This is a genomic window from Marinomonas lutimaris (genome assembly GCF_019426345.1).
Taxonomy (GTDB): domain Bacteria; phylum Pseudomonadota; class Gammaproteobacteria; order Pseudomonadales; family Marinomonadaceae; genus Marinomonas; species Marinomonas lutimaris.
On the sequence record NZ_JAHLLW010000012.1, the window covers coordinates 57672 to 115342 of the forward strand.

Annotated in this window: 49 protein-coding genes (2 of these 49 cut by a window edge); 18 read left to right on the forward strand and 31 right to left on the reverse strand. The window is 41.8% G+C overall.

From position 1 onward, the window contains the following. Window positions 1-1752, reverse strand: partial view of a DNA topoisomerase IV subunit A gene (gene parC, locus KPL72_RS14115; RefSeq protein WP_219703344.1) — the 5' portion only. 546 nt of this gene lie to the left of the window's left edge; only the first 1752 of its 2298 coding nucleotides appear in the window; its start codon is at window positions 1750-1752; the stop codon falls past the left edge of the window. A gap of 181 nt (window positions 1753-1933) precedes the next feature. Here parC and KPL72_RS14120 point away from each other — a divergent pair, with 181 nt between their 5' ends. Next, window positions 1934-2674: a hypothetical protein gene (locus tag KPL72_RS14120; RefSeq protein ID WP_219703345.1), complete on the forward strand. Its 741-nt coding sequence runs from the start codon at window positions 1934-1936 to the stop codon at window positions 2672-2674. Between the two features lie 7 nt (window positions 2675-2681). Here the strand turns inward: KPL72_RS14120 and KPL72_RS14125 are convergent, their stop codons facing one another. From KPL72_RS14125 to KPL72_RS14195, 15 genes are all read right to left on the reverse strand, one after another. Beyond that, window positions 2682-3569, reverse strand: coding sequence for a GNAT family N-acetyltransferase (locus KPL72_RS14125; protein ID WP_212915766.1), 888 nt, complete (start codon window positions 3567-3569; stop codon window positions 2682-2684). 355 nt (window positions 3570-3924) lie between these two features. Continuing rightward, window positions 3925-4803, reverse strand: coding sequence for an N-carbamoylputrescine amidase (gene aguB / locus KPL72_RS14130; RefSeq protein WP_212915767.1), 879 nt, complete (start codon window positions 4801-4803; stop codon window positions 3925-3927). A gap of 47 nt (window positions 4804-4850) precedes the next feature. After that, complete coding sequence (speA, locus tag KPL72_RS14135) at window positions 4851-6755, reverse strand: biosynthetic arginine decarboxylase (RefSeq protein WP_219703346.1); 1905 nt, start codon at window positions 6753-6755, stop codon at window positions 4851-4853. 145 nt (window positions 6756-6900) lie between these two features. Further along, window positions 6901-7860 (reverse strand): lipoyl synthase, encoded by a 960-nt coding sequence (gene lipA, locus KPL72_RS14140; protein WP_212915769.1) that lies wholly within the window; start codon window positions 7858-7860, stop codon window positions 6901-6903. Between the two features lies 1 nt (window position 7861). After that, window positions 7862-8506: a lipoyl(octanoyl) transferase LipB gene (gene lipB, locus KPL72_RS14145; RefSeq protein WP_219703347.1), complete on the reverse strand. Its 645-nt coding sequence runs from the start codon at window positions 8504-8506 to the stop codon at window positions 7862-7864. After that, window positions 8507-8812: a YbeD family protein gene (locus KPL72_RS14150; protein WP_219703348.1), complete on the reverse strand. Its 306-nt coding sequence runs from the start codon at window positions 8810-8812 to the stop codon at window positions 8507-8509. Window positions 8813-8843: 31 nt separating this feature from the next. Beyond that, on the reverse strand, window positions 8844-9992 hold the full coding sequence (locus tag KPL72_RS14155; protein ID WP_212915772.1) for a D-alanyl-D-alanine carboxypeptidase family protein: 1149 nt from the start codon (window positions 9990-9992) through the stop codon (window positions 8844-8846). An 83-nt stretch (window positions 9993-10075) separates the two neighbouring features. Continuing rightward, entirely contained in the window at window positions 10076-11011 is a 936-nt protein-coding gene (locus KPL72_RS14160) for a septal ring lytic transglycosylase RlpA family protein (protein ID WP_219703349.1), read from the reverse strand. Beyond that, window positions 10998-12053 carry a lytic murein transglycosylase B gene (gene mltB / locus KPL72_RS14165; RefSeq protein WP_219703350.1) on the reverse strand — a complete coding sequence of 352 codons (1056 nt, stop codon included), beginning with the start codon at window positions 12051-12053 and terminating at the stop codon, window positions 10998-11000. The genes KPL72_RS14160 and mltB overlap by 14 nt, the downstream gene beginning before the upstream one ends. After that, entirely contained in the window at window positions 12053-13174 is a 1122-nt protein-coding gene (gene rodA, locus KPL72_RS14170; RefSeq protein ID WP_212915774.1) for a rod shape-determining protein RodA, read from the reverse strand. Before rodA ends, mltB begins: the two co-directional genes overlap by 1 nt. Continuing rightward, the gene (mrdA, locus tag KPL72_RS14175) at window positions 13167-15047 is read right to left on the reverse strand and encodes a penicillin-binding protein 2 (RefSeq protein ID WP_212915775.1); all 1881 of its coding nucleotides are present in this window, start codon (window positions 15045-15047) and stop codon (window positions 13167-13169) included. Before mrdA ends, rodA begins: the two co-directional genes overlap by 8 nt. 9 nt (window positions 15048-15056) lie before the next feature. Beyond that, window positions 15057-15524: a 23S rRNA (pseudouridine(1915)-N(3))-methyltransferase RlmH gene (rlmH, locus tag KPL72_RS14180; protein WP_012070537.1), complete on the reverse strand. Its 468-nt coding sequence runs from the start codon at window positions 15522-15524 to the stop codon at window positions 15057-15059. An 11-nt stretch (window positions 15525-15535) separates the two neighbouring features. Beyond that, on the reverse strand, window positions 15536-15889 hold the full coding sequence (gene rsfS, locus KPL72_RS14185) for a ribosome silencing factor (protein ID WP_110571725.1): 354 nt from the start codon (window positions 15887-15889) through the stop codon (window positions 15536-15538). 14 nt (window positions 15890-15903) lie between these two features. Beyond that, window positions 15904-16569: a nicotinate-nucleotide adenylyltransferase gene (gene nadD, locus KPL72_RS14190; RefSeq protein WP_219703351.1), complete on the reverse strand. Its 666-nt coding sequence runs from the start codon at window positions 16567-16569 to the stop codon at window positions 15904-15906. Further along, window positions 16559-17818, reverse strand: a complete 1260-nt coding sequence (locus KPL72_RS14195) for a glutamate-5-semialdehyde dehydrogenase (protein WP_219703352.1) — start codon at window positions 17816-17818, stop codon at window positions 16559-16561. Before KPL72_RS14195 ends, nadD begins: the two co-directional genes overlap by 11 nt. A gap of 132 nt (window positions 17819-17950) precedes the next feature. Here KPL72_RS14195 and tsaA point away from each other — a divergent pair, with 132 nt between their 5' ends. Both tsaA and KPL72_RS14205 read left to right on the forward strand, forming a co-directional pair. Next, on the forward strand, window positions 17951-18685 hold the full coding sequence (gene tsaA / locus KPL72_RS14200; RefSeq protein WP_219703353.1) for a tRNA (N6-threonylcarbamoyladenosine(37)-N6)-methyltransferase TrmO: 735 nt from the start codon (window positions 17951-17953) through the stop codon (window positions 18683-18685). Further along, entirely contained in the window at window positions 18682-18930 is a 249-nt protein-coding gene (locus KPL72_RS14205) for a hypothetical protein (RefSeq protein WP_212915779.1), read from the forward strand. The genes tsaA and KPL72_RS14205 overlap by 4 nt, the downstream gene beginning before the upstream one ends. Window positions 18931-19062: 132 nt before the next feature. Here KPL72_RS14205 and rpsA read toward each other — a convergent pair whose 3' ends face one another. From rpsA to gyrA, 6 genes are all read right to left on the reverse strand, one after another. Further along, complete coding sequence (gene rpsA / locus KPL72_RS14210; RefSeq protein ID WP_113915815.1) at window positions 19063-20745, reverse strand: 30S ribosomal protein S1; 1683 nt, start codon at window positions 20743-20745, stop codon at window positions 19063-19065. 180 nt (window positions 20746-20925) lie between these two features. Continuing rightward, window positions 20926-21609, reverse strand: coding sequence for a (d)CMP kinase (gene cmk / locus KPL72_RS14215; RefSeq protein ID WP_212915780.1), 684 nt, complete (start codon window positions 21607-21609; stop codon window positions 20926-20928). 19 nt (window positions 21610-21628) lie between these two features. Next, a complete protein-coding gene (locus KPL72_RS14220) occupies window positions 21629-23875 on the reverse strand; it encodes a bifunctional prephenate dehydrogenase/3-phosphoshikimate 1-carboxyvinyltransferase (protein WP_212915781.1) in 2247 nt (748 codons plus the stop codon). A gap of 22 nt (window positions 23876-23897) precedes the next feature. Next, window positions 23898-25019 (reverse strand): prephenate dehydratase, encoded by a 1122-nt coding sequence (pheA, locus tag KPL72_RS14225; protein ID WP_212915782.1) that lies wholly within the window; start codon window positions 25017-25019, stop codon window positions 23898-23900. 40 nt (window positions 25020-25059) lie between these two features. Beyond that, complete coding sequence (gene serC / locus KPL72_RS14230) at window positions 25060-26139, reverse strand: 3-phosphoserine/phosphohydroxythreonine transaminase (protein WP_212915783.1); 1080 nt, start codon at window positions 26137-26139, stop codon at window positions 25060-25062. A gap of 90 nt (window positions 26140-26229) precedes the next feature. After that, the gene (gene gyrA, locus KPL72_RS14235) at window positions 26230-28917 is read right to left on the reverse strand and encodes a DNA gyrase subunit A (protein ID WP_212915784.1); all 2688 of its coding nucleotides are present in this window, start codon (window positions 28915-28917) and stop codon (window positions 26230-26232) included. Between the two features lie 347 nt (window positions 28918-29264). Here gyrA and ubiG point away from each other — a divergent pair, with 347 nt between their 5' ends. The 3 genes from ubiG (at window position 29265) to KPL72_RS14250 (ending at window position 33856) form a co-directional block, all read left to right on the forward strand. Then, window positions 29265-29987 (forward strand): bifunctional 2-polyprenyl-6-hydroxyphenol methylase/3-demethylubiquinol 3-O-methyltransferase UbiG, encoded by a 723-nt coding sequence (gene ubiG, locus KPL72_RS14240; protein WP_212915785.1) that lies wholly within the window; start codon window positions 29265-29267, stop codon window positions 29985-29987. 20 nt (window positions 29988-30007) lie between these two features. Beyond that, a complete protein-coding gene (locus KPL72_RS14245; protein WP_219703354.1) occupies window positions 30008-30751 on the forward strand; it encodes a YciK family oxidoreductase in 744 nt (247 codons plus the stop codon). Window positions 30752-30952: 201 nt separating this feature from the next. Continuing rightward, the gene (locus tag KPL72_RS14250; RefSeq protein WP_219703355.1) at window positions 30953-33856 is read left to right on the forward strand and encodes an insulinase family protein; all 2904 of its coding nucleotides are present in this window, start codon (window positions 30953-30955) and stop codon (window positions 33854-33856) included. Between the two features lie 24 nt (window positions 33857-33880). Here the strand turns inward: KPL72_RS14250 and KPL72_RS14255 are convergent, their stop codons facing one another. Together KPL72_RS14255 and fabV are read right to left on the reverse strand one after the other, a co-directional pair. Then, window positions 33881-34420 (reverse strand): hypothetical protein, encoded by a 540-nt coding sequence (locus KPL72_RS14255; RefSeq protein ID WP_212915788.1) that lies wholly within the window; start codon window positions 34418-34420, stop codon window positions 33881-33883. Between the two features lie 103 nt (window positions 34421-34523). Further along, window positions 34524-35726, reverse strand: a complete 1203-nt coding sequence (gene fabV / locus KPL72_RS14260) for an enoyl-ACP reductase FabV (protein WP_219703356.1) — start codon at window positions 35724-35726, stop codon at window positions 34524-34526. Between the two features lie 163 nt (window positions 35727-35889). On the opposite strand from fabV, the gene KPL72_RS14265 reads away from it, so the two are divergent. Next, entirely contained in the window at window positions 35890-37122 is a 1233-nt protein-coding gene (locus KPL72_RS14265; protein ID WP_219703357.1) for a glycosyltransferase, read from the forward strand. 15 nt (window positions 37123-37137) lie between these two features. Here the strand turns inward: KPL72_RS14265 and KPL72_RS14270 are convergent, their stop codons facing one another. The 4 genes from KPL72_RS14270 to yihG all read right to left on the reverse strand — a co-directional run bounded on the left by KPL72_RS14270 (window position 37138) and on the right by yihG (window position 40468). Further along, the gene (locus tag KPL72_RS14270; RefSeq protein ID WP_219703358.1) at window positions 37138-37332 is read right to left on the reverse strand and encodes a DUF1289 domain-containing protein; all 195 of its coding nucleotides are present in this window, start codon (window positions 37330-37332) and stop codon (window positions 37138-37140) included. 57 nt (window positions 37333-37389) lie between these two features. After that, window positions 37390-38106: a YebC/PmpR family DNA-binding transcriptional regulator gene (locus tag KPL72_RS14275; protein ID WP_212915792.1), complete on the reverse strand. Its 717-nt coding sequence runs from the start codon at window positions 38104-38106 to the stop codon at window positions 37390-37392. A 179-nt stretch (window positions 38107-38285) separates the two neighbouring features. Beyond that, a complete protein-coding gene (locus KPL72_RS14280) occupies window positions 38286-39452 on the reverse strand; it encodes an aminotransferase-like domain-containing protein (RefSeq protein ID WP_219703359.1) in 1167 nt (388 codons plus the stop codon). Window positions 39453-39562: 110 nt separating this feature from the next. Continuing rightward, window positions 39563-40468: a 1-acylglycerol-3-phosphate O-acyltransferase, YihG family gene (gene yihG / locus KPL72_RS14285; protein WP_219703360.1), complete on the reverse strand. Its 906-nt coding sequence runs from the start codon at window positions 40466-40468 to the stop codon at window positions 39563-39565. 242 nt (window positions 40469-40710) lie between these two features. Here yihG and KPL72_RS14290 point away from each other — a divergent pair, with 242 nt between their 5' ends. From KPL72_RS14290 to KPL72_RS14330, 9 genes are all read left to right on the forward strand, one after another. Then, the gene (locus KPL72_RS14290; RefSeq protein WP_219703361.1) at window positions 40711-42117 is read left to right on the forward strand and encodes an ATP-binding protein; all 1407 of its coding nucleotides are present in this window, start codon (window positions 40711-40713) and stop codon (window positions 42115-42117) included. Between the two features lie 30 nt (window positions 42118-42147). Next, window positions 42148-42828: a response regulator gene (locus tag KPL72_RS14295; RefSeq protein ID WP_212915796.1), complete on the forward strand. Its 681-nt coding sequence runs from the start codon at window positions 42148-42150 to the stop codon at window positions 42826-42828. A 16-nt stretch (window positions 42829-42844) separates the two neighbouring features. Then, window positions 42845-43801 carry an AEC family transporter gene (locus tag KPL72_RS14300; protein ID WP_219703362.1) on the forward strand — a complete coding sequence of 319 codons (957 nt, stop codon included), beginning with the start codon at window positions 42845-42847 and terminating at the stop codon, window positions 43799-43801. A gap of 49 nt (window positions 43802-43850) precedes the next feature. Further along, on the forward strand, window positions 43851-45932 hold the full coding sequence (locus KPL72_RS14305; RefSeq protein ID WP_219703363.1) for a PAS domain-containing sensor histidine kinase: 2082 nt from the start codon (window positions 43851-43853) through the stop codon (window positions 45930-45932). Between the two features lies 1 nt (window position 45933). Next, window positions 45934-47307: a sigma-54-dependent transcriptional regulator gene (locus KPL72_RS14310; protein ID WP_219703364.1), complete on the forward strand. Its 1374-nt coding sequence runs from the start codon at window positions 45934-45936 to the stop codon at window positions 47305-47307. A 138-nt stretch (window positions 47308-47445) separates the two neighbouring features. Continuing rightward, window positions 47446-48333 (forward strand): helix-turn-helix transcriptional regulator, encoded by an 888-nt coding sequence (locus tag KPL72_RS14315; RefSeq protein WP_212915800.1) that lies wholly within the window; start codon window positions 47446-47448, stop codon window positions 48331-48333. Between the two features lie 23 nt (window positions 48334-48356). Next, window positions 48357-48893 carry a flavodoxin gene (locus KPL72_RS14320; RefSeq protein WP_212915801.1) on the forward strand — a complete coding sequence of 179 codons (537 nt, stop codon included), beginning with the start codon at window positions 48357-48359 and terminating at the stop codon, window positions 48891-48893. A gap of 260 nt (window positions 48894-49153) precedes the next feature. Further along, window positions 49154-49468 carry a DUF3301 domain-containing protein gene (locus KPL72_RS14325; protein ID WP_219703365.1) on the forward strand — a complete coding sequence of 105 codons (315 nt, stop codon included), beginning with the start codon at window positions 49154-49156 and terminating at the stop codon, window positions 49466-49468. 230 nt (window positions 49469-49698) lie between these two features. Next, on the forward strand, window positions 49699-51585 hold the full coding sequence (locus KPL72_RS14330) for a methyl-accepting chemotaxis protein (RefSeq protein WP_219703366.1): 1887 nt from the start codon (window positions 49699-49701) through the stop codon (window positions 51583-51585). A gap of 102 nt (window positions 51586-51687) precedes the next feature. Here KPL72_RS14330 and gltX read toward each other — a convergent pair whose 3' ends face one another. Beyond that, window positions 51688-53169, reverse strand: coding sequence for a glutamate--tRNA ligase (gltX, locus tag KPL72_RS14335; RefSeq protein ID WP_219703367.1), 1482 nt, complete (start codon window positions 53167-53169; stop codon window positions 51688-51690). Window positions 53170-53256: 87 nt separating this feature from the next. Continuing rightward, window positions 53257-54063, reverse strand: a complete 807-nt coding sequence (gene xni, locus KPL72_RS14340; protein WP_219703368.1) for a flap endonuclease Xni — start codon at window positions 54061-54063, stop codon at window positions 53257-53259. 121 nt (window positions 54064-54184) lie between these two features. Between xni and KPL72_RS14345 the strand changes: the two genes are divergently transcribed. Next, the gene (locus tag KPL72_RS14345; RefSeq protein WP_212915806.1) at window positions 54185-55444 is read left to right on the forward strand and encodes a hypothetical protein; all 1260 of its coding nucleotides are present in this window, start codon (window positions 54185-54187) and stop codon (window positions 55442-55444) included. A 196-nt stretch (window positions 55445-55640) separates the two neighbouring features. Next, window positions 55641-56969 (forward strand): TolC family outer membrane protein, encoded by a 1329-nt coding sequence (locus KPL72_RS14350; protein WP_219703369.1) that lies wholly within the window; start codon window positions 55641-55643, stop codon window positions 56967-56969. A gap of 86 nt (window positions 56970-57055) precedes the next feature. Here KPL72_RS14350 and KPL72_RS14355 read toward each other — a convergent pair whose 3' ends face one another. Beyond that, window positions 57056-57671 carry the 3' portion of a M18 family aminopeptidase gene (locus tag KPL72_RS14355; protein ID WP_212915808.1) on the reverse strand. Its footprint extends 683 nt past the window's final position, so only the last 616 of its 1299 coding nucleotides appear in the window; its start codon lies beyond the right edge, outside the window; its stop codon occupies window positions 57056-57058.

Here is a 57671-nt window from a genome sequence, read left to right on the forward strand (position 1 = left end):
GTCTTTTTCTAGCGAAATACGCCCTGTAATTGGCTCACCTTGACCACGAGCGGAAGGCAATGTATGCGCTTTAATGGAATAGGTGCGCCCATTAGAAGCAAGCAAAACGAGCGTTTGGTTCGAGCGACCTTTGGTACTAACTAAGAATTCATCGCCAGATTTATAACTCAAGCCATTTACATCAATGTCATGGCCTTTTGCGGCACGAATCCAACCTTGCTTAGAGATCACCACAGTAATTGGGTCATTCGACAAAAGGTCTTCTTCGCTGAAAGCTTGCGCCTCTTTACGAGCAACAATCGGAGTACGACGATCATCACCAAAATCATCAATCGCTTCTTGAATCTCCTCGGTGATTAATTTCTTCAACTTACGATCAGAAGACAGCAAGCCTTCTAATTGCTTACGCTCTTTTTCTAGCTCGTCTTGCTCACCCTTGATACGCATCTCTTCAAGTTTAGCAAGGTGACGCAACTTCAATTCTAGAATAGATTCAGCTTGCATATCACTCAAACCAAAACGCGCCATCAACTCTACTTTTGGTTTTTCTTCTGTACGTATAATCTCGATAACTTCATCGATATTTAAGTAGGCGATCAACAAACCTTCTAAAATATGTAAACGGTTATTCACTTTATCAAGACGGAATTGCAAACGACGACGTACCACATCAATACGGAAACGCAACCACTCAGATAAGAAGTTCTTTAGTGGTTTCACTTGAGGCAGGCCATCTAGACCAATCACGTTCATATTAACGCGATAGGATTTTTCTAGATCAGTAGTCGCAAAAAGATGTGTCATGACAGAATCTATATCGACACGATTTGATTTAGGTACGATTACCAGTCGCGTCGGATTTTCATGATCTGATTCATCCCGTAAATCCACCACCATTGGCAGTTTTTTCGCCTGCATTTGCGCGGCAATTTGCTCTAATACTTTACTACCAGACACCTGATGAGGTAGCTCATTAACTACTATTTCACCATCCTCAACAGTAAAACGAGCTCGCGCTTTAATCTGCCCTTTACCTGTTTCGTAAAGTCTAACAATGTCACTTCTTGGCGTAATGATTTCACCACCCGTTGGAAAGTCTGGGCCTTGGACAAAATTAAGCAAATCATCTAATTCAGCATTGGGATTATTAAGCAGATGAATACAAGCGCCACCAATTTCACGTAAGTTATGGGGCGGGATATCCGTTGCCATACCAACCGCAATACCAGTCGTACCATTAAGCAATAAATTAGGCAGACGGGACGGTAATACCGATGGCTCTTGTAAGGTACCATCAAAGTTAGGCGTCCAATCAACCGTGCCTTGACTGACTTCTCTTAGCAATACATCAGCGTATTTTGATAAACGAGACTCAGTGTAACGCATGGCAGCAAAAGATTTTGGATCATCTGGCGCGCCCCAGTTACCCTGTCCATCGACAAGCGGATAACGGTATGAGAAAGGCTGAGCCATCAATACCATGGCTTCATAACAAGCACTGTCACCATGTGGGTGAAACTTACCCAACACATCACCCACAGTACGAGCGGATTTTTTATATTTTGCGCTGGCTTTCAAGCCTAATTCGCTCATTGCATAGATGATACGACGCTGAACTGGTTTTAAACCGTCACCAATATGTGGCAAAGCTCGATCTAAAATAACGTACATGGAGTAATTCAAGTACGCTTTTTCTGTGTAGTCTTTTAATGAAAGGGTTTCATTCGACTCGAAATTTGACAACTCACTCAAGGAAACTTTCCTTCTATAATCGTTTGCATGGGCAAATTATCGGCACATGCGGATTTCATAAACTAATATGGGCTCAACTATAAAGAAACATCCCAACTCACTGCAACACTCATCGTAAGATTATCATGGAAAGGTCGTTATTCTCGTGTTTCAATACATTCGATAATTAAAAAGGTACTTGATGGTGAACTTAACTGATCAAAATACACTCGACCCAATGAACTATAACCTTGGAGAGTCAAGTAAACACTTTATCATCCACCAACAAGATGACCTTTTCATTGCACATGAACATCTGTTTCAAACAGATATTCCTACCCGCTTCTATCACCATCAGGCCGATACGTTTCTTTTTCTCATCAAGGGAGAATTATACTTACAGCAAGGTGCACAACAAAACCTGCAAAGCAATGAACAAGAAACAGCACTAAAACAACACCAAGGAATATGGCTAGAAGCTCACACAATCAATAGCATTACTTTATTAACGCCCACAGTAGAACTTTGTTTAATACGGCTAAAAAACACAGAACAAACAGAGCTAAGAGGTTCGTTTAAAAAAATCTCTTCTGGAACAGTGGAATCAATCTTAGGAAGAAGCCATATTAAGACATGGCCTCTCTGGCACGGAAAAGCAGGCCAAATTACAATAGAGCTGTACCCTCCTCAATTTAAAGAAACCCTTTACTATCAAAAGTCGGCTACTCAATACCTTCTTCCATTGAGCGGCATCACGTTTATTTCAAATGAGAATAAAATATCTAAACCCTGCCCAAGTTTTGGTAAAGTCCTCGCAAGAAGGGAGCCAAGAGCCATATCAAACCCGAACAGCGAAAGTATTACTGTACTGTCCGTTATGACAACGCAAAAAAACATAGGGCGAGTACTAATACTCACCAAGCCGGAGACAAAAATACGTTAAGCAATTTTTATCGCAGAACTAATGCGGTAAGAATATGATCCTCCCACTGACCGTTGATTTTCAAGTAATCCCTAGCTATACCTTCTTTATCAAAACCTAACTTCTTTAACACGGCTGCACTGCGAGTATTTCTTGGCATATGACTCGCTTGAATTCGATCAATATGTTGCTCTTTATGGATGTACTCTATTCCTGCGCTTAAGGCTTCTTGCATGATACCTTTACCCTGTTCACTTTCTCGTAAACTGTAGCCAAGATTGCAAGCCTGAAAGACACCACGAATAATATTTGAGTAATTGGTATAAGCGAGCATTCTGTCTTCATTAGGCGTTAGAAAGCACAATACAACCCCTTTATCTTCTAAAAAATCACGCCGCATTTCTCGGACTCGTAGCTGGCAGGTTTCGAGTGAATAATAGCCATCCGTTCTAAACGGCTCCCATGGGGCAAGAAACGCCTTTTCTTGATTAATATAATCATGCAAGAGCGGAGCTTGAGCTTCGTCTAATATTTTCAATACACCTCTCTCGGTAACAATCCGAGGAAAACGTGAAGCATGTAAACCTTGGTTAGAGTACTTAAATGACATGTCCTTCATCACTTCAAACAATTTTAACGAATATTCTTCATACCAAAAACTTTCACCAATGGATAAGGTTTTACGCTGCATGTCATGGTTTAACCAAGCTTCTGCAGCCTCTTTAGTTTGCCAGTAGGTCATTAGTAAATCCATTTCTCCCGAACCATACTCAGCACCAAGATACCCCGGCTGACCTTGTGCGAGTTCGAGCATTTTTTCTGCCATGATGCGATAAGTTAAATCATTCAACATCAGCTTGCTGGACAACATGACTGCAAAATAAGGCAATTTACTTGGGGAACTAAATACGTTCATCGGTTCTCTAAAATAAAAGGATGGATCTTTTAGCTAAGTGCAGAAGCAGAATTATATTCGCACCTATTTAAAATCTCAGGCCATAGTTGGGATCTAGGACTATAGTTAATATCTAGGTTTTGGACAGATCTATGCTGACTTCTTACAAAACCTTGTAATAAAAAGCACTTTATTCGCTTTACATTACCGTCAGGGTATTTCGAAAGGCACCAGCCTTGCACTATGTTCTACACCAATTTTAGGCTTCGAAAAGCCAAGTGCAAATAGATCTACCTTATTGATATTCCCCCTTTTTACCAATAAGGATAAGGAAAGCTTTGTGCCCGCATCATGCGGGCACTTTTTTGCTTTCTATCTATTTATCCCAAGTAATACCTGCACCAGAAGTAATAGCTTGATATTGATCTGGTCGACGATCACGGAACAAACCAAAAGAGCGACGAGCTTTGCGAATAGCGTCTAAATCATACTCAGAGTACAAAATAGTGCTTTCGTCACGGCTCGCGACACACTTCATTGCCCCCATTTCATCTGTCATGAATGAAGAACCGTAAAACTGGATAAAACTATTTTCACCTTCTTCACGACCGACACGGTTTGCAGCAATGACTGGCACCATATTCGCGGCAGAATGTCCTTGCATGGTTCTCTGCCAATGATCTTTCGAATCCCACTCAGGGTAAGGAGGCTCAGAACCAATTGCGGTAGGGTAAAAAATCAATTCTGCACCTTTCAGCGCCAATTCACGCGCCAACTCTGGAAACCATTGATCCCAACAAATACCACAACCAATTCGACCAAACTTCGTATCCCAAACTTTCACGCCAGTATTACCCGGTGTGAAATAGTATTTTTCTTGGTAACCAGGACCATCTGGAATATGCGTCTTGCGATACAAGTCCATCACATCACCATTGGCATCAATCATCACCAAGGAGTTGTAAAAGACATTGCCATCACGCTCAAAAAAGCTAATAGGTAAAACCACCCCTAACTCTTTTGCAAGCTTACTCATTGTCTGAATAGCCAAGCAATCATTTACCGGTTGCGCCCAATCAAAATACGCTGGCTTTTGATCAATGCAAAAATATGGCCCCATAAACAATTCTTGTAAAAGAATAATATTAGCCTGATTTGCAGCCGCTTCTCTTACTTGCACCACCGCATTATCTAAATTCGCCTGAAAGTCTGTACTGACCGCCATTTGGACACAGGCCACTTTTACATTACTCATACTTACTACCTCCAAAATATGTTGCGCCACAAGCACAGAGGCTCAACCTATACTTGAGTCAAATAGGTCGTACCTTCCAGCACTTTTTTATAGGTCGCCATTAGTGATACTTGCTCTTCTTGGCTAAGTGGGCTCGCTGACACTTTATCCTGATAACTCTTCATCAGCTCTTGCTCATTATAACTAACAGACTTAAGTACATCCTGAACGCTATCACCTTTCAATACGTGATCAATTCTGAAACCGTCGTCTGTTAAATAAACGTCAACAGAACAAGTATCGCCGAATAAATTATGTAAATCCCCTAAGGTTTCTTGATAAGCCCCGACTAAGAAAAAGCCCATTAAATAGTCTTCACCTTTTGGTGGCGCTGGTGGCAATGGCAAAGAAGACTCAATACCTTGGCCATCTACATAGCTGTACAAGCAACCGTCCGAATCACAAGTAACATCTTGGATTTTACCTCTAAAAGAAGGCGCCTGATCCAGCCCCTGTAAAGGCAATACTGGGAACAGTTGATCAATCCCCCATGCATCAGGCATAGACTGAAACACAGATAAATTAACAAACAACTTCTCAGCCAAACGTTCGTTTAGTTCATCAATTACAGCACGATGCCCTCTGTTTCGGTTATCTAAACGAGGCAACAAGTTGCGACACGCAGAAAGAAAAAGGTTTTCTGCTTGTGCTCTTTGCGACAGGTTAAGCTGGCCATGGTTATATAAGGTCAAACTATCGTTAAAGTCATCTAACAAGTCATGATAAATCTCGACCAAGGATCGACTTTCCTCTTCGTTTTCACCTTTCAAACTTTGATAAGACGCCCAAAGTCGTTGCAGCTCTAGCTCACTGCCTTCCGCTGGTTCTTCAATCGGCAAAAGCTCAGCACCATGAGAGAAAACATCTGCAATCATCATGGCATGATGAGCTGTGACAGCTCGGCCAGACTCGGAAATCAAATGAGGATGAGGAAGTTCATATTGCTCACACACATTATGGAAAGCAAATACCACATTGTTAGCATATTCGCCAATACTGTAGTTCGCAGAAAAATCATTTTGACAACGAGTACCTTCGTAATCGACACCTAAACCACCACCAACATCGACCCACTTCACTTTGACACCCATCTGGTGAAGTTCAGCGTAATAACGAGCACACTCTTTTAGACTATTTTGAATATCTCGAATACGCGTAATTTGTGAACCTAAATGGAAGTGAATCAACTCAAGGCAATGTAACAAGTCCAATTCGCGTAAACGATCAATAGCTCGTAGCAATTGTGATGTAGTCAAACCAAATTTAGATTTTTCGCCGCCACTATTGCCCCAATGCGTCGTACAAGTAGACGCCAATCGGATACGAATACCAATACGCGGCTGAACCCCAATTTTGTCTGCTTCTTCTAGAATCCAATCAAGCTCATGCATCTTCTCAACAACAATAAAAACTTGATGCCCCATTTTTTCAGCCATCAAAGCAAGATGAATAAACTCGCGGTCTTTATAGCCATTGCAAACTATGATGCCATCAGCGTTTTTATGCATGGCCAAAACTGCCATAAGCTCCGGTTTACTACCTGCTTCCAAGCCAACAGTAGCTGAGTTATCTGGTTGACATGCCGCAATTTCTTCTACAACACGACGCTGCTGATTTACCTTGATAGGATAAACAATGGCGTAGTTTGCCTTATAATCATAATAATCTATTGCTTGTTGAAACGAATTGGTAATTTTCTCAATTCGCGAATGCAAAATATTAGGAAAACGCACAAGACATGGATAAGGGATGCCTTGCTGCTTAAGCGCCACAGAAAGCTCTGTCAAATCAATGCTATTTTCCCTATCAGGTAACGCAATAACGCGACCTTTATCATTGATTGAAAAAAAACCACTGCTCCAATGACTTACATTGTAAAGTTCCATCGAATCTTTGATTGACCAAGGCTTCATATCATCTCCAAAAGTCTAAATTAGCACCGTTTCTAATAAAGGTACGTCGTAGTAAAACACAGACATATTTTTTAGGTTTAGTTCAAATAAAAAAAGCGGGGCTAAGAAACATCTTAACTCCGCTTTATTCTAACGAACGAACAAATTAAGAAACGTGTTCGCCATGTGCTTGCTTATCCGCGTGGTAAGACGAGCGAACCAAAGGTCCACACGCCGCATGCTTAAAGCCCAACTCTTTCGCGACTTCCTCATAACGCGCAAATTCTTCAGGCGGAACAAAACGCGCCATTGGAAAGTGATGCTTAGATGGCTGTAGATATTGACCAATCGTCAACATATCAACGTTATGAGCTCTCAAGTCTTTTAATACTTCAACAATTTCTTCAAATGTTTCACCCATACCAACCATCAACCCAGATTTAGTTGGTACATCAGGGCATCGATCTTTAAAGTTTTTCAAAAGATCTAGCGACCACTGATAATCAGACCCTGGTCTTACCTGACGGTACAAGCGAGGAATAGATTCTAGGTTATGATTAAACACATCTGGCGGTGCTATTGACAGTGTATCAATGGCAACTTCCATTCGACCACGAAAATCTGGTACTAATGTTTCAATTTCGATATTTGGACTTTCTGCACGAGTCTCTCTAATACAATCTACAAAATGCTGAGCACCACCATCACGAAGATCATCACGATCAACAGAGGTAATAACCACATATTTTAGTTTCATGTCGCGAATAGCAGCCGCCAATTCTTTTGGCTCATCAACACTAAGCGGATTAGGACGACCATGCGCAACATCACAGAAAGGACAGCGACGAGTACAAATTTCACCCATAATCATAAAGGTAGCCGTGCCATTACTGAAACACTCACCTAGATTTGGACAATTAGCCTCTTCACAAACTGATGCTAATTTATGCTCACGTAAAGTAGCCTTGATACGGGCTATCTCTGGCGACGCAGGCATACGAACACGAAGCCAATCAGGCTTACGTGGAATTTCTTCAGTAGGAACAATCTTAATAGGGATACGCGCCATTTTATCGGCACCACGTAATTTTTCCCCTTGGACAACGCGTTTGCGTTCTGCTGTCATTCTATTTCCACCCTTGTTGGATAGCCGGATAACTGTATCCGAGTTGCTCAGCCAGCTGATTCGCCAGCTGAACCTTTACATTCGATAAAAGGACGTCTTTATTAAGACGCTTCATATCAACCATCTGCAAGCCTTGATAGCCACATGGGTTAATACGATTAAATGGGGTGAGATCCATATCAACATTCAAGGCAAGTCCATGAAATGAACAACCTCTGCGAACACGCAATCCCAGTGACGCAATTTTTTGTTCATTTACATAAACGCCTGGTGCATCTGGCTTTGGGTATGCGTCTATAGAGTTCAATGCTAGAGCATTCACTACAGAATTTTCCAGTACACTGACCAAATCTCGAACACCTATCCCAAGACGCTTCAAATCAACCATGACATAGGCAACCAATTGGCCCGGCCCATGATACGTGACCTGACCACCACGGTCGACCTGAATAACAGGTATATCGCCTGGAGCCAGAAGATGTTCTTCTTTACCAGCCTGACCTTGTGTAAACAAGGAAGGATGCTCTAGCAACCAAACTTCATCAGCATCGTCTTTTGAACGAATTTGAGTAAATTTCTTCATCCTTTCCCATGTTTCGGCGTAGTCAACAATACCTAAATCACGGCAAATTAAATCAAGTTCCATTTACATGACCATCTTAACAGCTTCGATTGACATTAAGTCACGATGCAAAGCCGATAATTGATCTTCACTTTGAGCCACAATACGAAAACTAAAGCTAATAAAACGCCCTTTACTGGAACGATTAGTGTTCTCGGCAGCAGTATTCATTTCCGGAGCATGAACAAGCAATCGCTCAGTTATTTCAGTATGAATACCATCTACATCAAGTGAAACCACCTTGATAACGTAGTTTTCACAGGGGAACTCTATCTTTGGTGCATCGATCGCTTTTTCAGCCTGATCACCGTTTTTCGTAATTAGTGCCATTAATCTAATCTACCATTCGCCTATATAGGGCTTAAAATAAATTCATAAAGAAGAGTTTAATTTTATCAAACATTCGCTTGAAGAAACCACCCTCTTCTACCGCTTCTAATGCAACAACTGGGCGTTCTAGCAAAACATTACCTTCAGAACCGACAATGATTTTACCCAACACATCGCCAACAGCAATTGGAGCCGTGATTTCTTTATTCATGTCCAATGTAGCAGGAATAGACTCGCCTTGCTGACGCGGCATAGTTACCAGAACATCATCTGCGAACCCAACTTTTACGTTTGGCTGACTACCGCCCCAAACACGAGCATTATTAACGACTTGACCACGACTATATAGTTTACGAGTTTCATAATATCTAAAACCAAAATCTAATAGTTTTTGAGATTCAACCGCACGAGCATTATCTGATTTTGTCCCCATAACAACAGTGATCAGGCGTGTTCCGTTACGAACTGCTGATGCAGCCAAACAAAACCCAGCGGCTTCTGTGTGGCCCGTTTTCAAACCGTCAACAGTTTTATCTCTCCATAACAAACGGTTACGGTTAGGTTGACGAATGTCGTTGTAGGTAAACTCTTTCTCAGAATACATACTGTAATTATCTGGGAACTGCATAATAGTCGCACGCGCCAATTTCGCTATATCATGGGCGCTAGAATAATGATCTTCTGCTGGAAAACCAGTCGCATTCACAAAATGCGAATTTTTCATACCAAGAAGTTGAGCATGTTGATTCATCAAATCAGCAAAAGCAGACTCACTGCCAGCAATATGCTCTGCGGCGGCAACACTTGCATCATTACCAGATTGAATAATAATACCGCGCATTAAGTCTTCTAGCTTAACTTGTGTTCCTTCTCGAATGAACATGCGCGAACCTTCCATTCGCCATGCTTTCTCACTCACATTAACCATATCATCCAATGATAAATTACCACGAGCTAACTCGTATTCAATGATATAAGCCGTCATTAATTTTGTCAGACTGGCAGGCGGTAAAGCCTGATCAGCATTATGTTCAACCAATATATCGCCAGTATATGCATCCATAAGAATGTAACTACTCGCAGATAATTGTGGCGGTGTTGGGATTAATGAAGGAGCGGCAAAAACAGAGCCACTAACAAAGCAAATCACAAGGGATAAAGTAACTAGGAGTTTTTTCATACTCAAAAATATCGTCTTCTTAAAAAAATGTTAACAAATGATACTAGAGGCCCTTACGAATCTCTAGCCCAAACACACTGCATCTAAGGTACCAAGGCAACTCTAACAGGATTACCAAAACCTTCTTGCTGTAATTTTTGCTGCCATTGCGCTAACTCGTTAGCATCATTAAAAGGCCCAACTAGAACCTTAAACAAACCATCCTCCTGCTTATTAATTACGACATTAACACTTGTATCAAACGCTTCAAAAAGGCGCTGTTTAAGCTTTTCAGCAGACTCTTCTGAGCTAAACGCCCCCATCTGCAGATGTGAAAAACTCAGCTCAGGAGATGAGCCCTCCACCTTACCAGGAGAAGCGGCTGGAGCCTTAATTGGCAAGGCTTCCGGCGGAGTAACCACTTCCCTAACAACGGGTTTTGATGGACTATAAGTCTGTCCTCGTGCCGGAGTAATCGCTTCTATCCGCACACGGGCCAATCCCTTTTTGTGATAATCAAGTCGAGCTGCAGCAGCATAAGAAAGGTCAATCAAACGATCCCCATGAAACGGCCCCCGGTCATTCACTCTCACAATGACAGAGCGCTGATTATCAAGATTCGTAACCTTTAGGTAGGTTGGCAAAGGCAGCGATTTATGGGCAGCAGAGAAAGCATACATGTCATATGTTTCCCCATTTGAGGTCTTATGCCCATGAAACTTTTTGCCATACCACGACGCTGTCCCTTCTGCCACATAACCTTGAGCAGAATCCATTACCCAATATTTTTTCCCCCACACTTCATAGGGGCTTTTATTACCACCACGACTTTTTTGCTCCCATTTCGGAACCAGGTCGGGAAGATGATCAACCTTTATATCACCGGTAGGAGCATGATCCTGTAAAATTGAATAACGCCCTCCACCTGATGCTTTTTCATAATCTGCGTCATCTTTACCTAAAACATGACGCGTACTCATACATCCATTCAATACCAGCAAACTAATGCCAGCAACAAACAGCATGTTAATTACTTTCATAGGTCCCTATACTCTCAGCGAGCTCCAATACAGACATGGCATATCGTCTACTAGGGTTGTAATCCATAATCGTGAAGAAGTTCTCATATGCAAGCCAATAAGACACTTCTTCTGGCCCAGTACGCAAACCAATCAACCCCGTTTTTTGAGGAATAAAAGGCTGTGTAGGAAGTACATTTAGCGCCGACCACTCAGTCATATCAGCACTCGGTGCTCTACCACGATTAATAAAATCTGTCACTTTATCTGGCTCTGCAACATAAGCCATCACAAACCAAGGTTGTCGAGACTGCCAACCATGATGTTTAAGGTAATTAGCTACACTGCCAATGGCATCAGCCTCGGATCCCCATAAATCAATATGCCCATTTTTGTCATAATCTATTGCCAGTTTCTGATAGTTACTGGGCATAAACTGCACCATCCCCATCGCCCCACTGTAAGACCCTTTTGTGTCGCCAATGTTCCAGCCTTCTTTACGAGCAAGCAATAAATACGCTTCTAACTCGCTTTGAAAGTAATCTTTTCGTCTTGGGTAATCAAACGCCAACGTCGTAAGAGAGGTAAAAACGTCTTTCGATCCAGTAATGCGCCCGTAATAAGTTTCAACACCGATCAGAGCAACAATAACATTAGGCTCAACACCAAATTCCCGCTCTGCTTTACGCAGCCATTTTGCATTACGTGCTGCAAACTCTCTGCCGAGCTTTGCCCTTTCTTCGTTCACAAAGCGAGTTTTATACTCATAGTAAGGTGTCACCACTTCGGGCTGATTATCAGATTTTTCAATCACTTTAGGGCGCACTTTTATATGAGAAAACGCCAATTCGAGGCGTTCTTTATCATAGGCATGTTCTTTAACCAGCCGGTTAATAAACAATTGAACTTCGGGATTGCCCGCATAAGAATCCGCCCATTCTTTGGGCATATCTTCAAGAAGAGAGTCACTGACTCCCGAATTTGAAGGCAATGTAGAATGATCCATACTACTACACGCAGTTAGACCAAGCGCTAGAAATAACAATGTAGCTTGCTTAATCATCATCTTGCTCTTTTATGTGTTTGTATTGACATTAAAATTCCAAATGTCGCCATGATAGTAATAATAGAAGTACCACCATAACTGACGAGTGGTAAGGGTACCCCAACCACAGGAAGAATGCCTGACACCATCCCAATATTTACAAACATGTACACAAAAAAGGTAAGCGTTAAACTACCCGCTAATAATCGCGCATAGTTATCTTCCGCGTATGCCGCAATATACAAACCCCGAGCGATAACCAGTAAATAGGCCAAAATCAAAACACCACAGCCCAACATACCAAACTCTTCAGCAAGGACGGCGATAATAAAATCCGTGTGACTTTCCGGAAGGAAATCTAGCTGGGCCTGTGTCCCCTGTAAAAAACCTTTACCATAGAGACCACCTGAGCCAATCGCGGTTTTGGACTGAATGATATTCCAACCAGATCCAAGCGGATCACTCTCGGGATTCAAAAAGGTCAATACTCGCTGACGCTGATAATCATGCATAAACTGCCACAATGCATAACCTGCAATAGGTGCCAGTGCAGCCGCACCCAATATATAACGCCAGCCAAGACCCGCAAGAAAAAGAACAAAAATACCAGACACAGCAACCAATAAAGCCGTACCTAAATCAGGCTGTTTAGCTATCATCAATACAGGCAATACTATTAGACCAAGAACGGCCAATATCTGTTTAAAATTTGGAGGTAGCTGCCGATCAGAGAAATACCAAGCAATCATCATCGGCATGACAATTTTCATTATCTCTGAAGGCTGAAAACGCAACCCTCCAGGCAAAGCCAACCAACGCTGCGCGCCCTTCGCCCCAACACCAAATAACAACACACCAACCAATAGCACAGTAATAAAGATGAATAACGCAGGAGAAGCACGTCGCATATATTTCGGAGGCAGCTGAGCCAACGCCACACAAATCAACAAACCTATTACCAATCGAAATACCTGCCGCTCAACCATTGCCACATCTTGCCCAGAGGCTGAGTACAGAATAAAAAGCCCGCCACCGATAAGCAGCAACAAAGACCCCATCAGCAAAACGTCAATGTGAACCAGCTGCCATAAGCGAGCATTGGTAAAAGACAGGGCTCTACGATAAAAGCTATCAGTCATTTTTATCACCCTTTAAATAATCGTAACGCGCAGGATAATCATCGTGCAAATAAGCATCAAATAATGCTTTCGTTAAATCAGCAGGCTTAGAACTACTACCGCCGTTTTCAAAAATAGCGAACACCGAAATTTTAGGGTTTCTAGCGGGAGCAAAACCGATAAATAACGCATGATCGTGTAAACGCTTTTCAAGGGCATCAGCATCGTACTCTTGATCTTCCTGCAAACTAAATACTTGGCCTGTACCTGTTTTGCCTGCAATCTCGTAATCCGTTCCCTGAAGACGTCTTGCAGTACCATGTGGATCGGTTACAACCTTACGCATTGCATCAATCATCCGATCCCAATTACGTTGATCTTTTAAGACAATGTCATGCTCATCACCCAGTCCATCTGCAAACTCGGCAGGCTCATCCCCCACAAGCTGAGTCATACGAGGATAAAAATAATGACCTTTACTTGCCAATGCAGAAGTCGCAGAGGCAATTTGCACTGGCGTAGCAACCATAAAACCTTGCCCGATACCAACGTTCACTGAATCCCCTGGGTACCAAGGCTCTTTGTACTTAGCTTTTTTCCATTCATTAGAAGGTAGCAAACCGCCACTTTCACCATTCAAATCAAGTAAGTTTGTTTGACCAAAACCAAAACGTGTCAGAAAATTATGAATCGGAGTAATCCCCATTTTATTGGCCAACTGATAGTAATAAGTATCAACGGATTCAATAATAGAGCGTTCTAAATTAATCCAACCGTGCCCTGTGCGTTTCCAATCTCGATAACGACGACCATTTGGATTGATTTGATAGTAACCTTTGGCAAAATAGCGCTCGGTCCATGATGAAAAACCATATTCAAGCCCAGCCAGCCCCATGAAAGGTTTAATAGTTGACGCAGGTGGATAGCCACCGCGTAAAGCGCGATTAAATAGAGGAAGTTTTTTAGATTGACGTAGTGTGGCGTAATCATTGACCGAAATGCCACGTACAAAAAGATTGGGGTCATATCCTGGCTTAGACACTAGCGCAAGTATCCCGCCTGTCGTTGGATCTATGGCGACAACTGAACCTGTGTAATCACCCAGAAGGTCATAGGCATATTGCTGAAGTCTGGCATCTAAATAGAGATGCAGATCTTTACCGGGAGTTGGATTCTGTCGCTCTAGCTCGGACATGATCCGACCACGAGCATTCACTTCTACTTTACTGAGACCAGCCTCACCAAAAAGTGTTTTTTCGTAAAACCCCTCTACCCCTGTTTTACCTATAAACAAGGCGCCCTGATAAGCTAACTTGTCGACTGTTTCTAAATCTTTCGTGGTAATTCGCCCCACGTAACCAACAGCATGAGCAAAAGCTTCTCCATATGGATAATAGCGCGTTAACTGTGCTTCAACCTGGACACCGTCGAGCTTATAAAGATCAACAGAAACCTTAGCCCACTCTTCATCTGTTAATTGGGATTTTAAAGTAAGAGACTGATAAGGACGACGATACTCTTTTCGTCTTTCATCAAAATCTTCCCACTCATCATCACTAATATCGATAATGCCGGAAAGCATTTGCTTTAACTTCGGAAAACTTTCTACCCGTTCAGGTATCACAGTTAAACTGTGAATAGGACGATTATCAGCCAACACCAATCCGTTACGATCGTATATCAAACCTCTAGGCGGCGGTTCTGTAACCAACATCACTCGGTTGTCATTCGCCTTGGTTTGATACAGATCATGCTCTATCACTTGAAGATAGAATAATCGAGCCATCAATACGATAGCCATTAGCAAGACAAATACGACAGCGGCAAGTACACGCTGCTGCGTCAGCCGTTGCTCTTGTCGATAGTTACGGAAATTTTGATGTCGACGACTCACAACATCGCCCTATCTATGATACGGATGATTGTTCATGAGAGTCCAAGCGCGATAGATTTGTTCAGCCAAGATAACTCTCACCATAGGATGCGGTAATGTCAGACGAGATAAAGACCAAGTTTGATCCGCGCGAGCGGTACACCTTGGATCAAGACCATCAGGACCTCCCACCAACAAGCTCACATTATAGCCATCCATTCGCCACTGCTCGGTCTGATCTGCCAACTGATCGGTAGACCACTCTTTACCAAGAACTTCCATTGCAATTACTTTATCCCCAGAAGGTATAGCTTCGAGCATACTATCTCCTTCCTTACGAATAGCTTTTGGTATGTCAGTATTTTTTCCACGAGGAGACATTGGAATTTCGACAAGTTCTAATGCAAAATCTTTCGGCAAGCGTTTAGCATACTCATCGTAACCCTCAGTCACCCACTTTGGCATTTTATTACCAACAGCAATCAAACGAACACGCATTTAAAAGAGCCTTACAGTTGTTCTGGCTTAATGTCCCACAGCTTCTCAAGATCATAAAAAGCTCGAGCTTCTTCTGTCATTACATGCACAACAACATCATGTAAATCAACCAACACCCAATCGCTACCCATACCACGACCTTCTGAACCCAATGGCTGAAGACCTTGACCTTTTAAATGTTCAAATACATTTTGACCCAAAGCATTAACATGACGCTTTGAAGTACCGGTACAGATCACCATGTAATCCATCATGTCTGTATGATTTCCTACATTCAATACTGTGATCTTATCACCTTTCACATCTTCCAATGCTTCAACAGCAAAAGCCAAAATTTGATCTGCTGTGAGGTTAAGCTGACTCATATAATTACGTTACCCTATCGATATAATTGATGTTGTTCTATATATTTTTGGACTGGCTCTGGCAACAAATAAGCAATAGACTCGTTTTTACGAGCTAGCGCCCTAATCATGCTAGAGGATATCCCCAAAGGAGTAAGAGTCTCGAACCAGACCCGCCCTGAGGGCGCGCATTGTAACTCATGCGACGATGCGGCACGATAGTTTTCGCAAAAACCGCTCAACTCAGAGATCAAGTCAGGCTCCCAACCGGGGCGCGACACCACCAACAAGTGAGCGTACTGGATTATCTGCTGCCAATTATGCCAAGTTGGAAGGGATAAAAAGCTGTCCATTCCTAGCACCATAATGAGTGATTCATCTGGGCCTATTTCGTCCCGAAGATCTCGTAATGTATCGATACTATAACTTGGACCTTCTCTATCAATCTCACGAGAATCAACACTTAATCGAGCATCACCAGATACTGCAAGCCTAGCCATTTCGAGTCGTTGCTGAGGCAAGACACTTGGTCGATCTTTATGCACAGGCTGAAAACAGGGTATTAACTTCAAAGCAGAGTAATGGTAGCGATCTAAAATCTCAACCGCTGTTCTTAAGTGGCCATTATGAACAGGATCAAATGTCCCACCCATAATAGCCAACCCAGAAGTCTTTACATTATCGTTAACTCTAGTTGTCACGAGTATGACCATCACCAAGAACGATATATTTCTGGCTAGTTAAACCCAACAATCCGACCGGGCCACGAGCATGAATTTTATCGGTAGATATACCAATTTCAGCTCCAAAACCATATTCAAAGCCATCAGCAAAAGACGTCGATGCATTCACCATAACCGATGAGGAATCCACTTCCGTCATAAACGCTCGTGTTTTTGAATAGTTCTGTGAAACAATTGCGTCCGTATGATGAGAGCCATATTTATTGATGTGTGCAATCGCCTCATCCATATCTGAGACAATTTTGATAGATAACTTAGGAGCGTGGTATTCGGTATACCAATCCTCTTCACTAGCAGAACCAATTGAAGCCGACATAGCCTGAGTTGCCTCGCATCCCACCAACTCAACACCCTTCTCTAAAAATGCAAAAATCAATTTAGGAAGAACATCGCGAGCAATTGCTTTATGGACCAACAAGGACTCCATAGCATTGCACACACCATAACGACGTGTTTTTGCATTCAGAGCAATATTGAAGGCTTTAACTAAATCCACTTCATCATCAATGTAAACATGGCAGTTACCGTCAAGGTGCTTAATCACAGGAACTCGAGCGTCTTCACTAATGCGCTGAATCAAGCCCCTACCACCACGCGGAACGATCACATCTACGTACTCAGGCATGGTTATCAATTTACCAACCGCTTCACGGTCTGTCGTATTTAACACCTGAACCGCTTCTTCAGGTAAATTTACAGACTTAAGACCAGCCGATATGGCCTCTGCAATCACCTGATTAGAATGAAACGCTTCTGAGCCACCACGTAAAATAGTTGCGTTACCAGACTTCAAACATAAACTTGCGGCATCAATCGTCACATTTGGGCGAGACTCATAGATAATACCAACCACACCAAGCGGTACGCGCATTTGCCCACGCTGAATTCCAGATGGCAAATACACCATATTTGATATCTCACCAATAGGATCAGGCAGTGACGCCACCTGCTTTAAGCCTTCAATCATGCCATCAATACGAGCATCATTTAGCAATAGTCGATCTAGCAAAGCCGAATCAAGACCTTTAGCACGGCCATTCTCCATGTCTTTCGCATTTTCCTCTATCAATCGAGGTCGAGCATTTTCCAAAGCGTCTGCCATAGCAAACAGGGCCATATTTTTTTGCTTTGTGGATGCTTTGGCAAGAAGACGAGAAGCCGCTCTAGCTTGCTGACCAATTCGATTCATATAAGATTCTAAAGACATTTTTAATCTCTAATAAAAGTAAAAAGAACAAACAGTAGATCGTCAAATAAGTCGCGATCTATTTCATCAAGACAGTATACTATCACAATATTTTTATTCATTTAGTGCAGATTTTCACGAAAGGATCTTCCATTGCCGCCCCTCAATTCTTTTACCCTTAACACCATTGGCATAGTACATTCTTGTTACAAGGAAAAATTTGGCATACCGCGACAACCTGGGCTAGTAACAGAAGCAACGGCACGGTTAGAACTAATACCTCCTTACAGCAGATTAGATATACTGGAAGGGTTAGATGGTTTTACTCATATATGGATCCAGTTTGTTTTTCACGCCTGCATGACGGAAAACTGGAAAGCAAAAATACGCCCTCCGCGCCTAGGTGGAAAAGCCAAAATGGGCGTCTTTGCCACAAGAGCCACACATAGACCGAATCCTATAGGCCTATCAGTTGTAAAAATTGGGCGCATCTATCAAGAAGACAAAAAAACCTTCATTGATTTACATGGTGCAGATTTACTCGATGGCACACCAGTTCTCGACATAAAGCCTTACTTACCTTATGCCGACAGCATTGCAGATGCAAAAGGAGGCTTCGCCCCAACACCAGCACAGATGCAAATAAAGCCCGTACTATTTTCAGAACTTGCAAAAGCACAATGTGATAGATATCAAAATTTGCACAAAAGAGAAATAACGACTTTAATTAAACAAATTGTGGAACAGGATCCTCGACCACCCTACTTATCAGGACAAGTTGATAGAGAGCACGGCATCAAGCTTTGGGACATCAATATAAAGTGGTGCGCAAGAAACGACCATTTTGAAATACTTCGCATAGAAGAGGAACAAGAGAGCAGGAGATGAATAAAAAACAGTTTTTAAACACTTATAAAAAAATCGACTCGCTCAACCAAGAGCGAACAGAAAACACTCAAAATCGGACACTTTATCGTTCAGAACACGACGAGCGCCTAATAAAAGACTTCCATTACGCTAAATTCCAAAAAAACCTCCACAACGCACAGCAAAGTAAAGCACTCAAAGAGCTATTAGAAAAAGATAATTGGAACGAGGAAGACACCGAAAAACTGCTTAGCTCCTTACGCTAAAAAACATACACCAAGTCTATACCCATGGTTATCCACATGTTCTGTGTATAGTTTTCCTGTCAATAAATTCAAAAAAATAAGTAAAAAAAAGCGGACCTAAGTCCGCTTTTTATAACAACTAGAAATCAAAACTTAGTTTTGGTTCTCTAGCTGTGCTTTGATCAAATCACCGATAGTGGTTGGACCATTAGTTTCTGCTTGTTGCTTCTCGGAATGAGATTTCAACGCTGCTTTCTCTTCAGTAGCATCTTTCTGCTTGATAGATAGAGTGATAGTACGTGCTTTACGATCAACGTTAATGATCGCAGCTTCTACTTTATCGCCCTCTTTCAATGCAGTTGTTGCATCTTCGATACGCTCGCGGCTGATTTCAGATACTTTCAAAGTAGCTTCAACGCCTTCAGCAAGAACAACTACAGCACCTTTCGCATCAACTTCAGAGACAGTACCGTTAACGATAGTGCCTTTGTCATTTTCAGCAACGAAAGCTAGGAACGGATCTTCTTCTAGTTGTTTAACACCTAGAGAAATACGCTCACGCTCAGCATCGATAGACAATACAACTGTTTCTAGCATATCGCCTTTCTTGTATTGACGTACTGCATCTTCACCAGTTTCGTCCCAAGATAGGTCAGATAGGTGAACAAGACCGTCGATACCGCCGTCAAGACCAATGAACACACCAAAGTCAGTGATAGACTTGATTGCGCCAGAGATTTTGTCGCCTTTATTGAAAGAAGTAGCAAATTCTTCCCATGGGTTCATTGTGCACTGCTTGATACCCAAAGAAATACGACGACGCTCTTCATCAATATCAAGAACCATAACTTCAACTTCATCACCAATCTGAACAACTTTAGATGGGTGAATGTTTTTGTTAGTCCAATCCATTTCAGAAACGTGTACTAGACCTTCTACGCCTTCTTCAAGTTCAGCGAAGCAACCGTAATCAGTCAAGTTAGTAACTTTAGCAGTTACTTTAGTGTTTTCTGGGTAACGAGCTTTGATAGCAACCCATGGATCTTCACCCAACTGCTTAAGACCTAGAGACACACGGTTACGCTCGCGGTCAAACTTAAGAACTTTAACGTCGATTTCATCGCCAACAGCAATAATTTCGCTTGGGTGCTTAATGCGTTTCCAAGCCATGTCAGTGATGTGTAGAAGACCATCAACACCACCAAGATCAACGAAAGCACCGTAGTCAGTAAGGTTCTTAACGATACCTTTAACTTCTTGACCCTCTTCAAGAGAAGCAAGCAATGTTTCGCGTTCAGCGCTGTTAGTCGCTTCCATAACGGCACGACGAGAAACAACAACGTTGTTACGTTTTTGATCAAGCTTGATAAGTTTGAACTCTAGATCCACACCTTCCAAATGAGATGTATCGCGGATTGGGCGAACATCTACCAAAGAACCAGGCAAGAAAGCACGGATATTTGCGATATCAACAGTGAAGCCACCTTTGACTTTACCATTGATAACACCGTGAACAATGGCGTTTTCTTCGTAAGCTTTTTCAAGAACAGACCAAGTTTCTGCACGTTTAGCTTTTTCGCGAGACAGTTTAGTCTCACCGAAACCATCTTCAACAGCATCAAGAGCAACTTTAACTTCGTCACCGATGTTTAAGTTGAACTCACCACTATCCGTTAGGAACTGAGAACGAGGAATTACGCCTTCAGATTTAAGACCTGCATGAACAGTTACCCATTCGCTGTCAATATCAACAACAATACCAGTAACAATTGAGCCTGGCGCCATTTCGACGGTTAATAGGCTTTCTTCAAACAGTTCTGCGAAGCTTTGAGTCATTGTATTTCCTATATAGTCGGCCCATAAAAGAACTAGGCCATATCCACATTGCCAGCAAATGTGGGTCAATTTTTTTGGATGATGCGATAAAGGCTTGCTGGCACCTTTATCGACTTGAATAACATTTGATCTATTCTAGCACATTCTACATGCAAAAAAGTAGACGCAAAAAAGAACAGATTATACGAGACCTGCTTTTGCTGTTTCGGCAAAAATCATCTCGACAACCTGCTCTATCGTCAAATCCGTGCTATCTATAACTAAAGCGCCTGCTGCAGGCACAAGAGGAGCAATCGCTCTATTTGCATCTCGCTCATCTCGCTCTTTAATCGTTTTAACAAGTTCATCTAGATTAACAGCTTCGCCTTTTTGCTGCAATTGCTGCAAACGACGTTGCGCACGCTCTTCTGCCGACGCGGTTAAAAATACTTTGATCTGGGCTGAAGGAAAAACCACCGTCCCCATATCACGACCATCCGCCACCAAACCCGGCGCTTGTGAAAAAGCACGCTGACGAAGTAACAAACCTTCTCGAACTTCTGGAATAGACGCTAATTTAGATGCACTATTACCAACCTCTTCTGTTCGAATAGCTTGAGTAACAATTTCACCTTCTAGAATAATTTCAACTTTACCTTCTTCTGACTGCTCAAACTGTATATCCAAATGCTCTGCTAAGATTTTTAACGTCTCAACATCATCAGAAGACATACCGTGATGCGATACAGCAAGTGCAAGCAGTCGATATAAGGCACCACTATCAAGTATGTGCCATCCCAGCTTTTCTGCGATTAACTGACTTACGGTGCCTTTACCTGCACCACTTGGACCATCAATCGTAATAACTGGGCCTTGGTTGATCATAACTATTCCTCTTAAAAAACTATTGCGCCACCGAGCAATGAAAACCTAATTGCATCGCGACACTCTCCAACTCGTTAAATTCTTCTAATAATTTTTGACAATCATTCACCTTGGTTATCGATTTACTTCGTGCCCCCAGCGCCAACATGGCAAGCGCTAACTTATCATCACCAGCACAATCCAACTCACCACCCTGAGGAAGCCCGCCATCAATAAGCAAATCACCATTTTCATAAACACAGGCAATTTTCATATGCGCAAGCGCATCCACAAAAGCCAACACTCTATCCTCATAGTAATAAGGCAGAGAACCAACTCCTTGAATACGACTTTCGCCTTTTGCGTAAGCAGCTGCGACACACAACAAAGGCAACTCATTTCTAAACTGATAACTCTGCTCTGGTAATAGAGTGAACGACTGTAACTCAGCAAACCCTACCTGCACCTTACCTTCGCACAACCCAGTAACACTCTGCTTAGGAATAGACACGTCCGCACCAATCGATTTTAAAAACGAAAAAAATGCAAAAGACACCGAATCTAAACCAGCGTTTTCAATGAGCAACTCCGAACCAGGCAGCAAGCTCGATAACAACACGAGCCAAGCCGCCTCATACTCATCGCCAGACAATACAATATCCGTACCAACCAAAGGAGCCGAAACAAGCCTAAAACCACCAGCCTGATCCAATATAGTCACACCAAATTGACGCAATAACACTTCACAGTGAGAGACACCTAATAACAACGGTTTAACAAAACTCTCAGCGGGCGAATACAGCGCAGCCAAAAACGCTGACATGCGTAAGCGCTCAGATCCAGCTTTCAAATCCACAGATATATTCGAAGACTTACCAGGAAAAAGATTCACCGGCAGACAATCCGCCATTTCAGAAACAACACGGCCGCCCATTTTGCGCACCAAAGAAAATAAATCACCCATTGATTGATTGAGCAACTTACCTTCAGCAACGACAGACACAGAAAATGACTGCCCAGCCAAAACAGGCAACAGCAAATATAAACTTTCCCTAGACTGATGCACGTTAATTGGTGCAATGGGCGCTTTTAAACCGCGAAGACCAACACCATGAACCCGCAAATGGTCAGCAGATACCTCTTCAATCACCACCCCCATATCCCTAAAAGCCTGCATGGTGATGCGCACATCCCCAGTCAGATCAATGTTCTTTATCTCACTCACACCCTCTGAAAGCGCCGCTATAGTAATCGCTTTATGTGACAAAGATTTGTCACCTAACAAAGAAATATCACCTTTAATGGCAGAAGCCGGCAAAACAGAAACAGATACGGGACGAACTTCTTTCACAGCACCAATTGTACGCTGCTCTAGTAATCGAAGAAAATGATCTCGCGCAGACTTGGCTCGAGTAAAAACACCAAACATGCTAGTGCCGTCACCTTGGTCTATGGCGGCGCGCATATCAGCAAGACGATCAGTAAAATGATCCAAGGTGGCTAAAGTAGCCTCTTTATTTGCTAAAAAGACATCTCGCCACATCACAGGATCACTGGATGCTATTCGAGTGAAATCACGAAAACCACCCGCAGCAAACTTGAATATATCTTGACTACGCTCACCATTAGCAAGCGCATCAACCAAGGTGTAAGCAAGCAAATGCGGCAAATGACTTGAGGAAGCCAATACATGGTCATGATGATCAACATCCATGCTCACAACATCCGCCCCAACTGCACGCCAAAGGCGATGAAGACGATCCAACAACACAGGATTACTGTCAGCCAATGGCGTCACTATGGCCATATGTTTTTCAAAAAGCAGAGGGTTAGATGCCAGCACACCGCTTTTTTCCGCACCAGCAATAGGATGACCCGGAATAAAATTAGCCGGAACATATCCGAAAACGCGACGAACCGCCTCAACCACACTACCTTTCGTTGAACCCACATCAGTCACTAACGTATGCTCAGACAAAAAAGGCTTAAGATCAGACAAGACAGACTCCATCGCCCTTACCGGAGTAGCGAGAACAATGACATCCATCTTAGAGATAAAATCCGCCGACATCTCTGCAGGATGATCTATAACACCCGTTGAAACACCTAGAGCCAACTCACCTTCTCGCCGATCAACCGCATATAGCGTTGCTAAGCCACGCTCTTTCAGCGCTTTCGCGAATGAGCCACCTATCATGCCAAGACCGATGATCATTACATTGCCAAATTTCTTTTTTTCTTGGGACGTCATATCAACAGACGCTTGAAAATCATTTTCACCAGTCAAAGCACAACACTCTTATTAATTACTAAAGCACAGCCACAGGATAGGAACCCAACACCTTCACTTCCGAAGCACGTTCACGTAATTCATCGATTACGGCACGACAATCTTCATCTTGATAATGACCGACGAAATCAATATAAAATATATAACCCCAACGACTCATTAAAGAAGGACGAGTTTCCAGACGCGTCATATCAACCCCATGGCGCTCAAAAGCCTCAAGCAATCGATACAGAGCACCCGGCTCATTTTTCGCACTAATTAGCAGCGATGTTTTATCTTTACCACTTGGTGGAACATCCTGATTACCAACAATCAAAAAACGCGTAGTATTATCAGGACGATCTTCAATATTAGAAGATACTTTCAATAAACCGTATAGCTCACAAGCTACCTCACCCGCAATCGCAGCAATAGCACGACCACTGCGACCCGCTTCAGCCGCAAGACGAGCCGCTTCAGCGTTGGAGCTTACAGCAACACGCTCTACATGCGGCCAATAACGATCCAACCAAGCACGACATTGTGCTAAAGACTGTTGATGAGAATAGATATGAGTGACATCTTCAGAGTTGATATTCGGACTCACCAATAAATGATGGTGAATTCGTTCTTCCACTTCTCCGCAAATTTTCAAACGCGAATCCCGAAAGCTATCTAAGGTATGATTAACAACACCTTCGGTCGAATTCTCAACTGGCACAACACCATAATTCGCAGCACCAGACTCAACTTCACGAAAAACCTCATCAATAGCCGCCATAGGTGCACTAATAATAGATTTACCAAAGTGCTTTAACGCTGCCTGTTGCGTAAAAGTGCCCTCTGGCCCTAAAAACGCAATGCGCATCGGCTTCTCAAGCGCGAGACATGAAGACATAACCTGACGAAATATCTTCGCCATTTCCTCATTCCCCAAAGGCCCTTCATTGCGCTCCATAACCCTACGCAGAACCTGAGCCTCACGTTCAGGGCGATAAAAGACAACGGCTTCCCCACCTTGCTCAGCAAGCTTAACTTCAGCCACTTTTTGAGCGCAGGATGCACGCTCATTAATGAGCATTTGAATTTGCGAATCAATCGAATCAATACGATCACGCAATAAAGGCAGCGTATCTGGCACTGCTTGTTTAGAATTTGACATGCTAATTATTATCCGTAGAGGTTACTGTCTTTAAAAAGTATTATCCGTGACGTTTTTCAAAGCCACGCATAAAATCAATTAAAGCTTCAATTCCTTCCATAGGCATGGCGTTATATATACTTGCTCGCATACCACCAACAGAACGATGGCCAGCTAAAGTGCGCAGACCAGCCGCTTCAGATTCCTGCAAAAAGAGGGATTCAAGTGATTCATCCGCCAAAATAAATGGCACGTTCATGCGAGATCTATAAGCAGGATCAACAGGGTTTGAATAAAAATCGCTAGCGTCGATGAAGTCGTATAAAGCCTGTGCTTTACGAATATTGATTGCCTCAATAGCCTCAACACCACCCTGCTCCTCCAACCACTCAAACACTAAATCAGCCAAGTAAATTGCAAAAGTTGGCGGCGTATTAATCATCGAGTCATTTGCCGCTAAATTCGCAAAATTCCAAATTGATGGCAACTCATCACTGCTGCGCGCCAATAAATCCTTACGAATAATACAGATAACCACACCCGCTGGACCAACATTCTTCTGCGCCCCAGCGTAAATCAAACCGTATTTGCTCACATCAATTTTGCGAGACAAAATCGTTGAAGACAAATCTGCAACGATAGGCAAATTCGTTTCAGGCAAGCCAGAAAACTCTAGACCGCCAATAGTTTCATTTGGACAAAGATGCAAATATGCTGCACTTTCATCCAACTCTAGAGTAGAAAAATCAGGAACCGTACTGTAGTTCTGCTCTTTTGAAGATCCCACCACATTTACTTTAGTATATCTTTTGGCCTCTTTAATTGCTTTTGAAGACCAAGCACCTGTATCTAAAAAGCAAGCAGAATCAAAACCATTCACCAAGTTCGCCGGAATTTGAGCAAATAAAGTAGACGCTCCACCTTGAACAAAAAGAATTTCATAGTCATCGCTAATATTCATCAAACGCGACAAACGCGCCTTAGCAGATGCAAGAATGGACATAAACTCAGAACTACGGTGACTCATTTCCATTACAGAAACGCCAGCACCATGCCAATCTAGCATTTCAGCCTGCGCTTTTTTCAAAACCGCCTCTGGAAGCGCTGCTGGACCAGAACAAAAATTATATACTCGGCTCATCCTGCTTATTTACCTCTAGTATTTTCAGGAACTACTTTACAAGAACGATCTACAACAAAAGCGACGCACCTAGGTGCGTCGCTTTATTTTCTATTCCGCGTCAGTATCAAGGATATCTGGAGATTCGTCACCATCACTTGGCGCCTGATCAACAACGACATCACCTGCCTCATCGATCTCAATATCTTCTTCATCATCTTCAACAACACGTTCAATACCAACCAAATGCTCATCATTGGTCAAACGAATCAAAGTAACACCTTGAGTATTTCGCCCCTGACATGACACTTCTGTCACACGAGTACGAACCAAGGTACCTTGATCGGTAATCAAAATAATCTCATCCGTTTCATCTACCTGAGCAGCACCAACAACAGGGCCGTTACGCTCAGAAACTTGAATACCGATAACACCTTGACCACCACGACCATACACTGGGAAGTCTTCTACTAAAGTACGTTTACCATAACCATTTTCACAAGCCATCAATACAGCAGAGCCATCCTGAGGAACGATAAGCGAAACAACCTTAGCGCCTTCATTCAAGCGAATACCACGAACACCTGCCGCAGTACGTCCCATTGCACGAACATCAGACTCTTTAAAGCGGATTGTTTTGCCCGAAGATGAAACCAACATAATATCGTTTTCACCATTGGTAACAGACACACCAACCAGCTCATCTGTTTCATCCAAGCTAAGTGCAATCAAACCAGTTGAACGAGGGCGAGCAAAATGCTGCATCGCTGTTTTCTTAACTGTTCCGTTTGCCGTCGCCATAAAGATATAGCTGCTTGCCTCAACGATAGCGTCATCGGCAACCTCATCATCCGCTTCCGAATCAGCTTCAACCGCCTCAACAACCGGCAAAGGTAATAGCGCGGAGATAGATTCGCCTTCTCTCAACGGCAACAAGTTAACAATAGGACGACCTTTCGCACTTCGACTAGCTACTGGAATTTCAAACACACGCAACCAGTAAACTTTACCAAAATTACTAAATAGCATGATGGTGTCATGGCTACTAGTAACCAATAGGTGCTCAATGTGATCTTCGTCTTTCATGCTCGCAGAAGATTTACCACGACCACCACGACGCTGAGCTTGATACTCAACTAATGGCTGAGATTTCGCATAACCTGTATTCGAAATCGTCACCACCATTGGCGCTTCATCGATCAAATCAGCAATAGTCAAATCTTGACGAGAAGTTAAGATTTCAGTACGACGAGCATCACCAAAAGTATCTCGAACCTCTTCTAGCTCTTCACGAATAACTTCCATTAAACGATCTGGGTTAGACAAAATGTTCAACAACTCACCAATAAGCTCAATCAGAGACTTATATTCGCCCAGTAATTTATCGTGCTCCAAGCCTGTTAAACGATGTAGACGCAAGTCCAAAATTGCTTGAGCTTGATCTGGTGACAAATGATATGCACCATCAACAAAGCCGTATCCAGCTTCAAGATCGTCAGGACGACAAGCATCCGCACCAGCGCGCTCAAGCATGGCAACCACATTACCTGGCTCCCAAGACTCGCTAACAATTTTCTCTTTTGCTTCTGCAGACGTTGGCGATGTACGGATTAGCTCAATTACGCGATCAATGTTCGCTAGGGAAACAGCCAAGCCTTCAAGAATGTGACCACGTTCGCGCGCTTTACGAAGTTCGTAAATAGTACGACGAGTAACGACTTCGCGACGGTGTTTAACAAAGCATTCAAGAATTTGTTTGATATTAAGTAACTGAGGACGACCATCAACCAAGGCCACCATATTAATACCAAACACTGACTGCAATTGAGTTTGCGTGAAGATGTTATTCACAACAACATCAGGGTTTTCACCGCGACGCAACTCTATAACGATACGCATACCGTCTTTGTCAGATTCATCACGAAGCTCACTGATACCTTCCAGTTTTTTCTCTTTAACTAGCTCAGCGATTTTTTCAATCACTTTCGCTTTGTTTAACTGATAAGGAATTTCAGTAAAAACGATGGATTGGCGATTGCCTTTTTCCATGTCTTCAAAATGGTGACGAGCGCGCATGTAAATACGACCGCGACCAGTTTTGTAAGCTTCAATAATACCTGCGCGACCATTAATAAACGCCCCAGTTGGGAAGTCTGGCCCCGGTATATGATCGATAAGCTCATCAATAGTAATATCAGCGTTATCAATAACCGCCAAACAACCATCGATAATCTCACCAAGATTATGAGGTGGGATATTAGTTGCCATACCTACCGCAATACCCGCCGAACCGTTTACTAACAGTCCAGGCACACGCGCTGGCAATACTTCTGGCATAAATTCCGTGCCATCATAGTTAGGCACGAAGTCGACAGTTTCTTTCTCTAAATCCATCAAAAGATGATGAGAAATTTTCGCCATACGGATTTCGGTATAACGCATTGCCGCAGCACTATCACCATCGACAGAACCGAAGTTACCCTGACCATCAACCAAGGTGTAACGCATTGAGAAAGGCTGCGCCATACGAACAATCGTATCGTATACAGCAGAATCACCATGTGGGTGATATTTACCGATTACATCACCGACGATACGCGCCGATTTTTTGTACGGTTTATTCCAATCATTTTTAAGTTCATTCATCGCAAATAGAACGCGACGGTGAACAGGCTTTAACCCGTCTCGTACATCAGGTAATGCTCGGCCTACAATAACGCTCATTGCGTAATCTAGGTAAGATCCCTTAAGTTCATTTTCGATACTGACGGGAATAATTTCTTTGGCTAATTCACCCATAGATACAATCGATCCTTATGCCTCGGAGTCAAAAAGACTCCCTAATATCTTTTTATAAGCGCCGCATTGTAACATAAGGAAATAAATAACACCCCTTCAAGGAGCATGTTTTGTTGCTCTATATTGCATTTATAGAAACCACCCATCACACACACCCTTTGACAAAGTAAGTTTGCTATTGGTCACCTCTTAGGTTGACGCTATACTAGAGAGACACTAGAAAAAACACGCTTCAACCCCAATACTTTAAATACACGAAAAAGCATTAAAGAATATAAGCCAGCAGTTCAGTACAACGAACACCGCTTCCACCACTTTTAGCGACACTGAAAAATGGAAACCAAAACATGACAAACACACAACAAAGCAATGTAGACCTAAATGAAGTGGCGAAATTTGAAGCACTTGCAAGCCGCTGGTGGGACACTGAAAACGAATTCAAACCATTGCATGATATCAACCCTCTACGTACCAACTATATAAGCGAACGCGCCAATGGCTTACAAGGAAAGAAAGTCATCGACGTGGGCTGCGGTGGCGGCATCCTATCAGAAGCAATGGCAAAGCTAGGTGCAAATGTTAAAGGCATTGATATGGGCGAAGCACCTCTTGCCGTCGCAAAACTGCATAAAGAAGAATCTAAATTAGATATTGATTACGAAAAAATCACTGCCGAAGAAATAGCGCATCGAGAAGCAGGTCAATATGACGTTGTTACCTGTCTTGAAATGCTAGAGCACGTACCTGATCCATCCTCTGTAATAAAGGCCTGCATGACATTAGTAAAACCTGGTGGTCACGTGTTTTTCTCTACCATCAACAGAAACCCTAAAGCGTATCTTTTTGCCATCGTTGGCGCGGAATATATCTTAAAAATGCTACCAAAAGGAACGCACGATTACGCTAAATTCATCCAACCAGCCGAGCTAAACAATTACGCAAGACTAGCTGGATTAGAAGTCACCCACATGACTGGAATGACCTACAACCCTCTGACCAAAGTATACAAACTTAACGACAAAGATGTGTCTGTCAATTACATGATGCACACTCAAAAAATCGAAGCCTAACTAAGGCACAAGGAGGAGATATGTTTGATTATCAAGCCCCAAGCCAACTACTTAAAGACAAGGTCATTCTTGTTACTGGAGCTGGCGACGGTATAGGAAAGACTGCCGCCATCACCTACGCAAAGCATGGTGCAACCGTCATACTCTTAGGCCGCACGACAAAAAAACTCGAAGCGGTTTACGATTACATCGAAAAACAACAATATCCCCAAGCCGCTATTGTCCCCTTAAACCTAGATGGCGCTGCAGAACACGACTATATAGAGCTAGCCAATACTATTGAGAGTGAATTTGGTCACCTTGACGGCATTCTTCACAATGCCAGCTTACTGGGCGAAAGAACTAGCATAGCCACTTATGATCCAACACTGTTTGAGCAGGTTATGCGCGTTAACGTCACCAGCCAGTTATTACTAAATCAAGCCCTACTCCCTCTAATGCAAAAAGCAAAATACGCCTCCATCATCTTCACATCCTCTGGAGTAGGAAGAAAAGCGAAAGCCAATTGGGGGGCCTATGCAGTATCAAAGTTCGCCACTGAAGCAATGATGCAATTACTATCCAGCGAACTAGAGAGCCTATCACCTAATGTTCGGGCAAACGCCATCAACCCAGGTGCGACAAGAACCAGCATGCGAGCAAGTGCCTATCCAGATGAAGACCCAAAAACACTCCCCACACCAGAAGATATAATGCCTGCTTACCTCTATTTAATGGGTCAAGACAGCCTCGCCATCAACGGCAAATCACTGGATGCCCAATAAAACAATCGCCTTACATGCAATGGGCAAAGAATGTGCCCATTGCATCACACCACATGCTTCAGTTAATCTGAAGCCATGATCAATATTAAAAGAAAAGTCATCACTTATTGCTTTCTACTTACTGCACTTGCATCTTTTTCGATACAGGCGGGCACCCCTCACCCTATCGAAAACAACACACCATCCAAAATAAGCAATAACATGAACCAAGACGCCCCATCAAATAAAGCAATACAAGACGGCACCCACACCGACCTACAAGAAACTGAAGACAGCACAATCGCAATAGAAACGATAAACAATCAAACCACCAACATACCCAACAAAAGCCTGACCGATAAAAACCACTACCACTTCATAACACTTACCAATAATTTAAAAGTGCTATTGGTAAGCGACCCACAAGCGGAACGCTTTTCAGCATCACTATCTGTTGACGTCGGCAACTTTCAAGACCCTGACAACCAGCAAGGCTTAGCTCACTTTCTAGAGCACATGCTTTTTCTTGGCACAAAAAAATACCCAGAAGCTGGCAACTATCAATCCTATATAAACACACACGGCGGCTCACACAACGCCTACACAAGCACAGACGTAACAAATTTCTATTTCGACATCAAACCATCAGCGTACGAAGGCGCACTAGACAGATTCTCACAGTTTTTTACCACACCGCTGTTCAGCGAAGCTCTCACACAAAGAGAAAAGAACGCAGTTGACTCGGAATATAAAGCCAAATTAAAAGATGAAAACAGACGAAACAATCAAGCACTAAAAACCCTATTTAATCCCAAGCACCCTTACAGCCGCTTTGCGGTCGGCAGCTTAGACACACTCAAAGATCGACCAAACAACCCGTTACGAGAGCAATTACTCAAACTCTACAAAGAAAACTACTTTAGCGATAATATGGCACTGGTTATGGTGGCAAATCTACCCTACAACCAAATGGCCACACTTGCTCGTCAGTACTTCTCAGACATTCCTAGCAAACCTACTATCCGCAAAAAGACACACTTTCCGACATTAATATCTCCAACGGATAAACCACACTTACAATTTGTTCGTTCACTAATAGACAACAGCACATTAAATTTCTACTACCAAATAGATGCCCAAGAGAAAAACTACAAGACCCAGCCAACTCGCTACCTTTCCTACATTTTAGGCAATGAAAACAAAGGCTCACTTTATGCATCCCTTAAGTCTGAAGGATTAATTAATGGCATATCAGCCAGCACCAGCGCCGACTATGGTGACAACGCACTCTTCATGGTAAAAATCCAACTCACCAATGAAGGCTTAGCAAAAATAGATACCGTCGCAAAACGTTTTTTTGCCACTATTAGCACGTTAAAATCATCACCAATCAATCCGCTATACCTTGAAGAGGGACTTAAACTTAGCCAACTCATGTTCAACCACCAAAGTTATGTTGACCCCCAAAACCTAGCTCGCTCCTTATCAGCAAGAATGCTAAAAACACCGCCAGAAGATATATTAAGCTGCTTTCGTCTAGAAAAAGCAGCCGATGAAAAACAGGTTAGAGCACTTCTAAAACGGCTTTCCCCAGAAAACCTGTTAGTACAACTATCCTCAAACAAAACATTTCCAGACAACTGGGCAGCAAAAAAACCAGAATGGCAAACAGAGCCTTGGTATCAAAGTGAATACAGCAACAACCATTTCAGTAAACTATTTTTAGATCTAGTTAATCTATCAGTAAAAGACACACAAATAAGCCTACCGGAAAAAAACACCTTTATTCCTGAGTCTCTGGATTTAATAGAGGAAAAGGACACAACCCCATCAATCGTTTTCCAAAAAAGAGGCTTCACCTATTGGAATAAATCCGACGCCAGCTTTGGCAAACCCACCGCAATGAATTTTCTAGCAATACGTTTTGCCAATGCCGCCGACACTCCTGAGCACACGCTACTTAATAGGCTGTGGAGTCGACTCTTCAACGACAGTGTAAGCGAATCAACCTACGCACCTTATGTCGCAGGACTGGGCTATGCATTTTACCCTCACACTAACGGCGCAACCTTACGAACTAGCGGCTACTCAGACAAGCAAAACACCTACACCACTTGGCTGATAGACCAACTATTCTTATTTCGCCCAACGCCTGAACGATTTGAGCAAGCTAAAACACAACTCGCCAAAGATCTCAGCAATCAAAAAAGCAGACAAGCCTACAGCAACGCCAATAGCGCATTAAGCACACTAATAACTAAAAATAGTTTCACCACAAAACAGCTAGAAGATGCATTAAGAACACTCACCCTAGAAGACCTTCAGGAATATACAAAAAAGGCACGTGAGAACTTCGACATAGTTGGCTACAGCACTGGCAACCTAACTAAAGAGCAAACAAAAAAGCTTGCAGACTCCATTTATCAACGCTTTAGCGATCGCCTTAGCCCGAAAGAGCCCTTAGAAATCGAAACAAAAAACCTTACCACTCCGAAAAAATATCACTACCAGTTCGAATCAACGAGCGATGACAACGTGGTTTTGTACGCATTAATAGACACCAGCGCACAGTCAACAAAAAAAGCCATTACAGAAAAAGCCTATTTTTCGATACTAAGAAAACTAGTCAGCAGCCCGTTTTATCAAGAACTAAGGACCAACCAACAGCTAGGTTACATTGTTGGGGCACAAGACCTAAGTATTCGCAACACACCCATTTTAGGACTATTAGTACAGTCCCCCAATAAAGATACGTTTACCATCATTAACGCTATTGAGGAATTTCTACAAGAACAAAGAAGTCGGCTACCGAACGTATCCGAAAAAGAATTTTCTCAAGCCAAAAACGCACTACTAAGCGAACTAAAAATGACCGCAAAAAACCTAAGCGACAACGCATTAGACGAATGGCATCAAATAGCTAAGCCTGACCCAGATTTTCTTACCAGAGAAGAATGGATAAACAACGTAGAAAAAATTCAGCGAGAAGACTTCATCGAATTCATTAAGCGTAAACTACAATCAACAGACACAACTAAAATAATCACTCACAACAAAGCATTTCCAAAACAGCTTATTGAACAACAAGAATGGCAAGAAACATCACCTAGTTCACCCAAACTTTAAAATCAAACTACAGTAAAGCTACGATCAGCCACCAATAAGCTTCTCTAGCTTCTCTTGATCCGTTGCTGGAGCACCTTTAGCGCCACTGGCAGCAGGAGCAACACCCTTTCCAATGGGGGAAAAATCGCCTACGTCGGGCTGCACATTATCAGCAGGTACATCCTCTGCTTTTGCTTGATCACCGAAAATACCAATCTCTGGCATCATCCTCAGACGCTTAGCTTGAATATCTTCAGGTATATTGCCCGTAAACAAAACCGTAAAAGGCGCCTCTTCAGTTCTCTTATTAACCTCATCGTAAATTGCTTGCTCGCGTTCAGCGATGGCATTCTCTTCCAAATAAGACATACCTTTGCCATCAGCCGTAATCACAATATTTGGCCCCAAGGTCATTTTTGCCTTTTCAGCCGGAATGACAGCCACTTCTTCCTGCGAGCTAATCACAACTTGATGTTGGGTGTGAATTACTTGATTACCATAAATAATATCGACCGGTTGGCGCTCGACTGTCTGAGCATTTGCAAACAAGGACACCGCACAGAACAACCCCAATGAATATTTCATAATCACCCCAAGATAAGACTCCATTCACTATAAGAGATAAAAAGACATAAAAAAAGGAGCTCAAGCGACACTTGAGCTCCTTTTTTGTCTCTTTAAGTAAATACTAAAGTGTAATAACTTCAAAGTCAGCTTCAGGGTTTGCCTCAGCATCATAATCAACGCCATCAACCCCAAAACCAAACAACTTCAAAAACTCATCCTTGTAAAGTTGGTAATCCGTCTCTGAAAATAGATTCGCATCATTCACTTGCGGCCAAAGTTCACGACAAGCTTGCTGCACATCTTCACGCAATTCCCAATCATCCAAACGAAGACGGTTTTTATCATCCGTCAATTCTGCTGGATTATGATTGTTGTACAAACGCTCAGAGAACATACGGTAAATCTGATCCATACAGCCTTCATGAATGCCTTTTTCACGCATCACTTTGAAGACCATAGCCAAATACAGAGGCATCACCGGAATAGCGGAAGACGCTTGCGTCACCACAGACTTCAATACCGCCACGTTAGCGCCGCCACCAATCTTAGACAACTGAGCATCAATAGCAGCAGAGGCACGATCCAAATCTTCTTTCGCCTTACCTAATGCGCCATGCCAATAGATCGGCCAAGTAATATCAGAACCAATATAAGAGTAAGCTACGGTGCGAACACCTTCCGCCAAAACACCTGCTTCTTGTAAAGCAGACATCCAAAGCTCCCAATCTTGACCGCCCATTACGGTTGTAGTCGCTTCAATTTCTTCTTCTGTAGCTGGCTCAATTTCCGCCTCAATAATGACATCTTTGTTCGTATCAATAGCTGTTGAGCAGTAAGGCTGGCCAATAGGCTTAAGAACTGAACGAACAACCTCACCAGTTTCTGGCATTTTACGGACAGGAGAAGCTAAAGAGTAAACCACCATATCCACTTGACCAAGATCTTGCTTAATCAAATCAATAACCGTATCGCGAGCTTCATTTGAGAAAGCATCGCCATTAATACTTTTGGCGTACAAGCCTTCTTCTTTGGCAACTTTATCGAATGCCGCAGAGTTGTACCAACCCGCTGTGCCAGTTTTCTTATCAGTGCCTGGTTTTTCAAAGAAAACACCAATGGTTGCTGCGCCAGAACCGAACGCAGCAGCAATACGAGAAGACAAGCCATAACCACTTGACGCACCGATTACGAGTACTTTTTTAGGGCCGTTTTCAATAGCACCTTTGCTTTTAGTAAAAGCAATTTGCTCTCTTACATTTTGCTCACAACCTACTGGGTGTGTTGTTGTACAAATAAATCCGCGAATCTTTGGTTTTATGATCATAATATCTTCTCAACGTCATGTTTTGCTTACATCTTACCAGACAATCCCTTCAAATGAGGCAGGCAAGACAAATCTGTCCGCCATGATACAATAGCCAGACGAATATGTCCTGATTCTGCTAAAAATTCAGAACCAAAAATCATTGAAACATTGAGAGAACACCGTGCACCTACTTGTCATCGGCTACGTCTGGCCAGAACCCAACTCATCTGCCGCTGGTAGCCGAATGATGCAACTGCTCAATTGCTTTCACAAAGAGCAGTGGCAGCTGTCTTTTGCTAGCCCAGCTCAACAAACTGAGCATATGACAGATCTATCTCAACTAGATATACAGGCTGAACACATCGAACTTAACGACGCTTCATTCGATACCTATATCGCAGATAAAAAACCAGACATTGTGATATTTGATCGCTTCATGATGGAAGAACAATTTGGTTGGCGCGTCGAAAAATTCAGCCCAGACTCGTTACGAGTCCTTAATACGGAAGATCTTCACTCACTAAGACAAGCCAGACACAACGCACTTAAACAAAATAGATCTTTTGTAATTGAAGATCTTTATAACGACCACGGCATTCGTGAAATCGCCGCCATTCATCGCTGTGACTTAACCTTAATGATTTCCGAAGTAGAAACCAAATTGTTGATCGATGAGTTTCATGTACCGGAAAACCATGTTTTTCACCTGCCGTTTATGCTCCCTAAATCTCAAGACACTGAATACCTAACCAGCTTTGAAGAGCGCCAACACTTCATTAGCATTGGCAATTTTCGTCACGCGCCAAATTGGGATGCTGTTCTGCAATTAAAAACAGAGATATGGCCAAAGATTCGCAAACACCTACCAAAAGCAGAAATGCATATTTATGGTGCTTACCCACCACCAAAAGCTACACAATTACATAACGCCAAAGAAGGTTTTTTAGTAAAAGGCTGGGCAGAAGATGCTCAAAAAGTCATGCAACAAGCTCGACTTTGCTTAGCTCCATTACGTTTTGGCGCAGGCATTAAAGGCAAATTGGTTGAAGCCATGCAAATGGGAACCCCAAGTATTACTACAACGATTGGCGCAGAATCCATGTACGGCGAACTACCTTGGAATGGCGTCATTACAGACGACATTGAAACCTTTGTCGATGCGTCAGTGTCTCTCTATGAAGACAAAGAAAGCTGGCAACTGATGCAGCAAAATGGCAATAGGATATTACAAGCTCGCTATCAAGCAGAAGAATGGGAACCCAAATTAATCAATCGATTGAAGCTACAGGTTCAACTAAAGGAAAGTCTGAGGAAAAAACATTTCTTGGGGTTAATGCTGCGACACCACAGCCTTAAAAGCACGCAATACATGTCGCAATGGATAGAACTTAAAAACAAAAATGAAGAGAAGTAACACTAACAAAAAACACTAGCCAGAAACAAAATTGCTTTTGGCTTCTCGCTCACGAACCTTCTTCATAACGGCCTGCTGCGAAGCCTTATTCAAGCTTCCCCACAGGCTAATTTCCTTACCCGTACGATAACAGCCAACACAAATATCTTCGTCATTGAGAAGACAGACATTGACACAGGGAGATTTCAACTGAGGTTTTGGCTTAGTCATACTTAATCAACACACATAAAAAAGCCTTAGTGAGAAGTATCACCAAGGCTTCTAATTCTAATATTCAGCGTTGTGATAAACACGCTGCACATCGTCAAGATCATTCAAAAGATCCAAGAAGCGATCAAACTGTTCCACTTCTTCACCTTGAATTTCTGTCATGTTTTGAGCCACAAATTGAATTTCATCAATTTCAAACTCAATCTCGCCAAATGCATCTGTTAATGCAGTTTTGGCCTTGCTGTAATCTGTATGTGGCGCAAAAACAGTCACTTTACCGTCTTCTAGCTCAATATCTGTTACATCAACATCGGCCATCATCAAAGCTTCTAATACAGCTTCTTCATCAGTACCTGCAAAAACAAAAATAGCACTGTGGTCAAACATATGACTCACACTACCTTGGCTACCGATTTTACATTTTACTTTGTTAAAGCAAGTGCGCACATCACCAAAAGTACGGTTTGGATTATCAGACAAACAATCGACGATAACCATCGTATTGCCAGGACCAAAACCTTCATAGCGAGCCGTATCAAAGTCTTCTCCACCGCCACCTTTCGCCTTATCAATCGCTTTGTCGATAACGTGAGTTGGCACCTGATCTTTTTTAGCTCGGTCGATCAGAGAACGAAGTGCCAAATTACCATTAGGGTCGATACCACCGGATTTTGCGCAAACATAAATCTCACGGCCGTACTTACTGTAAACCTTGGCTTTTTGGTCAGACGTTTTTGCCATGGACTCTTTGCGGTTTTGAAAGGCTCTGCCCATTACATATTCCTATTCTATACAGTCTTAAAAGTAAGATTCTAACGTGTCACCCAAAAAGAAGGAACTGCTAGCCAAGCATAAATACAATAAAAAGCCAGCCTTACCACAACAAAAATGCTACAGAACAAGAAACCTAGCCAATATAGACATACAACCAGCAATCTCTAGGTAACAAGTAACTAAGCAAGCTGTCGAATAACTTTCGCAAGCACCGTGATTGCTTGATGAATTTGCGCCGGAGAAACACGAGCAAAACTCAATCTTAGAAACGAATCATCAAGTGGGCTTTTACACGGGAAAAATGGCGTACCTGGAAGAACCAACACCTTATCTTTCAACGCTTCAGTCAGTATTAATTGTGATGAGACACCCGCGGGCAACTTCACCCAAAAGAACATACCACCAGCTGGAAGCGAAAATTCAATGAGATCGCCAAGCTCTGCATTTAAAGCTTCAGCCATCACATCTCGCTTTTCCTTATAGGCTCTTTGGAGGTTAATAACGTGATCTGGATATTCTCCAGATTTAAAGAATTGGGTAATCATACTCTGACCAAGACGGTTGGTATGAAGATCAACAGCCTGCTTTACTTTCACCAAGTACCCAGAAAAAGCATCACAGGAAACGATATAACCAGTACGCAATCCTGGCCACAAAACCTTAGAAAAACTCCCCATGTAAAGCCAAGGCGCTTGTTTTATCAAAGTTGAAATAGGCGTAAGGTCGACATTGTCATAACAAAGATCACGATACGGATCATCTTCGATCAACAATATGTTTTTCTCGTCAAGTAAAGCAGCTATCTCGCGTCGACGCTGCAAGCTATAACAATGCCCTGCTGGATTCTGAAAATTGGGAATCAAATAAACCGCTTTCGGATGGTGCTTTTCAATCGCATCACGCAAAGCTGAAACAGACATACCCTCAGCATCAGATAAGACATCTTGAACCTTTGCACCTTGTAATTTAAATACCTGACAAGCAGCAAGATACGTCGGCTGCTCAGTTAAAATGGTCGAGCTTTCGTCCAAAATTAAGCGACTAACGATATCCAACCCCTGCTGCGAGCCATTGGTTACCAGCACATTATCCGTAGATGTCTCAATACCTCGATCCGCCACAATCGACACAATACATTCGCGCAGGTCTTTTTCGCCTTCACTTGGGCCATATTGTCGACTGTCGGTTAATTGCTTCAGTTCTGGGTAAGCTGGCATCAAATTTTCATCTGGCAAACCGCCCGCTAAAGATAGAACGTCTGGCTGTTGACTATAATGAAGCAATTCACGAACCAAAGAAGCTTCCATGCTTCGCGAGTGTAAAGTCAATAAATGAGATATATCCATACCAAACGCCTCGATAATTTAAGAATAAAGAAACAGAGTCAGACATTTAAAAAAAATAGAAAAGATACAATTCTCGATTTATTGGAGGATACAGAAATAAAATGTGTTATTTAATGCTCAATATTTTTCAATTCAGCATGTAGTAAGCATTCAAACTGCTGGTCTTTTTGCTGCCAAAGTTCATTCACCCATTGCTGGAAATACGCTCTATAATCTGCGTCATTTTGATAATCGCCAAGCAAGGAGTTTTCGATCGACATCACTCTGAGATGCACTTTTATTTCTGGCACTTTGCCACAAAGGTAGTCGAAAAAATTCGGAACCCCCTCTGGGTAAACAATGGTCACATCAATCAATTGATGCAATTTCCCATCCATAGCATTTAACGCAAACGATAAGCCGCCCGCTTTTGGCATGAGAAGATGCTTATACTGACCCGATTGTTGATCGTGCTTTTCAGGTGTAAAGCGCGTCCCTTCAAGAAAATTCATAATCGACACAGGAAAGTACTGAAATTTATCGCACGCCCTTTTCGTCACTTCAATATCTTTCCCTTTGAGTTCAGGACGTTTTTTTAGCAGAGCAGAACTGTAACGCTTCATAAAAGGGAACTCTAACGCCCACCAAGCTAGACCGATAAAAGGCACCCAAATAAGCTCTCGCTTTAAAAAAAACTTGATAAAAGGAATGCGTCTATTGAACAGACGCTGCAAGACAAGAATATCTACCCAAGACTGGTGATTCGCCGTAATCATATACCAATCTTTTAATACAAAATCATTCTCACCAGAGACATGAAGAACAGATTTGCCCAATACGCGCTGGTTTACATTATTTACACCGATCCAAAACGTCGCTATGTTATCCAATATGACATTCAGAAACGCGCGCACTGATGCAAACGGCAAAACACACTTAAATAGTGCCAATACCATCACTGGAATGAAGCACAACAAGGTATTTACAACAATCAAAATAAATGAGACCGCACCTTTTGAAGCAGATAAAACCGACATAAATAGACCCAGAAAATACAAAATTGACGCATAATACTAAAGGAATTGATTTATTGGAAATCCTCATTATTTACACTGCAACCAAGTAGCCAGCTTTCCCTATAAAACTGTATAGTAAACAGACGATTAGAGTAACCAACGAACTAGCTCGATACCAACGACACAGTGATCTCGTATCGATGATTATCAATCCCCTGTAAAGACCGCCTAACAGGACACACAATAGGATTTCAAACTCCACTATGGCAATGACCAAAGGCTTAAAGATTCGACATAAACTTTTTGCAGTTTTTGTTTTGAGTAATATTTTACTCATTGTTTCTATGTGGCAAGTATTTCAATGGAGCTTTGATAGAGGATTTGTTTCCTACGCGACGGAACGTGATCGTGACTTTTTAGAACAAATGGCAAACCGAACAGCTAACCTCTACCTCTATTATGATGATTGGTATTTTCTTGTCCAAGAGAGTCGAATGGAAAGCGAGTGGCATCAGGCTAAACTCGAAAACTTACGAGACTTAGTGCCACCACCGAGCACGCCTAATTTAGATTTAATTTATCCGTCTCAATACTATCGCCAACGCTTTCTATTGTTTGATGACCAACAAAAACCCATCATTGGTAAGACGCGATTTACAGACGCCGAAACATACGCTGTGACTGTAAATAAAAAAATAGTCGGCTATGTAGGATTACGCTCAATTAGAGAGTTAGTTCAGGATCAAACACTACGCTTTGTTCGCCAGCAGGGAGAAGCCTTCTTACTCATATCCGCATTCATGCTTGCTATCGCGGCCCTCCTAACATGGCCATTAGCTCAGTGGTTAAGTCGCCCTATCATTTCCATGCAAAAAGCCACGAAAAAATTGACAGCAGGAAAATATGATACACGCATAACGGTAAAAGGAGGCGACGAGTTAGCCAGTCTTAGCTGCCACTTTAACAATCTAGCTTGTACGTTAGAACATACAAGAGAAGCTCGTAAGCGCTGGGTTGCTGATACCGCACATGAGCTAAGAACCCCTGTAGCGATACTTAGAGGTGAGATTGAAGCGATGCAGGATGGGATTATTAAAGTTTCTCCTGAAAGTTTATCCTCATTGCATCAAGAAACGCTTCATATTGCACGCCTAATTGATGACTTAAATCAATTATCCATGCATGATGTAGGCAACTTAAGTTATGTAATGGAAGATGTTTCACTTAACGACATAATTGAACAAACGATTCAATCTATGACACTTCCTTTTAATGAAGCAGGATTAGAATTAGGGTTTGAATATTCTCAGAAAAACCCTATTGTTATGAATGGCGATTCAGATAGATTACATCAACTCTTTTCAAATCTGATGAATAATTCATTAAAATATACAAATGCTCCTGGAAAACTCACTGTAAAACTATCAAAAAAGAATAAGAAAGCCGTTATTCTTTTTGAGGACACAGCCCCAGGTGTAAGCGACGATGATAAAAACCGAATTTTTGAACAGTTTTTTCGTGTCGAAAATTCAAGAAATAGAGCGACTGGCGGGAGAGGCCTAGGTCTCGCAATCTGCGCTAGTATAGTGGATGGACACCAAGGCACAATCAGTGCTTATCACTCACCAGATGGTGGCTTAGGAATAAAAGTAGAATTCCCTTTAAACTAGTCTCGTTAAACGAACAGGAACAACAATATTATGAGCAAAGTACTGATTATTGAAGATGAACCAAAATTAGCTGAATTAATGGCTGCTTATTTAGACCAAGCAGGTTATGAACATCACCATCTTGACCGCGGAGATATCGCAGTCAATTACATTAAAAACAACCAAGTTGATATTGTTCTGCTAGATCTAATGCTACCAGGATTAGATGGCGTAGAAATTTGTAAGCAAGTTCGTCAGTTCAGTGGTGTTCCTATTATTATGGTTACCGCAAAAGCGGAAGAGATTGATCGCTTGATTGGTCTAGAAATGGGCGCTGATGACTACGTTTGCAAACCTTTCAGCCCTCGTGAAATTGTTGCCCGTGTTAAAGCTAACTTGCGTCGAGTTGAATTAGACCAAGCTGAGTCACCAAGAACTGATGGCTTCGATCTAGATGTAGACCGTCTACGTGCAACTTACAAAGGCGATTTGATTGATTTAACTACGGTTGAATTCCAGTTGCTTCAACTACTCATCAAAGAACCTGGTCGTGTTTTCGGCCGCGATCTTATAATGAAAAGCATTTATGCCGACAGCCGTGTAGTGAGTGATCGTACGATTGATAGCCACATCAAAAAACTTCGTAAGAAAATTTCTGCTGTAGCACCTGAACTAAACGTTATTCATTCAGTTTATGGCGCGGGCTATCGCTTCGAGAACAACGATCAATAACCCCCTCCTCTAAGGAATGGCGTTGGACAACTTTTTAGATGTACTGGTATTTTCTTTCTCCATAACAATGCCAATATTTTTAATATTGGCATTAGGAGTCTTCCTATACCGAATACGGATTATCAATGACAATTTTATTGATATTGCTTCTAAGCTGGTGTTCAACGTCACTCTTCCTGCACTACTTTTCATCAGCATTTCCAAAAGTGACATAAGCTCAGATACAGATTTATCATTGGTTATATATGCAATGATAGCTGTCACTATCACTTATATCGCATTAGAATTGTTGATGTCTATTTGGGAGCCGGACAAAGCGGAACGGGCAGTGTTGGTACAGGGTGCCTTTCGCTCCAATATGGGCATTATTGGCTTAGCTTACTGTGTTAATGCTTACGACAATGAAGTGTTCTCCGTAGCATCAGTCTATCTGGGCGGAGTTACCATATTATTCAATATATTATCCGTAATTGGCTTAAATCGTGCGCTCGGAGCAAACGCTAGCCTAAAAGGCATAATGAAAGGCATAGCAAAGAACCCTCTAATCATTGCTATTTTAGCGGCCTTTATTGCATCACTAACAGGGCTTTCATTACCTTCAACGCTTTATAAAGCGGGCGATTATTTTGCACAGATGACTCTTCCCTTAGCACTATTATGTGCTGGCGCATCACTCAATTTTAAGTCATTAAAAAACGGTATGTTAGGAGCGATCATAGCATCCGCAGGAAAACTGATATTTATCCCGTTTATTCTAACATTTGGAGGATATTTATTAGGTTATCGTGGCATGGAGCTTGGCGTTCTATTCCTTATGTCTTCAGCTCCAACTGCCTCTGCCAGCTATATTATGGTTCGCGCCATGAATGGAAATTCTACCCTTGCAGCAAACATCATCGTTATAACCACCATCGCATCCTTGATTAGTACCAGCATTGGCGTTACTTTGTTACGCAGTTTTAATTTAATCTGATTAAACGTTGAAAACTGGCTAAACATAATAAAGACTCGCGAGACTCTCTTTGATTTCACAATTCCGTAAGCATCGTCTTTTTTTTCTTACCTTCGGTTGCACTCTACTTACTCTACTGTTTTTTGGCGTAAACACCATCGCTTATCAAGCACTCATTATAGACAAACACTCAGAAGGCCAAGATCAGCTACTTGATTATGTTATTGAGTTACGTAATGAATTAAAAAACTATCACATCCTCCCTTACGCCCTTGCTGACAACCCCACACTACTGGCTTTTATGAACAACCCTAAAGATCCAGTATTAACAAAACGCCTACAACGCCAACTAGAAGACCTAACTCATGTATCTAAAACGCAAGACTGGTTTATTTTGTCTGCGCAAGGGGATCTTTTGGTATCCAGCGAACAATCCCCTCATTTCAATTTAGACGACTACTTTAGCAAACAAGACTTGAGCAATGTGCTTAGAGAACAACAAGGAGAATATATTCTTGTCTCTGGCTACAACCCAAAACAATACAAGTCAGCCCACCTAGTACTGGCTCCTGTGTATACAAAAGCTGGCTTAGCTGGTGCTGTCGCGGTTCGCATTAACGTGACTGATTTAATCGAACGCTGGAATTTGTTCGATGATCTTGTTGTGATGACTGATCAAAATAGTCTTATCTTTTTAGCCAGTAAATTAAACAGGCTCTTAGTGAGTAATTGGCTAGATGACCATACTGACGTTCAATTTTTAAATAATACTCGCTCTAAAATTTACCACCTTAATGATGAGAATTATCTTTTACAAAATGTCACGTTAGATGACCTAAAGTGGCAAATTCATTACTTATCAAATTTAAAAGGTATTCATAAAAAAGCTCAAAATATTGCCTTTATTAGTCTAGGGATTTTTGCGCTGATATTCCTTTTCTGGCTTTACCGTCGAGAACGTTCACTAAAAATCGCATCAAAACTGGAAAATGAATTACTTATTGCCAATAGCGCTCAGCGCCAAAGAGTCCTGATCGAAAATACTCACGTGGGATTACTACAACTCACCAAGCGCGGTGAGATATCTTTTGTTAACCCTATGGGTGTGCGTTATTTCGGTCAAAGAATTGAACTTAACAGCCACTATTTGTATGAATTTCTACCAGATTGCCCAGAGAACCAAACCGCACTAACCTTTATTAAATCCCTACAAACAAAAGAAGTTGCAAGCAATACACTCGCAACAAACTTGCTAGAGCAAGAAGTTGTACTGCAAAAAGAGAACGGTCAGGTTTTTCCAGCACTGCTATCAGTATCATCCTTGAAGTGGAGTGATTCACAAGGTTACTTGGTCACCTTGCTAGACATCAGCAAACGAAAAAAAGCAGAGCTCAATTTGCTAGAAGCAAACTCCCGACTTGAAGAACGCGTATTAGAACGAACAAAAGCACTAGAAGCTGCGCAAAAAGAACTATTAAGAACAGAAAAACTCGCTGCGATAGGACAAATGTCGACCGCTATCGCTCATGAATTAAACCAACCACTAACAGGTATAAGAACACTAGCCTATACTGCAGAATTACTGCTTAAACGCCAAGACTCAGAGCAAGCGTTAAAAACGCTTATCGACCTAGAATCGCTTGTTGTTCGGATGCAAAAACTAACCAGCGAGCTAAAAGTACTCGCTTATCGAAGACCTGAGCAACTTGCACCCACTTCAGTCAAACACTCTATAGAGCGAGCCATAGAAAGCCTTGGAGACGATGTTCATGGTATACACTGGGAAATAAAACTTAATAACCTAGATGCTGTCATTGCTGAACCGACTCGACTAGAGAGAATTTTTTCTAATTTGATCAGTAATTCAGTCCAGGCTTGCTCTGAAATGAAAGTCACACCAAGTATTAAAATATCGTTAGAGACACACGACAAGCAGATCACTATTAGCTATCAAGACAACGGACCAGGAATAGAAAAGTCCCAACTTACGCATATTTTTGAGCCTTTTTTCACCACAAAACCAATTGGAAAAGGCCTAGGGCTAGGGCTTGCTATTAGTGCAAACCTAGCAAAAGACATGAATGGAACACTAAAGGCGTATCATGACAGCGATTCAAAACTCGTATTCCGCTTAACTCTGTTAAAGGCCTAATATGGAAAACAGTAACACCAACAATCACATTGAAATCTGGCTCCTTGACGACGACGATATTGTTCGCTCAACAACGGCTCAATGGCTGCGCTTATCAAATTATGCAGTAAGAGAATTTCACGAAGCTCAAGAGCTGATTGATCGATTTGATATTGGATTACCCTGCATCATTGTCAGTGATATCCGCATGACACCAATAGACGGTTTAACACTAATGAGTGACTGCTTATCTAAAGAGCATGAGCTACCCTTTATTCTTATAACAGGCCATGGCGATATAGACACCGCAGTCAACGCTTTGCGAGATGGCGCTTTTGACTTTCTTGAAAAGCCCTTTGATCCAAATCGATTGCTACAAACTGTCGAAAAAGCCATTCAACTGAGAAAAGTCCAACTACAGCATGCCAACCAATCGCAATATCTTGGCGACTTACATGGTCTAGAAGAGACCATTATTGGAAAGAATGAGCAAATAATTCGCGTCAGGCAGCAAATCCGCACCTTTGCTAGCATGGACACTCATGTGATTGTTTACGGAAAAACCGGTTGCGGAAAAGAACTCGTTGCGAAAGCTTTGCATGACTGTAGCCCAAGAAGCACTAACCCCTTTGTCGCTATAAACTGCGCCGCAATTCCGTCAGATCTTTTCGAAAGCGAGCTATTCGGGCACGAAGCTGGCGCGTTCACCAGTGCTAACAAACAAAGAATTGGTAAGCTTGAACACGCAAGTGGTGGCACGTTATTTCTCGATGAAATAGAAAGCATGCCGCTGGCCATGCAAATTAAATTGCTACGAGTACTACAAGAAAATCAACTTGAACGAGTCGGTAGTAACAATACGATCCAGATAGACCTGAGAGTGGTTGCCGCCGCAAAAAGTGACCTACAGACATTAGAACACTTCCGACAAGATTTATTCTTTCGACTAAATGTATCGCAAATACATCTGCCAGACTTACGTAATCGAGGATCCGACATCCCATTACTTTTTGAGCACTTTTGTCGAATGGCGGTTAAAGAGCGAGGCGGAGATTTTAGACAACTAAGTCCAATAGACCACGAAACATTAACTTTGTATGGATGGCCTGGAAATGTTCGCGAGCTTAGAAACGTTGCATTGCGTTATGCTCTTGAACCCAATACAAGCGTAGCAAAGATATTGGCTGGCTATCAAGCACAAGACGATATAGACACCATCACACCACTACCACTGAGCGTAAAGGTGCAAGAATTTGAACGCAGCTTAATTGAAGCCAGTATCCGACAGCAAAAAGGCATCATTCAACTTGTCTTAGAACAACTTCAACTGCCACGCCGAACACTAAATCAAAAAATGCAAAAATACGGCTTAAATCGCACAGATTATTTAGACTAACCCTCCCTATTCCAAGTCACACATCAGATAAAAATATTAATAAAGTGATTCTCATACAAAATATTTAATGAGAATCACTTGCATTGAAAACCAAAAGATCTTTTAATGATAACCATTATCAGATTGAGGCAACATACGATGCAACTAAACATGCGCGATGTGTATGACAATTCAGGAAGAATAAAAAAAGAAGTGGCACCATGGCTATCTGGCCATAAACAACTACTCGCCTTGCTTCCAAATTTGCAATTGCTTAACCAACACTTAAGTAGCGATACAGATCTCTCACTTTATGAAGAAGCACAATCAGGACTCTATTTTTCTTTCTTAGGAACGGGACCAATACAAACAGCAAAAGATATAAATTCCGTACAAATTTCATATCAGCCGAAAAATATTGATGGTCATTTCTTGATGTCAAAAGGCGATGAACATAGTCTGCTGCAAGCTCGTATTAGTCCTGAACATCTGGCTGCTGTACTTGGCGAAACAGAAGACCAAATCATCCAACATTTTATGGCTATGCGTGAAAAATTGGGCAATGAAAACGCCATTATCCAGCTTCCAATTACAGAAAGAACCCTTACTTTAATTGAACCAATATTGGCGCACAAAGGTCACTCAATCAGCCTTGCAGGACACCTTTATTCACTTATCTTCACCTTGATAGAACAACTACAAATGCTGAGTCATTTGTCGCAATGTGAAGGCTGTCAAAGCAAACTTTTCCACGCGCAAAATCTAATCGAAACACCAGAGCACGATGCATTAAACATCAAGCACCTAGCTCAACAAGTTGGGCTAAATACCGAAGCTCTGGCTATTGGCTTCAACCTTATTGTTGGGCAGTCCATTGAAAGTTACTGTACTCGTAGCAGAATCAAATTTGCAGCAGCTCAACTAAGACAAGACCCAACAGCTAAATCACATATTGTGGCCCAAAGTGGTTTTTCAGAAGATCAATTCGAAGCCGCTTTTATTCAACACTTTGGTGTCAGCAGCCACCAATATGGACAAATTCACTAAATTACAGAAAGCAAAGGCATAGCATGGCTCAATCAACAATCGCTCTTATCTACGGCACAGACACAAATAATACAGAAGAGGTTGGCCACAAGATAGCCAAACAATGGGAAGAACTTGGTGAACAAGTAGACATATTCAACATTAAAGATATTGAGCTTAGTCAGCTTGAACAATACCCCATGCTGATTTTAGGTATTCCTACTTGGGACTTTGGTGGCATTCAATCTGATTGGGAAGACATTGGAGACAGTTTAGCCGAACTAGCACTTGAAGATAGTGTCATAGCGCTATATGGGCTAGGTGATCAATTTGGCTACGGCGATTATTTTGTTGACGCTGTTGGTTGGCTATATGAAAAATTATTGCCAACTAATGCCACTTTCATTGGCCAATGGTCAACAGAAGGTTATGAGTTTGAAGCCTCTAGAGCTTGTGTAGATAGCAAAGAGTTCTTTGTCGGCTTAGCGATTGATGAAGACCAACAATTTGAACTCACTGATCAACGTATTGAGCAGTGGGTTATCCAACTTTACGCAGAGAGAGCAGTAGAAGCCGCATAGATTATCGCCTGACTGGCCATTATATTTAAGCTAACGACTCAAATTTGGTTTACCCAAACATTCGCTGCCCCGAATGCCCAAATTTAGCTTTTTATTAATGAGATAATTTTACGACTTGCTCTACATAGCGTGAAGACCGTGGCTACCTCTCCTTTCTCTCCTGCTTGGAGGTAGCCACGTATTTCTTTTACTAACGACTATTTTTTTCTCGCTACTATTGGTTATGATGTTCAAACTTTATTAAAATTTATTTGGCATACATGAACCTACAACTCTCCGATATTGTCATACTCCTTTTGATTGCTGCCGCTCTGTACGCATGGTGGCAAAACACGTCTATTCGAGAACAAGCCCTAATCAGCGCAAAAAAACATTGTGAATCTCTTAACTTACAATTATTAGAGGATAGTGTTGGTGGTGAGGAATGGAAACCAATATGGCAACATGGAACAATCAAAATAAAAAGAACCTACAAATTTGAATTCAGCTCTAGCGGCATAGCTCGCTATCCTGGAAAAATAAGCTATCTTGGCAGCAAAAAAACAGAAGTGTGGCTAAGCCCGCATGATTTTTGAACAACCCTCTTCATAAATTGCAACAAAAAACGACACTTGCACACATTATTCACACAAGATAAATTCATATTTTTATGTCAATTAATTGCAAATAAGTTCATAGTAGAAATAGAATGCTTAAGTAAATATTTGTAATGCTTTGATAGGCAAAATCCAGATGATAAGAATGATTATTACACTTATCCTGATGCCTATCGGTTAAACCTATAATAAAAAGTGCAGGATATAATATGTTGGCTAACCTTAGTTTTCGTACCAAGTTACTCTCATTACTGATTGCGGCTATTCTTGGATTCGTTGTTGTAACTGCAGTTGCTTTACAAGGATTGAATGTTCAAGAAAGTTCATCTTCAAAATTTGAACGTCTAACCACAGTAGATAAAGACCTAGCCTCTCTAATCATTACCTTAATGGAAGAATACGAGTCTCTCTCTAGTATCAATAACGATACCTACGCAAGTTTTCTAGAGCAGCTAAATGTCAATCATGAAAGCTTCATGGCCACTCTTGAAAAAGACATGAACCTTCTTCAAGATCCCGAAGCGAAAAAGAACATCACAAGCATCACAGCCTCTTTAGCAAATTACAGTGAAGCCTTAAAGTTATTAGTTAACCAGAGACAAAAAGTAGGCTTTAATGGTTCTTCCGGCCTCAAAGGGGAGATCTCTCAATTAGGCGAAAAAGTAACAGAAGAGATATCGTTCCTCAGCCTAGTAAAACAAGAATTTTTGCCCGTTCGCGAAGCAGAAAAAAACTTCATATTTGAGCCAGCTCCAGCGAATAAAGCGGCCTTCATGGAACGCTATGAAAAATTCTACAAACGCGTAACTAACTTCGGTCTTGAAGAACGCTTTGGTGAAGTCATTAATAAGTATTTTGCCGCTGTCGAAAATTTTGACAAAGAAAACCAACAACTAAAAACGCTGCAGGCACAATTCATAGCCAGCAAAGCCGATTTTGCTCAAACGCGCCTAGCTGCGGTTGATTATATGCAAAAAGCGGTTTTAGAAGCACGTAAACAAGCTTCTGAAAGCTCTCAGCAAGCAAGCATTAGTTTGATCATTGTAAGTATTGTTGTTGCTGTTATTGCTGCACTTATGATGATGGGGATCGGCAGCAGCGTAAACAGTACCCTGAACCAAATCATTAAAGACTTAGGCAAAGTAAAAGGTGGTGACCTGACAGCACGCTTGCATGTCAATAAAAAACGCAACGATGAATTTGACTCTTTGTGTAGCTCTGTAAATGAAATGACTACGGGACTAAGCTCCGTTATTGGAGACGTTGTCGATACCACTCAAGGTGTCAACAACATGGTCACAGAACTTAACACCTCAGTTACTAACATCGCACAGAGTAACCGTTCCGTTAGCGAACAAACAAATTCTCTTGCTGCGGCAACAGAAGAGATTTCCACAACTATTTCTAGCATTTCCAGCACTACAGAAGACTTAAGTAGTCAGTCTCAACATACTTATGAATCTGCTAAAGTAGGCGCAGAAACCATTAAAAGCGCTCTATCAAACCTTTCTAGTACTATTAGTGTTGTTAACAAAACAAGTGAACAACTTAATGAGCTTGGCCAATTATCAAAAGATATCGACAACGTTATCGGCATGATCAACGACCTAGCAAACCAGACTAACCTTCTAGCACTAAACGCAGCCATTGAAGCGGCGCGTGCTGGCGAAGCGGGTCGAGGCTTCTCCGTTGTTGCCGATGAAGTACGCTCACTTGCTGAAAAAACAGTTGATGCAACCGCTAAAATCACCGACATTGTTAGTACTATCCAATCATCCACACAAACAGCAATCGAAACTATGCACAGTGGCCAAGAAAGCCTGCACTCAATTGAAGTTTTCAGCGAGAAAGCAGAATTGGCTATTCGAGAGATTGAGCGAAATGCTCAGACCAGCTCAGCCTCTTCTATCGATATGGCCCGCTCTATCCAAGAAGTTGCTAAAACTGCAGTACACATGAGTGAAGAAATGGACAAAATTGCCCAACAACTTCAACGAGACAATAGCTATATCAATAGCATTGAAGGTAATACCCGTGATATACATAATCAGGTAAGCAGCTTAGATAAAAAGACGAGTGTTTTTACTACTCGTTAATTTAAAGGCAAACGACTGATATAAAAAAAACCGGCTTTGATAGCCGGTTTTTTTTACTCAACTTTTCTTTAGCTTTTGTTGCTAATAAGAAATACGAGCCGTTTATAGGTCAGCGTATTCTTTTTCCCAACGTTTCGCTTCTTTCTTAGAAGGGCCACCAAGTACATTTACTGCAGTACGCATTCTAGCCCGAGAAATATCAGAACCTAAAATCGCCATTGAATCAAAAACAGAAACAGATGCCGTTGTTCCTGAAATAGCAACAAACAAGGGGGCAAAAAAGTCTTTCGGCTTAATTTCCATCGCTTGAGCTAATGATTTCATATCATTAAAGATTTCGTCTTTTTCCCATTTATTCAATGCTTCCAAACGCCATAAAGCAAACTGCATAGCCTTACGAAGTGTTTCTTCTTCCATTTTAATAGTAGAGAAATCTTCTTTCGTAATTGGCAACATGCCTTTTAAGAAAAAACCTGCCACATCAGCAACATCTGAAAAGGTTTCAACACGAGGAATAACCAGTGGTAAAATCTTCATCAAGTATTCAGGGTTAAGCGCCCATTCAATATATTTCTGTGCAAAGGTTTCTGGCGTTAAATTCTCACGAATCCACATGCCATTTAGCCAGCTCAGTTTTTCAACATCAAAAACCGGACCACCCAAAGAAACACGTTGAATATCAAATTGCTCAATCATTTCGTCTAACGAGAACTTTTCACGCTCGTCAGGCATAGACCACCCCATGCGACCAAGGTAATTGATTACCGCTTCAGACATGTAACCCATACGCTGATAATACAGAATACTTGTTGGGTTTTTGCGCTTTGATAACTTAGATTTATCTGGGTTACGCAACAAAGGCATGTGACATAAAGTCGGCATATCCCAACCAAAATACTGGTACAACAATATATGCTTTGGCGCTGAGTTGATCCATTCTTCTCCACGAATTACGTGAGTGATTTTCATCAAATGGTCATCAACCACGTTAGCCAAATGGTAAGTCGGCATACCATCAGCTTTTAGTAGTACTTGCATATCCACTTGCGCCCAATCGATTTCGATAGTGCCACGCAACATATCCTGAACAACGCAAACGCCCTCTTCAGGAATTTTCATACGAATGACATAAGGAACGCCAGCATCTAATTTTGCCTGCACCTCTTCTGCTGTCAGATTAAGAGCACGACCATCGTACTTTTGTGGCAAACCTTGCTCTTTTTGCTCATTACGCATTTGATCTAACTCTTCAGTTGTCTCAAATGCATAGAATGCATGCCCTTTATCGATCAATTCTTGAGCGTATTGACCATAAATATCACCCCTTTCACTTTGACGATAAGGACCATATTCTCCGCCGACATCTGGGCCTTCAGCCCAATCAAGCCCTAACCAACGTAACGCATCTAAAATCATTTTTTCAGATTCTGGCGTACTACGAGTTTGGTCGGTATCTTCAATACGTAAAATAAACTTACCACCCATTTTACGTGCGAAAGCCATATTAAATAGGGCGATATAAGCTGTTCCTACATGCGGGTCACCTGTTGGAGATGGCGCAATACGTGTTCTTACCTCTGACATAAAAATCTCATTTATCCGTTGCCTGAAATGCCGCTATTATAAGCGTCTCATAAGATATGGGTAAGGGGCTAAACCTATCTTTTCTACTTAGAAGTTTGATATTCTCTCAACTTTACTTTCCATATACCTAAGCTGAGAAAGTCGAACCCCTATTTCTACGTCTGTTTTCAAGGCAACTAATGAGCGAGACAGTAAACACTGCTCATAACCACCCGCCAGCATTGACTGAATGCGCTCAGAAAAAGACGGTAGATTTGCATAAATTTCTTCGATGGTGGGAAACAGACGAATAATACTTAAGGCTGTTTTCGGCCCAATACCTTTGACACCAGGAATTCGATTGGTGGTATCACCCACTAAAGCCCAATAGTCATTTAACTGATGCGGCTCAACACCATATTTGCCAGGAACCCAGATTTTGTCATAACCTAACTTAGCAAAATAATCATATTGAAGAATAAGATCATCTCCCAACAACTGAGTAAAACCTTTATCCGTTGAAACAATGTAGGATTTAACCTTGTTACTTGCCGCTTTAACGGCAAGCGTGGCAATAAGATCATCTGCTTCCCAACCATCTATTCTCAAACAAGGCAAATGATTAAAACGAAAAACTTTCGCAAATTCTGGCAAAGATTCTAGTAAGGCGTCATCCATTGGAACGCGACCTAGTTTATATTCTGGATAAACTCGATGGCGCCATGTTTTACCATTTGAATCAAATACAACAACGGCATAAGAAGGGTCAAATTGCTGCGTCAGCTTCGCTAAGGCTTCAATCGCAATACTTTGGGTTCTCTCAATTCGTCTAGCTGAATCCTGCTCGGACTCCAATGCGGCGTAAAGCCGACGAATCAAATTCAATCCGTCAATAATTAGTAATTTTTTGTCCACTGCAAACCCTTATTTTTGCTACATTGCCTTGCGATCACATCAATTTATTAGGGTAACATGTGTGAAGACTCATCACGACAACTAGTATGATGGTATATCAATAAACAAGAAGGACTCGGTCATGCAAAAATATCCTACCTATTTATACCTTAGCATTCTCGTAGGAGCCGCGAGCCAATCAGCGCTTGCCGCCCCAATAAATGCCGTTATTGGTTTAGATAACAGTCAAATAGTAGAAGACAGTTTGCAACTGAGCCTTACTCCAAATACAGGATCGCTGCTACCGCTCCAAGACAACTTTGCGCCGATGACACGCCTAGAGAGCAGTCAAGATGCTAATTGGTTTAACCAGATAAACAAACGAGTTACTGTCACCCACAGACAAAGAGACTTGAGTTACAGTGGTACATTGACACGCATAGAGAAAAATACTCGTTCTTTTATACTTAAAAGCAAAGACTACTCTATGACATTACCCATGGACGATTTCTATCTAATCCCGCTAGAGACAACAAGTACCGCAGAGAAAAAACCAGAAGTAGAAAAAACTGAAGGTAATAACACACAGCCTCAAAAAATAAGCTATCAAACAAATGAATTATCGTGGACGCCACAACTTAGTTTGATTTTTGATAACGACAATGTCTCTATTTATCAGCAGGCTTTGATTCATAACAACTCAAGCTCTTCTATCGAAATACAAAACAGCCTACTTCATTACTCTAGAACGGCTGCTCCACAGCTTTTTAAAGCAGAGCGCAGCGTAATGATGATGAGTGCAGACAACCCTAACGTGAATTACCAAGACAATGAGGTTAGTTATTCTCTTGGTGGTGGTAAGCTATCAATTGCACCATATTCAAATACATTAATTCCTTTGCCTAGTAGCAATACCAAAATAGACAGCAGCTCTAATAAAGCTAGCCTTCATACTTATAATAACAACGCTGGAAAAACTGATTTAAACTTTTATAACGACTTAAGCTTTTCTTTACCTAAGAATGGCCTGCCCGGTGAATATAAGACATTTTGGAAAAGAGGCGATCTACTCATTCCTGGAAACACAGTACGTCTAGACACTGTTCGGGAAGGTTACCCAGTAAACGTTACAACAAATAAAAGCCAAGACATAAGCGGACATTTAACTTTAGTCAGTGCAACATCTCAAAAACTGCCGAGTACACAGGTATGGGAAGCAACTATCGTTAACCATTCAGATACTAAGCAAACCTATAAGATAGAGCAAAATACGAATGGCATTGTAGATGTATTAGAAGGCAAAGAAGCGGTTCCGATAACGGCGAATAGCGTACTTGTTTCTGGTGAAATAGAAGCTAACTCGACAAAAACCATTACTTATAAAATCGCACTGAAAAACTAGTCGGCAAAAAGTAAGAAGATTATGATCAAAAAAATGTCATTCTTGCATTAACTTTCCACATTAAAAACCTATTTAAACTATTTCGTTATGATATGGTCAATAGTGATAATAGATATAGCAAGAATGACACTGCCACAAGCGAAAAACTTGAGGTACTATTATAACTATATTTCATACTACGAGCCCACAGAGATCTATGAAAAAGCATATTATACCATCACTCATCGCTGCAGCCGTTCTAAGTAGTACGGCTGCTCATGCAGAAAGCCTTTACGAAGTATATAAACTGGCTAAAAAACACGATCCAGGTTTAAGAGCTGCAGCATCAACTTATCAAGCTCAGAAAGAAGGTGTAATCTCCGCAAAAGGTAATTTATATCCTAATATCAGCTTTAACGGCAATTTGGGCTACAGTGATATAGATGCTCCCTCTGCCGATTACGACAACACATCAAACAGCCTTTCGTTAGATTTAAACTACCCTATTTACTCGCCTGTTCTAAGCTACGGTGTGGATGCGGTAGAGATAAGTTCTGAAAGTGCAGGTGTTAGCTTTAGCAACTCTGAAGAAGACTTAGCACTTACGACTTTAACTGAATACTTTAACCTGTTGACTGCACAATCAACTCTACAGACAACTCAGGCTTTGGTTAAAAGCACAGCAAGCCAGCTAGATCGCGCAAAAAAACAATATGAAGTAGGCTTGGCCTCTATTACTGATTTGCATGATGCACAAGCAGAGTATGACTCAGTTCGAGTTACCGAACTAAGTGCCCGCTCTAGCGTGTCTTATGCACAAAAAGCCCTATACCAAAGAACTGGACAAATAATACTAAATATCCCTGACCTGTCTAAAGACTATCCTATTAGTCTAGATCCAAACATGACAGTAGATTCTTTAATTGCAAAAGCACATCGTGACAACAAAGAATTGCGTATATTGGATCTGTCTGTCAAAAGTGCAGAAAACAATATAAACATCCAAAAAGCCAGTGGGCGCACGCCAACAGTATCAATCACTGGATCTTTATCTCGTACAGATAACGATTATGGCGGCGGTGCTCCAGCGTCCATGCAAGACGGCGCAACGAATACTTCATCTATTGGCTTAGGTGTTACGATTCCGCTTTACCAAGGTGGCGCAATCAATGCAAACATCCGCCAAGCAGTAGCACAAGCCGAGTCAGCAACAGAACAAAGAGCAAGCTCACTGCAAACAATTGAACTGAATATTCGTAGCATTTATCTAGACCTGCAAACAGCGGTTGCTCAAATTGAAGCTCAGCAGCAACTTATTCGTTCTAGAAGAAGTGCTCTAGAAGCGACACAAGCTGGCTATGATGTTGGCACGCGTAACCTAGTTGAATTGCTTGATGCTCAATCAAATCTATACGATGCCCAAGATGCTTATGAGCAATATAGATATGACTTCGTAGTCAAAAAGCTACAACTATTAGAAGCCACAGGCGATCTTAATGAAGACAAGATCAAAGAATTGGATAAGTGGCTAGTTGCTAAAAATTAATCCTTAGCTCACTATAACCAAACACAAAAAAGCCGTAAGACATCGTTTTACGGCTTTTTTAACTTTAATTAAACTATCGAATGGTATTAACGAGTAATCAACCTATCACGTTTTGTAAAACGAGCTAGCACTTTATACAACCCATAAGCATCACGACTTCCCGCCAATTCACGAATAGAATGCATACCAAAGGTTGGCAAACCGATATCAATAGTCGGTACACCTATTTCACCAGATGTAATTGGCCCTATCGTACTACCACAAGCCATATCACTACGCACAACAAAACACTGGACCTCATAGTTTTCTTCAGCAGCAATATCACGATACACGCTGGCTGTTTCACTATTTGTTGCATAGCGCTGATTTGCATTCACTTTAATCACTGCACCTTTATTAATAGAAGGCGCGTGATTCTTATCGTGCTTATGAGCATAGTTTGGATGCAAAGCATGTGCATTATCAGCAGAAACTAACATGGAACGCTGAATCGCCTGAACATATTGCTCAGGATTTGGCGTTAGACGACGCAGTACATCGTCCAAGAACGGCCCATTCGCACCACAAGCAGACAAACTACCAATCTCTTCATGATCGGTACAAATAAGTAAGCTAGGGCGCTGCAGATCCGAATCCAACAAAGCACGTAAACCAACAAAGCAACTTAACAAATTATCTAAGCGCGCTGAACAGATATATTCT

What these genes read in the sequence shown, in the direction of transcription:
- KPL72_RS14120 (WP_219703345.1), top strand. Translation starts at nt 1,934, where the DNA reads ATGGTGAACTTAACTGATCAAAATACACTCGACCCAATGAACTATAAC.
- KPL72_RS14125 (WP_212915766.1), bottom strand. Translation starts at nt 3,569, where the DNA reads ATGAACGTATTTAGTTCCCCAAGTAAATTGCCTTATTTTGCAGTCATG.
- aguB (WP_212915767.1), bottom strand. Translation starts at nt 4,803, where the DNA reads ATGAGTAATGTAAAAGTGGCCTGTGTCCAAATGGCGGTCAGTACAGAC.
- speA (WP_219703346.1), bottom strand. Translation starts at nt 6,755, where the DNA reads ATGAAGCCTTGGTCAATCAAAGATTCGATGGAACTTTACAATGTAAGT.
- lipA (WP_212915769.1), bottom strand. Translation starts at nt 7,860, where the DNA reads ATGACAGCAGAACGCAAACGCGTTGTCCAAGGGGAAAAATTACGTGGT.
- lipB (WP_219703347.1), bottom strand. Translation starts at nt 8,506, where the DNA reads ATGGAACTTGATTTAATTTGCCGTGATTTAGGTATTGTTGACTACGCC.
- KPL72_RS14150 (WP_219703348.1), bottom strand. Translation starts at nt 8,812, where the DNA reads ATGGCACTAATTACGAAAAACGGTGATCAGGCTGAAAAAGCGATCGAT.
- KPL72_RS14155 (WP_212915772.1), bottom strand. Translation starts at nt 9,992, where the DNA reads ATGAAAAAACTCCTAGTTACTTTATCCCTTGTGATTTGCTTTGTTAGT.
- KPL72_RS14160 (WP_219703349.1), bottom strand. Translation starts at nt 11,011, where the DNA reads ATGAAAGTAATTAACATGCTGTTTGTTGCTGGCATTAGTTTGCTGGTA.
- mltB (WP_219703350.1), bottom strand. Translation starts at nt 12,053, where the DNA reads ATGATTAAGCAAGCTACATTGTTATTTCTAGCGCTTGGTCTAACTGCG.
- rodA (WP_212915774.1), bottom strand. Translation starts at nt 13,174, where the DNA reads ATGACTGATAGCTTTTATCGTAGAGCCCTGTCTTTTACCAATGCTCGC.
- rlmH (WP_012070537.1), bottom strand. Translation starts at nt 15,524, where the DNA reads ATGCGTGTTCGTTTGATTGCTGTTGGTAATAAAATGCCAAAGTGGGTG.
- rsfS (WP_110571725.1), bottom strand. Translation starts at nt 15,889, where the DNA reads ATGAGTCAGCTTAACCTCACAGCAGATCAAATTTTGGCTTTTGCTGTT.
- KPL72_RS14195 (WP_219703352.1), bottom strand. Translation starts at nt 17,818, where the DNA reads ATGTCTTTAGAATCTTATATGAATCGAATTGGTCAGCAAGCTAGAGCG.
- KPL72_RS14205 (WP_212915779.1), top strand. Translation starts at nt 18,682, where the DNA reads ATGAATAAAAAACAGTTTTTAAACACTTATAAAAAAATCGACTCGCTC.
- rpsA (WP_113915815.1), bottom strand. Translation starts at nt 20,745, where the DNA reads ATGACTCAAAGCTTCGCAGAACTGTTTGAAGAAAGCCTATTAACCGTC.
- cmk (WP_212915780.1), bottom strand. Translation starts at nt 21,609, where the DNA reads ATGATCAACCAAGGCCCAGTTATTACGATTGATGGTCCAAGTGGTGCA.
- pheA (WP_212915782.1), bottom strand. Translation starts at nt 25,019, where the DNA reads ATGTCAAATTCTAAACAAGCAGTGCCAGATACGCTGCCTTTATTGCGT.
- serC (WP_212915783.1), bottom strand. Translation starts at nt 26,139, where the DNA reads ATGAGCCGAGTATATAATTTTTGTTCTGGTCCAGCAGCGCTTCCAGAG.
- gyrA (WP_212915784.1), bottom strand. Translation starts at nt 28,917, where the DNA reads ATGGGTGAATTAGCCAAAGAAATTATTCCCGTCAGTATCGAAAATGAA.
- ubiG (WP_212915785.1), top strand. Translation starts at nt 29,265, where the DNA reads ATGACAAACACACAACAAAGCAATGTAGACCTAAATGAAGTGGCGAAA.
- KPL72_RS14245 (WP_219703354.1), top strand. Translation starts at nt 30,008, where the DNA reads ATGTTTGATTATCAAGCCCCAAGCCAACTACTTAAAGACAAGGTCATT.
- KPL72_RS14250 (WP_219703355.1), top strand. Translation starts at nt 30,953, where the DNA reads ATGAACCAAGACGCCCCATCAAATAAAGCAATACAAGACGGCACCCAC.
- KPL72_RS14255 (WP_212915788.1), bottom strand. Translation starts at nt 34,420, where the DNA reads ATGAAATATTCATTGGGGTTGTTCTGTGCGGTGTCCTTGTTTGCAAAT.
- fabV (WP_219703356.1), bottom strand. Translation starts at nt 35,726, where the DNA reads ATGATCATAAAACCAAAGATTCGCGGATTTATTTGTACAACAACACAC.
- KPL72_RS14270 (WP_219703358.1), bottom strand. Translation starts at nt 37,332, where the DNA reads ATGACTAAGCCAAAACCTCAGTTGAAATCTCCCTGTGTCAATGTCTGT.
- KPL72_RS14275 (WP_212915792.1), bottom strand. Translation starts at nt 38,106, where the DNA reads ATGGGCAGAGCCTTTCAAAACCGCAAAGAGTCCATGGCAAAAACGTCT.
- KPL72_RS14280 (WP_219703359.1), bottom strand. Translation starts at nt 39,452, where the DNA reads ATGGATATATCTCATTTATTGACTTTACACTCGCGAAGCATGGAAGCT.
- yihG (WP_219703360.1), bottom strand. Translation starts at nt 40,468, where the DNA reads ATGTCGGTTTTATCTGCTTCAAAAGGTGCGGTCTCATTTATTTTGATT.
- KPL72_RS14290 (WP_219703361.1), top strand. Translation starts at nt 40,711, where the DNA reads ATGGCAATGACCAAAGGCTTAAAGATTCGACATAAACTTTTTGCAGTT.
- KPL72_RS14295 (WP_212915796.1), top strand. Translation starts at nt 42,148, where the DNA reads ATGAGCAAAGTACTGATTATTGAAGATGAACCAAAATTAGCTGAATTA.
- KPL72_RS14300 (WP_219703362.1), top strand. Translation starts at nt 42,845, where the DNA reads ATGGCGTTGGACAACTTTTTAGATGTACTGGTATTTTCTTTCTCCATA.
- KPL72_RS14310 (WP_219703364.1), top strand. Translation starts at nt 45,934, where the DNA reads ATGGAAAACAGTAACACCAACAATCACATTGAAATCTGGCTCCTTGAC.
- KPL72_RS14315 (WP_212915800.1), top strand. Translation starts at nt 47,446, where the DNA reads ATGCAACTAAACATGCGCGATGTGTATGACAATTCAGGAAGAATAAAA.
- KPL72_RS14320 (WP_212915801.1), top strand. Translation starts at nt 48,357, where the DNA reads ATGGCTCAATCAACAATCGCTCTTATCTACGGCACAGACACAAATAAT.
- KPL72_RS14325 (WP_219703365.1), top strand. Translation starts at nt 49,154, where the DNA reads ATGAACCTACAACTCTCCGATATTGTCATACTCCTTTTGATTGCTGCC.
- KPL72_RS14330 (WP_219703366.1), top strand. Translation starts at nt 49,699, where the DNA reads ATGTTGGCTAACCTTAGTTTTCGTACCAAGTTACTCTCATTACTGATT.
- gltX (WP_219703367.1), bottom strand. Translation starts at nt 53,169, where the DNA reads ATGTCAGAGGTAAGAACACGTATTGCGCCATCTCCAACAGGTGACCCG.
- KPL72_RS14345 (WP_212915806.1), top strand. Translation starts at nt 54,185, where the DNA reads ATGCAAAAATATCCTACCTATTTATACCTTAGCATTCTCGTAGGAGCC.
- KPL72_RS14350 (WP_219703369.1), top strand. Translation starts at nt 55,641, where the DNA reads ATGAAAAAGCATATTATACCATCACTCATCGCTGCAGCCGTTCTAAGT.